Raw genomic sequence first — 57,671 nt, 5'->3', positions numbered from 1 at the left:
GTTAATAAAACCTTCCTGCTCGGTGATGAGCCGGTGCATGCGCTGAATGATATCAACCTGAGTATTCAGGCCGGTGAGTATTTATCGGTAATGGGCCCTTCCGGTTCCGGTAAATCCACCCTGCTGAATATGCTCGGCCTGCTCGATGTACCCGATAACGGCCAATACTGGCTGAACGGTGCCGATACCGTGCCCATGAACGAAGAACAACGTGCAGTTTACCGCCGCAGCCATATCGGTTTTGTTTTTCAGTCGTACCATTTAATTCCGCGTTTAAGTGCCAGCGAAAATATCGAGCTGCCGTTAATTCTCGCCGGTATTGCGCCGGCAGAACGCAAACGCCGGCTGGCACCCGTTATTGAGCGTCTGGGTCTGGGCAGCCGTGCCGGACATTTGCCCAATCAGTTATCCGGCGGCCAGCGCCAGCGCGTAGCCATTGGCCGCGCCATTATTATGAAACCGCGCATGCTGTTGGCTGATGAACCAACCGGCAACCTCGACAGCCAATCCGGGGCTGAAGTGGTGCAACTGCTGGAAGAGCTGAACAACGACGGCATTACGTTGGTGGTGGTCACCCACGATGCCGATCTTGGCCGCCGCGCCAGCCGCCGCATACGCATGGTGGATGGCGTTATCGTTAACGACGAGCGCACGCCTTCTTCAGACACTCAAAGCCGTACCGATCAGAGCGACGCGCCATGATCCGCACCCGCGACCAGCTTAATTTCAGCATCCGCGCCCTGCTGCGCCAGCGCTTCCGCACGCTGATGCAGCTGATTGCGATGTCGATTGGTGTGCTGGCGGTGGTGTTATTAACCGGCCTCGGCGAAGGCGCGCGCCAGTATGTGCTGGGCGAGTTTTCGGTACTGGGCAAAGACATTCTGATTATGCTGCCGGGGCGCAAAGAAACCTCCGGCGGTATGCCGCCTATGACTGGCGAAGGCACGCGCGATATCACCCTGCAGGATGCCCAGAGCCTGCTGCGCCTGCCCGAAGTAGAGCGTATTGCTCCGCTGGTCGTCGGTAATGCCGAAATATCGCGCGGCGCACGCAGCCGTGAAACTCTGGTACTGGGTACCAACAGCACTTTCTTCGATATCCGCCATATTCAGCTGGCACACGGCCAGATTCTGCCGGAGCTGCCACTCGATCAGCCAAGCCCGGTCTGTGTGATCGGCACCACATTAAAACAAGAACTGTTTGCCGCCGAACCAGCACTTGGCCAGTGGGTTGGCATCGACACATACCGCTGCCGGGTGATTGGCATTCTGGCCGATACCGGCACCGGTCTGGGCATGAACATGAGCGAAGCGCTGATGATGCCAATTGCCAGCAGCATGCAACTGTTTAATACCGAAGGCGTGTTCCGGGTGATGATTGATGTGCGCTCGGCGATGGGCATGGGCGTGTTAAGCCGCCAGATTGAAGACATTATGCGCGAGCGCCATGACGGCCAGCTCGATGTCACCCTGATTACCCCGGACTCCCTGCTCAAGGCTTTCGACAATATTCTCTCGGTGCTGACCTTTGCCATTGCCGGTATCGGCGCCATCAGCCTGTTTGTTGCCGGGGTACTGATTATGAACATGACGTTGATTACGGTATCCCAGCGCACGGCCGAAATCGGGCTACTCAAGGCACTGGGCGCATCCAGCCGTGAGGTACGCCAGTTGTTTGTCACCGAAGCGGTGATGCTGTCGTTAGTCGGCGCGCTGCTTGGCACCCTGCTGGCCGAAATTCTGTTATGGCTGGCGCGCATTCAATACCCGGAAATTCCCTTTGCTGCGCCTCTTTGGGCCACGGCAGCGGCAACCGCCATTGCCGTTGGCTGCGGCTTTTTGTTTTCCTGGATTCCCGCCAGCCGCGCCGCACACATGGCACCGGTTACCGCCCTGCAAAATCAGAATGGTAAATAGGAGGCCCAATGCACAGTGCTGACTGGTTACATCTGGTGTTTTCATCCGTGCGCTACAACCCGCTGAAAAGCCTGCTCACCGCACTGGGTATTGCCATTGGTATTGCTGCCGTTACCCTGCTGACCTCGCTGGGTGAAGGTGTGCGCACCTATGTGATGGATAATTTCTCGCAGTTTGGTACGCGCATTATCGCCGTTAGCCCCGGTAAGAACGACACCGCCGGAATGGGCGGCGTGCTTAACTCGGTGCGCCTGCTCACCCTGGATGACTATCAAAGCCTGATCAACCTGCCCTACGCCGAACATGTGGTCGCCAGTGTACAGGGCACCGGCCCGATTGAATTTGGCGAGCGGGTACGCAATACCGATATTTATGGCACCACACCGAGCATGGTGCAGGCCTGGGACTTTCCGCTGGCCAGTGGGCGCTTTCTGCCGCAAACCCAGGGCGGGAATTCGCGTGCCTTTGTCGTGCTCGGCCACAAGGTCTGGCAGGAATTATTTAAAGGCAGTAATGCACTGGGGCAGTTTATCCGCGTCGGTGGCCAGCGCTTTCGCGTCATTGGTGTGATGAAACCCAAAGGCAGCATGCTCGGTTTTGACCTAGACGATATGGTCTACATTCCTGCAGACCGCGCGCTGACACTGTTTAACCGCGAAGGTCTGATGGAAATTGACGTAGTGTTTTCGGCAGCAACAACGTCGGAAAACATGCGCGAGATCGTACGCAAACGACTGGTAGAACGTCACGGTCAGGAAGATTTTACCGTCGTCACCCAGGACGAAATGCTGGAAAGCCTGAACAGTATTTTATCGGTGCTGACGCTGGGCGTTGCCGCGCTGGGCTCCATCTCATTACTGGTCGGCGGTGTCGGCATTTTCACCATCATGACCACCAATGTGCGCGAGCGTACGCCGGAAATCGGCCTGCTTCGCGCCATTGGCATTTCACGCCAGCAACTGCTCAGCCTGTTTCTTGGTGAGGCCGTATTATTATCGGTTATCGGCGCCCTCGCCGGTATGTTTGGCGCACTCGCGTTACTGGCGATAACCAGCCTGCTGATACCAGACTTTCCGGTGCAGCCAAGCCCACTGTATCTGATTATTTCGTTGATATTTTCGGCACTGATTGGCCTGTTCGCCGGCATTGGACCCGCCTGGCAAGCGGCTAAATTAAGCCCGATTGAGGCGCTGAGGGATGAGTAAAGGTGGGATCGCTGACCTCCAGCAGAGTCTGATTCGCCACTCCAAACGGCACATGCACCATGGCCAGGTCTTTGGCTTTAAGGTGGTCTAATTGATCATCGAAGAAGATATGAGGCTTGAGTACATTCAGAATCCGGCGTTTATCCATGCCACCGAGAAAGAAGGTTTCATTAGCCTCAACCCCCCAGCTCTTTAATGTGGTAATCACCCGTTCGTGGGCAGGAGCATTGCGGGCGGTAATAATGGCCGTGCGCAGCAAACGCTGATAATTCGGATTTTTAGCACGCAGCCTGTCTTCCAGTTCCTGCAGTTTCGACAACTTACGAAATAAATCCGCCAACAAACCCGGATTATGTTCTTTCTCGGAGTGCAGTGCTTCGTATTCATGGAAGCGCTCTAACCCTTCCTGTTTGAACACGGTTTCCGCTTCGTCATCCGCCAGTACACCGTCAAAGTCGAACGCGATACGCAGCTCTTTATCATCCTGCTGATCGGTTACCGCACCGGGTAACAGTAAGCCCGCGGGCGAACCCGCAGCCACCGCTGAACGTACATCCTCTTCATTACCTGACAAAAACAACGATGCATTAAACGCCGGAATATACGGAAAGGGAGATGCACCACCAGTAAAAGCGGCGCGGGAAATATCGAGTCCATAATGAGCAATCGAGCGGAACACGCGCCGCCCGGTTGCTGTGGAGTTACGCGACAGCAATACCACCTCCACCGGAGTTTCTTGCGGAAAATGCTGGTTAAATGCAAGAAAGCGGCGAATAAACGGAAACGCCACTCCCGTGCCAAGCACGATATTCAGCTGCTCTTCCTGAAACTGCTTATAGGCTGCCGGGCCTTGCTCTCGGAATACCTTGTCAGATTCCGATAAATCAAACAGCGCACTGGAAGATACGGCGATAACGAGCTTATCTTCGATGGGGAATGGCATCAGTTACTCCAGATTATGTCAGCATTTTTTTCAGCTAAAAGAGTCTGAATCTGCTGCTTAACCGTATGCGCCTCTTCAAACGAACAGTACCCCAGACTAACCTTGTCGGCAGCTGTTCCTTTAGGTGTCGCCTCCGCAAAACCGTGACCTGCCTTCACTGCCCCAGTATCAGTAATGAGGTATCTGTCGTGAAAGAATTTATCCGGAACTTTCACCCATTCACATTTGAAAGTATCTGACACCAGGCTTTCATATTCCCGCATCCATACAGCTTCGGGTGAAGCACAATCGCAAGCGGTAATAACCCTCAACTGGGTACACCCAACAGTTGCTGCTGTACGAATTAGGGCTGCAAGAACTTGGTTTGATCCCAAATTAAAATAGTTATCTACTAACCACACTTCCCGACTGATTCGAAGCAATGGCTCAAGCGCAGCAACGATGTCTGCAACTGTACGATCCACCGAATAACTCGGTGATATCTGCCAATCCTGAACCGACGACAACTGAGTGAAATCATAAGCCAGTGGTGGATTGGGCGCTGGTGCAATAGAAACATCGAATTTACGGATAGATTGCTGCCCGAGCCACCAATCGTTCCAAATTGGTACCTCTGGATCGATTTCACGATTGAGTGGCAAAAGTATTTGCCGATCCTTTAGTTCAACCTTACCTCTGGCTTTGTTTAACCAACTTTTAATTGTTTTAGCCAGAACAGGTTTAAGTTCATCTGCAGATTGTGCAGCTTTCACTGCCGCCATTGCATCGTTAAGCCAATGCTGTCTGTCGGCAACCAAATAGCGGCCTTTTTCAAAACCAAACTGTTCTCGTAACGCGAAAAAGCAATCACTATCTGCCATACAGGCAGGATCAACCGCAACCTCCTTGTACATCAGAACAACTCCTCGTCTCGCTCATCGAAAAAGCCACCGGGCCAGTTGTGTTCGAAGTCACCATCTTCCGTTACTATCTGACGTTCACTGACTACGCCATTTTCGTCAGCACTTAGGTACACCACAGCAATCTGATCGGGCGTTATGCCATTTTTTTCACGAATACGTCGCAGTAATCGCAACACCAAATGCTCGCTGTGGGTTTCGATCAGAAAGCTGCGGTCTTTACTACAACTCAGGAACAAATCTCCAAGCTCTACCTGAAACCGTGGATGCAGATGTAACTCAGGCTGTTCCACACTGATAAGCTGAAGATGCTCATGTAGAGCCGCTGCCAATACCGGTATGACTTGCGAAATACCGGTGCCCAGTTGGCTTGCTGCTAACGGGTATTGCTTACCCTTTTCGACAAATAGCAGGTGACGTTTACGCACAAGATAATGACTGTCATCTTCGTAGCATTCGCCATTGTTTAAAGATTCAAATAACGACCAGTTCTTCAACTCATAGCCGGTATTCAGCTTATCTTCATCGCTCAACCAGCGGTTGCACTCCCGAACAAGACGCTGATTCGCGTCATTGGTTTTCGGGTTTCTGTGCAGCAAATCCCAAGCAGCTCGTCCATCCGCCCAATTCCGTTGCTCGGGGTTTGGGTTAGGCACATAGTCAAAATCCGGAATCACCCGAACGGGTCCGATGGCTACATAAGATTTCAGGAAACGACGAGCCAGATTGATGGGTTCGAGAAATGCAAATGTTAGAAAGTTGGTGACCATCAGGTAATTGAGGTGATCCTGACTTGGTTCCAGCTCGCTGTATCTCAGGTTTGTTTGCAGCACACTTGCTTGCTCAGGTATTGCTCCCCATTGACACTTTACGCCTATATCCCGGCCATAAGGTCTGACTCCCTCATAGGAAAGACTACTGAGCCCTGGGGTCTTGGTGAAACGCCCTGGAATCAGCTCATCCAACACAGATTCCAGACGGGTATTGCTCAATTCAGGAATATCTTCAGCGGCTGTATTAAATTCCTCCAGCCAATCTTCAGGGGTCAGCTGTAGTTGCGCGTGTTCAGTTTCCGTTAACGCCAGAGGATGCAACAGGTTGAGCTGGGAAATAAGCGTTTGCTTGCCATCGTCACTGCTGGATATCCGCCCCATAAACTGTTGATTAATCCATACCTGATAGCTCTGAACATAGGCTTGCTCCAGCATGTGCGACCAGGCAACTGTAATTTCTAAGGCAAAATGCTCTACAGAACCTGCAAAATCGGTCAGCTGTAGCGGTTCGCCATTGAATCGCTGAGCGAGATATTCGAAGTCTTCGTCAAACGATGGATAAATGGTATTGCCAAGCTCCAGATCCAACCGGATTCCGATGGGTCTATTCAGATCGCCACCATTAACCAAGGAACGGAATCCACCAATAGATTTATCGCCCAGCGCATCCAGCTTCTGCGGATCGCAATGGCCCTTCTCCAGAATCTGCTGCACATAGGCCAGAGCCATCAGGACTGAACTTTTACCGACACTATTAGGGCCAAACAGCAAGGTCACTGGCGCAATGTCAATTTCCTGCCGATCTTTAAATGACCGGAAGTTGGTTAGGGAAATTTTTGTAATTCTCATAGTTCGCTACTCAGTTGCCCGCTCTCTGACATGGATTCCAAGAATCCAACCGTTGGTTTTGCCTGTAATAGCCCCGATCTGGCTTTGGCTTGAGATCGGGAAAACCCCTCACTGCTGTGTGTTCCAGCTGACAAATATTCCTGAGCTATTCACGCAAGTTCAACAGGAGCTCATCACTCCAGATAGCAGCAATAGAATCACTTTCTGTTTGCTGGTGCATGAACAGGTAGTCCGGTGGAAACTCAAAGGCCAGTCGGTCGTCTGCATCGCACTGTTGCGCGATGAACTTTTCTGCGCTTTTTAACCATGTATCCCGATAACGCGCCTTTTTCTGTGATACCGAAAGGCTTTCCGATTCAAAACTATGTAACGACTGGTCGATATCCAGAATCCGGATCTCAAAGCGTTCGGGCAGCGCGTCCCGGCTTGTTGCTTCGCCGTCATTCAAACCTGACGGCTCTTCCTGCAGCAAGCCTTCTTCCTGCAGCCATAATTTATAACAGCGTTCCCAGGTATCGCTGTCGGTCACAATACACACGTCAACCGCCGGTGTAAGGTGCTGGGATTTTGCCAACAAGGTAAAGAGTTCGAGTTTGGCTTTGAGGTGTTCGGCACCTTGCCAAAAGCTGCGCAGGCGAACGAGATCTAGCCGCCAGCCGATGACCGGATTATTTACCGTTTTGCTCATGCCCGACCCAATCCAGCCAGACTGAAGCCGTCTATATCGCTGTTATCGGTCTTAACATCGCCGCTCTCAAAGAACATGGCCAACACTTCGGGGATGGTCGATTGGCCATCGTCATAACCACCGATGATGCCCGTAATAAGTCCGTCGATGGGTATAGCCCCGGTGGCACGGTAGCCGCGAACATGGCTGAGTTTGACGGACTTTAAGTGCATGATGATTTCCTTATCTACCGCTGGCCGGAGACCAATGCGACCGGATCACATTGGCACAGCCGCAGGCTGGGGCAAAGCCACGAGCACAGGGATGTGCGAGTGAATGCTTTTGGCTTTTCACAGTTCGCCCCGGAAGGCTTTTTGGCTAATAGAGTCAAAAATAGTCTCCTCACTGAACTTTAATGAAACAGCCTTAGCAGCCAAAACTTTTTCTTTAATTACTGCAAATCGTTTAAGCGCAAGCTCACTTGGGACAGGAACCTGAATATTTCCAACTATTGTCTTGTTCAAATTTGGCATGGTCGCACCCTGCGATTCCGACTCTAAATAACTTTTTATCGCCTCACTCGAGAGAAATTTATTCAGATACTCAGAAAATATGCCAACTTCGTTCGGCCTGATAAATAGGCTACCTGTTCCACACAACCAACCGCTTTCCTTTTCAGTGACAACTGCACAACGCCCCATCTCACCTCTTCGCCCCATGATAATATCCCCTACCATAAGGTGATATTCGGGCAGCTCTGCATGCTTCTCCGCCGAAATTGTCAGATCACTTTTAGGAGCAATCTGTCCTTTAACAATATGAGTAGGATTAACAAGAGGAATGCCACCTTCGATGTAATCCTCTTTATGTAACTGAGTTCCAAATGGGCCAATTTGTATTGTAGATATATCCTTCAGCGCCTTAACCTCCCACCTCTTCGGATTGGTCACCGGGTCGCCAAACATGTCCAGAAACACGGCGCGGAGGAAGTCGTCAGCGAGCTGGATGGCTTGCTGGCGTTTGCGGCGGATGGCGTCGGCCTTGTCGAGGATGGCGGCGATGCGCTTTTGTTCGGCTAGCGGTGGGAGGGGGATTTCAGAATCATAGAAATCATCCCGATTCAGACCAGGTATAGAAGTAGTAATAGTCCTTTGAGACAGATTTGCCTTTTTTAAGGCGTAGTAGAGATAGCGGAGATCAACAGTATCTTTTTCTAAAAGTTCAAGATAATAAGCAGTATCAATTATCCAGCCGCCATTTGGTGCCCAAATAACTTCACCAACCGAACCTTTTCTTCCGACAATAAGCGTTGGGTAATTAATCAAAGCTTCAGAATGAACACCAACTTGGCCAGAACTACCGAATACTTCGAATGAACCCGACTCATCTCTGAATTCTTTCTTCAAAGCTTTCCCATAGTGAGCCTTAGCTATGTCTCTGACCTTCACCATCGGCCACGTCACAGCATCCCCTCCAGCTCATCCAGGTCACTGAGAATTTCGTTTTCCAGTTCCTTCAGGCGTTTCAGAATGTCTTTCGGGTCTTCGTATTCTTCCTGTTGGTACACCACTTCTTTATAGCGGTTGATGCTGAGGTCGTATTTGTTAGCGCGGATGTCGTCGGCGCTGACAATAAATGCCTTTTGGGTTTTGTCGCTGAATTCGTCAGACGTCGGACGTCCGGCGTCTGACGCTAAACGCCCCGCCATATACTGCTTCCACTTAGCTATGGCATCCGGCAGGTCATTGCTGTTTTCGCCTTTTAATGGCGTGCGTTTGTCATCGAGAGAGAAACCATCAGCTGCCAGATCGTAAAACCAGACGTTATCGGTACGGCCACCTTTGGTAAAAAAGATAATGGCGGTACTGACGCCGGCGTAGGGTTTAAATACCCCGGATGGCAGGCTGAGAATACCTTCGAGCTGGTTGTTGTCGAGTAATTCGGCGCGCAGTTGCTGGTGTGCCTTACTGGAGCCGAACAGAACGCCGTCGGGTACGATCACGGCGGCACGGCCACCGAGTTTAAGCATGCGTAAAATCAGGGCAATAAACAGCAGTTCGGTCTTTTTGGTTTTAACCTTTTTTAAGATATCCGGTGATACGTCGCCTTCGTCTAGGCTGCCTTTAAACGGCGGGTTGGCCAGAATCAGGTCGAAGCCCTGTTCTGCTTCTTGCGGGAAGCGTTCTTTAAAGCGCTGGCTGAGGGTATCCTGATAATGAATATCGGGTTCGGCCACGCCGTGCATCACGAGGTTCATGGCGGCGATGCGCAGCATGGTGGCGTCAAAGTCGAAGCCGTGGAACATATCGGTGTCGATGTGTTTACGGTGCTCACCCAGTAAGTCGCCGGTGTACAGCACCTGCTCCAGGGTTTCGCCTTTGTCGTCGGTAACGCTGCTGCGGATGGTGCCTTCGGCGGAGGAGTATTTCTCCAGCATGAATTCGTAGGTGGTGCTTAAAAATCCGGCGGTGCCACAGGCAGGGTCGCAGATGCGGTCGGTGGCTTGCGGGTCCATCATGTCGATCATGGCGCGGATAATATGGCGCGGGGTACGGAACTGGCCGTTAATACCGGCGGTGGTGAGTTTACTGAGCAGGTATTCGTACAGGTCGCCTTTGGTGTCGGATTTATCTAACGGCAGGTCGTTGACCATCTCGACGGCCTTTACCAGCAGTGAGGGTTTTTGCACCATCAGCTGGGCGTCTTTCATAAATTCTGCAAACAGGCTGCCTTCCACACCGGCGGCGCTGTTTTTGAAGTAGGGAAACAACTCGTCTTTGACGGTGGCCATTAATTTATCGGCACTTTCAATATGAACCAGGTTGCTCCAGCGCAGGTGTTGTTGCTGGTCGTTAAAGCGGCGGTTAAAAGATTTGCCGGTGCGCTGGCTGCGTTTTTCGTCGCTGGTTTCGTTCATATCCAGCAGGCGGGCGTACATCAGAAAGGTGATCTGTTCGATGACGGTTAACGGGTTGGCGATGCCGCCAATCCAGAATTCTTCCCAGAGTTTGTCGATTTTGCTTTTCAGTTGGCCGGTAATCATGGCTGTTTGTGCTCTTAAATTCGTGTGTCAGTTGCTTGTGTCAGCCACTGCTTTGGCCGCGGGCTTACGCTGGCCGGATTGTACCGCAAAACCGGCAACAAACCGTGCGATGAGCGTGGCCTGTTCGTCTTTAAACAGGCCGTCGATGCCATCCTGATGCAGCTGGCTGAACGGCGCTTCGTACAGGCGCTCGACCGTCATGCTGCCGCTGCGGCAGATTTCGCTTTTCAGCAAGCTGATAAAGCGCTGTTGCAGGCTGTTGAGGTGGATATGGTGCTGCTGCAGAAAGTGGCTGAACTGCGCTTCGATGGCGTCACGGTCGAGGCCAATAATGGCGCGCAGCAGCTGGTCGATGCCAACGGCAGAATCGGGGAAGAATTCTTTCAGCAGGGTTAAATCGACCCGGCTGTTATTGGTGTGCACCATGGCGTTAAGGTCGTTTAATTCCTGCTCAGTAATGGCCTCCCCCGCCCGTATTTTCTTCAGGATCGGGTTGGTGGCAAACAGCGGCGTTAAGGTGGCTTCAACTTCGCGGCGGTAGATTTCGTAATCGACGGTGCGGATATTGGTTTTTACATCCGCTATTTCGTATAAACCTTCGTCTTCTTTGATATCGATGATGGGCGTAACGTCGACCGGCTCCGGGTTTACGCTTTTATCGCGCAGATGAATGACGCTGCGGATATCCTGGCGGGCATGTTCCAGCGCCTGCACCAGATTGCGGCTGCCCTGCTCTGCACTGCCTGACTGATCAGAGGCTTCGTTGTCTGGTTTCCAGAAGTCATCCTGTTGCAGCTTTGCGATGGTGGCGGCTTTGCTGCGCACCTGATTAAGGTGCATCGACAGGCTGCGTACTTTTTGCTGAATCGGCTGGCGGGTGTCGTCAATCAGCTTGGATTGATTTTTTGTGCGATTCAGCAGCTGGGCGTACTGGGCATTGACGATATCCAGATCGAAACGCAGGGCTTCGCCCTCTCCCTGAATATTGCGCCATTGCATCAGAGGGGCCATTTGCTCCAGCAGTGCGCTTTTGGTGGCGGGTGAAAACTGCAGCAAGAGTTCGCGGTTGGCGAGCTGTTCTTTTAAGCGCCAGTTATCGCGGATGGCGATGGTGTTGTCATTCAGGCTGTCGATGTCCTGTTTGATCAGGTCGATCATCAGGGTGAAGTCGCTGATGGCGCCTTGTTTAAGGGCTTCTTCGGCAAACATCAGGCGCGCTTCAAACAGCTTCTGCGCCAGTGATTTGGACGGACGCTGTTCTTCCTCATCGTGTTCGATATTGAAGTAGTCAAAATTACCCCAGTGGTCGAAGATCAGGAATTTTTCTTTATCGCGCGTGCTGCCGTCCGGGTTAAAACCAAACAGGCCTTTGCATAAACGCGTGCCACGGCCAACCATCTGCCAGAATTTGACCTTGGATTTTACCGGTTTGGCGAACACCAGGTTGAGTACCTCGGGTACGTCGATGCCGGTGTCGAGCATATCGACGGAAATGGCGATGGTGATCTGGCTGGCGCTGCCGTCGTTGAGTTTGAAGTCGTCAATCAGTTCTTCGGCGCGCTCGTATTTGCTGTGAATTACACGGCAGAAGTTGCCGGCGGAACCCTGAGCGAAATCCGGGTACATTTCGTTAAACAGCTCGTACAACAGCTCTGCGTGTTTGATGTTACGGGCAAAGATCATGGATTTGCCCAGGGTCTGACCGTCGGCCAGACGCAGGCCGTTTTCCATCAGGTTGCGCAGAATCGCGCGGTTGGTGTCTTTGTTGTAGATGGCCTTGTCGATGAGTTTGCTGTCGAAGTCGAGGGTGTTGGGGTCGATCCCCTGGTCTTCGAGTTGGGCGATCTGTTCGTCTGACAGGTTGTTACCCTTAATGCCCTCACGCAGAAACTGGGTGGTATGCGCGACGACTTTAAACGGCACCAGATTGCGGTCTTCAATGGCTTTTTCCAGCGGGTAGTTGGCGGTTGGCTGTTTGTAATCGCAGCCAAACAACTGACTGGTGGAACGGCTGATCATTTCAACCGGTGTAGCCGTAAGGCCAAGCTGAATGGCATCGAAATATTTGAACAGATCGCCATAAACGTTATAGATGGAGCGGTGCGATTCGTCGGCGATAATCAGATCGAAATACCCGACGTCGAAATTCTCCATAATGTTCATCATGCCGGGATAGGTGGAGATATAAATCCGCGCTTTGGTCATATCGGATTTTTTGCTTTTGCCCACCACATACACAGGCTCTGACATAAAGTCGGCGTAGGCATTGCCGGCCTGCTTGCGCAGCTCGGTGCGGTCACACAGGAACAGCACACGCTTGGCCCAGCCGGCTTCAATCATGCGTTTACTGAGTGCAATAGATACCCGGGTTTTACCAGTGCCGGTAGCCTGCACCACCAGCGCCTTACGGTGGTTATTGCTGTAGCGCTCGCACACGCGGGTGATGGCTTCAATCTGGTAATCGCGCCCGGCAATGCTGGTATCAATCGGAGTTTTGATCAGACTGTTTCGTTCGCTGCGCTGGCGAATAAGGTATTCCAGACTTTGTTTGGCGTAGTAGCCATAGAGCTTACGCGGCGCTTCGCCCTGGGCATCGTTCCAGAGGGTAATATCACGGCCATTGGTGTAAAAAATCAGTGGCCGCTGAGCGTATTCTTTCTCTAATGCGTCGGCATAGAGTTTGGCTTGCTGTTGGCCTTTCTGGCTGCTTTCGCGGGCGCGCTTGGCTTCGATCACCGCCAGCGGTTTACCGTTATCGCCCCAGAGAACGTAATCGCAATAGCCGATACCTGTGGTGGTCGGCTGACCACTGACCTGCACTTCGCGGCTGACCTGTTCGGTATCACCGTTTTTCAACAGGTCGATATCCCAACCGGCGGAGTACAGGTCCTGATCGATCATACGGCGTCGGGTTTCTTCCTCGTTGTAATCGAGGACGCTGCCTGCAGCCTGGTTACGCTGTTTCAGCTGTTCGAGGGATTCCACCAGCTGCAGATCTGCCAGTGCTCTATCTTTGGCCTGCAACTCTTGCTGCAGACGGGCGTTTTCGGCCTGCGCCTTAAGCTCAGCCTCCTTTACCGCCTCCAGCTCTTCCAGCGCCTGTTCCAGCCGCGCCTGATGCTTGGCCAGTTCGTTAGCAGAAGGCTGTTTGATTTGTTCAGGGGCTTTGAAAGGCGCTAAATCGCTTTTATTGCCCACGCCGGTGGATATCAGCAACCAGCCGGCGAGAATGTGTGCTTCTTTGAGCAGCCATAATGGATCGGAGTCGTTGAACTTACCTTCGTGAGCGGCGCGATTACCGACTTTGCGGATGGCGTGCAGCTTATCGACAATGCCGCGATCGACAATACTGGCGAAACTGTGGTTATTCAGACGATCGATAAAGTTTTCGTTCGGGTATGACGGAATTTGATAGCGGTCGAATACCACCCCTACCAGTTTCTCGGCGAAGCAGCGTAATTTAACCAGCGCACTTTGTGGGTCGCTGTGGGCGTAGGCTTCGGCATGGGCGGCGAGATTGGCAAGATCCTCCCAGTGGGGGCGGAGGTTTTCGAAATTGATCGATTCCTGATATACCTGAGTCATCTTTACTGCTTCTTCCTTTGCTATTCAGCCGCCAGTGTTTTGTCGGTTGCCTCTACCAGGTTTTTAAAAAAGGTTACGCACTTTTTCATATCTTCTCGACTGACAAGATGACCGGATTGTTTGTCCATCACCGAGCGGTGAACCGCATCACCACGCTTTTTGATCCACTCATCGAGGCGGACCGTTGAGGTTTTGCTCTCAAAGCCCGCCCAATTCCAACCGGCTGTTACATCAATATTCAAAAAACGCTCAAACAGCTCTTTGGTTTTTCTGGTATTTGGCGTATGAAAATATTTCAGCTCTCTTTTGAGCGTTTCTGTAACGAAACGTGCAACCTGAGATCCATCCAAAGTCCGCATTTGGTTTTGAAGCACTTCGGTAATCCGATCTTCAACATAGGTTTCCCAAGCGGTTAACGACATAATCAGTGCAGCGCGTTTCAATTCTTCCGGATCACGGTTGTCGATTCGATCCCGATTGAGCTTATCATAGGCATCCAGTATGCGTTCTGCATCCTGAATGGCGATATCAAAATTGTCTCTGGCCTTGGACATAGATATTCCTGAAATTAATAACTACACGAGTTCGGTTGTAAATCAATCCAGCGGGAAAAACGATGCAGCGGATCGCATATACGGCTCATTGAACGGTCGGCATTACCGATCAAAGTGCCGTGAACGGACAATGATCTATTATCTCTAGCACCTTGTATTTTCTTAACCAAATCCTGCGACACCGGAAACGCGCCATCACTGACAATCATTATGTCTGCTTTTTCCCACTGTTCCTTCTCAGATTTTTCCAGCGCTAAGCGTAAGGGGCCTTCCGCATCCGTACCGCCACCAAATGACATTGATAAAAACAGAATCATACGCTCAAAACCATCTTTAGTTGGGGTCAACTCCAGCTCTTCAACTTCGCCGCGACTACCGAACAAATAAACAAAACAGGCACGCTTTTCCTTTTTGGCAACAGACAAGCATTCAAGAACCAAAGCCTTGGCAATGTTCTCTGGTGTGCCATGCATTGAACCAGAAGTATCAAGACAAACAATCATCGGGCCACAATGTTTATTAGCCTGCTTACCGGGTTTTTCTTCACGAATTTTCTGTTCCTTCTCAAACTCCTGACTCAGCAATTCAGTGCCTTCAACGGCATAGCTCAGCAAAGCATGTTCCGCCCGACGGGCGTGCCAGAGTTTTTTGAGCACAGGATGCCCAAGAAATGCAGCCTCCTGAGGCAGCATGCGACTGATTGAATCTGAGCGTGTTATTCCTTTTGTTTCCATAGGTACTAGAGGGGTAGAGACTTCGATTTCACGACGAGCTAAAAAGCTCATGTGGGAAATAATTTCTTCGATAACGGGCTCTCCGTCGCAATCTTTCATGCGCCCCAGCGTTTCAATCACTTCGCGTAATTGAGGCAATTGCTCGACTAGCCTGTGTAAGCGCACCAGATTCATCCAGCCGTGGCTCTGCAAAACGCCTTTCGATAGATCCCAACCAAGCCCAGTGATCATACCAAGGTCATTAAAAACACTTTCGAGCTGCTGCCATACGGCTAATCTCTCATCCCACTCATCTGAGAAAAAGCCAACAGAACCTGTCAGCGATTCGAGCCACGCCATTAACTCACTCTCTGCCCGAATAGCTGCTGTTGCCTGTGCAGAAAGTGTTGCAGATTTCTTCTTTTGTTTTTTGCTTTTCTGGGCATCCACCCCCTGCTGAAGTGCCAGCAATTGCTTTTCTTTCTGCTCTTCGAAATGCTGCAGAGCCAATACGCGCTGAGTGCCCTGCTTACGCTCTAACGCAGTAATCAGGTCCAATACCAGAGCATCAGTCACGTCTTCATTGTCTTTGCAATAACGCGCTATACCCGATTGGTCAATGCGTTCCAGGATTATCTGCTGTACAGGTTCGGGCAACCAAGGGCATGGCGATACCTGTTCCGTTCCGGCTAACAGAGCCTGTCGCAGCTGAGTGAAGGACCGGCAACGATCTGCAAGCTCACCACCAGTATGAGTGACCACCGCAGGGAGAATGGAGTCTGGTAGTTGATCGATATAGCTGAACTGGTTGTCTAACTGATGCAGCATTGCTCCGGATACAAACATTTGCCCCTGAGCTTTAGGCAGAGCTTGTATATCAGTCACAAAGTTCACCTTCCATCACATCATCTTCAGCAGCATCGTCATCTTCAGCAGCAAGTGCCTCAAGAACGCTATCTTCGACAGGCAGGTTTTCAAAACCATTGATCAGCGCTTCAGCACTCTGGAGTAAGGTTTCTGTATGATCTTTAGCTTTGCTGATATTGGCTGTTATTACAGGCATTAGGGCTGGGTTAATCCAAAGATGCTCTGCAAAAACCTGATCAACCATTTCTAACTTTCCGCTGAGGCGCTCAATGTGATTTTCGATCTCCTTTTTTATAGAAGCCGCCCCATATACTCGCTCCTGAATATGAGATGCTGAGTATTGAATCGGTTCCATAATGGGGTCGTTAGGACGATCTATCATTACTGGTTTATTTTTTTGGTCATAGCTCCAACGTTTCTCGTCTGTTGTTTCACTATGGTTTTCATTTAGATAGAGCTTTTCACCATCAGAGTTGGTTTTCTGATACCGACCTGTTGAGTTGGTCGTCTGCTTACCATTGGGTGTTTTGTACAACAACTTACCATCAGCATTCATTTTTTGACGCCGCGCGTTGCTATCCTCTTTTAGCTTTGACTCCCAGGCCACCATCAATTTTTTTACGCGATCAACTGAAAAGTCGCCACTTACGGCAATCGCTTTTTCATACACCTGCTGCAACCCTTCCAACTGCTTTGGCTGTTGCCATAAACAGTGCGGCAAGATCCAGGCATCATAGTTCGACACCTGATTAAAACCTGAAGTAAAGGCCGAAACCTTCATCAGTTTAACCAGCTTGCGCCAGCGGCGGTCGGAAACATAAATGCTTTCCTGCTGCAGATAACGACGAAATTCGTTGCACAGTTCAATTACATCCGGCGTCAGTTCAACTTTTTCAGCCAACTGTTGCACTTGTGCCAGATCTTCAATTTTCAAGCGAGTGGATAAATCGGGATCACATGTTTCATTACCCAGTGTCAGCAAACCAGTGAAGCTGCTGTCAGACACAGGATGCACAAAACTACGCAGCATAAAACGGTCGTACAGGGCATCCAGCTCTTCGCCCTCTGGCAATTCATTACTGGCGGCTACCACCGAAATCAAAGGCACTGGATAGCGGCGATTACCGTTATCGAACTGACGTTCATTCAATAATGTCAGGAGGCTGTTCAGAATGGCGCTGTTGGCTTTGAATATTTCATCGATAAAGGCTACCGATGCTTCTGGCAGGTAACCGCTGGTTAAACGCTTGTACTGGTCCTGCTCCAGCGCCTGAATCGACAGTGGCCCAAAGACTTCTTCCGGCACGGAGAAGCGCGTCAGGAGTCTTTCGAAGTAATTAGCCTCGACAAAAACACTTTTGAGTCGTTTAGCCAGCTCACTTTTTGCAGTTCCGGGCGGTCCCAGCAGCAGCACATGCTCACCCGCCAATGCTGCCAGCAGAATCAGCTTTACCTGCTCAGTGCGTTCGAGCAGTCCCCTATTCATTTCACCAATTAGTTTGGCAATTTTCTTCTTTCGATCAGGCAGTGAGGCAATGATATTATTTTTCAATGTTCATTCCTTTGTTAATACTTTCTACTTCAGAGCAGTGCGAATTCAGTCAGTCTCCATGCGGTGCCTGACTTTCACGCCCGCACTAAAAATCACGAGTCGCATAAATATTCTTGCAGCGTGACAACCACACAGCGAATGCCATGCCAATTTTCAGGAAACGATTTAGCGACCTAAGAAATGTCCAACCGCTTAATCCAATTGCTTAATGTCTGGTAGTTTTCAATGCCGAGTAATTTGGCGGCAAGCTTCTTTTTTCCCTGCGCAGCATCCAGCGCGCGAAGTATGTAATGCTTTGATAATTCATCAATAAGCCCTTGCAAATCAATACCTTGAGAAACATCACGATTCATTATGCCGGCGCTATCTGAAGCACGTTCAGGCATGTGAAAAAGCGCCTGGCGCATGTCTTCGGCGGTAATCTCATTGCCCTGACACCACAATGCTGCACGTAACAGCGTGGATTGCAGTTCTCTGACGTTACCCCGCCAAGGGTGCGAAATAATAATATTTAATGCATCTGGGGAAATTTTCTTATCTTTCAGGCTGTCGTCTTCTTCAGCCAACATGCTCAACAGCCGATTTGCCAGCAGAGTAAGATCGCCCTTGCGTTCTCGGATGGGTGGCAGATGAAGAACGCCAACCGCAATGCGATAGAAAAGGTCTTCCCGAAAGCTGCCTTCGGCGACTTTCTCCATCAGGTTTCTGTGTGTTGCCGTGATCAGACGGACGTCAACTTTCTGTTCTTTGCTAGCGCCAACCGGAGTGAATGTGCCGTCCTGTAATACCCGCAACAAACGCACCTGAACTGAGGGCTCAAGCTCGCCAAATTCATCCAGAAACAGAGTTCCGCCATCAGCCTGTTCAAATACTCCAGATTTGTCTGACATTGCACCGGTAAAGGCGCCCTTCTTGTGGCCAAACAAAACGGAATCGACCAGCTCTGCCGGTATGGCACCGCAATTCAGCGAGATAAATGGTTTGTTCGCCCGTTTACTGGCGTTGTGAATCGCACGGGAAAACAACTCCTTGCCCGTACCGGTTTCGCCATAAATCAGCACAGGAACTTCGCGCTCGGCAAGAATCTGAGCCTTCTGTTTGAGCATCAGCATTCCCGGATTCAGGGTGACGATATTGGCAAATGCTGCATTGATAGGGGCACTGATGTCGGACAGCGAGCTGATTTTATGGCTGTCGATAAGCCGCGCAGCCGGCAGATACTCCATTGACAGCTGGAATGGGATATCAACCTCTTGTACGCCTTGCTGAAGCGATGACTGATAGAACCTGCAGGAATAACGGGTTTTACCCAGCAGAACCCAGACCGCCTGCATTGCGGGTGTACCCGGGCTTAACAGCAGCGAGAGATTACAATTTTCGGCACTGATGTCAGCAAGGAACTGATCGGCGGCCTGATAGACATCGTTGTAATCCACCGGAGAAGACAAGCTGACGGCATGCGCCCGAACCGAAACTGATACCCGCTGTTGCAACCAGAGGAGATAGGGTTTTACTTGTTCTTCTGAGTAGTTGTAGAGCAACTCGACGGCATCAAAAGCTTCGGCCTGCAAGGTCGCTGCGATGGGACCAAAGGTTTTCCCCTCAGTATTACTGCTGGCTGCATTCAGGTCGGTAGCACCAATCCAGCTCACCAGTGTATGTATCTTTGCCATACTCATCCATGATCCCCAACACGCCTGGGTGCAAACCCAAGCTTTCGTAAATTATTTTCCTTGCTTACACGAGCCTTTATTGCGAATAAAAATGCACAGAACAGACTATCGAGAGCAGATCATAGCGTAAGATGCTGATAAAACTAAAGATTAAAAACCAGTACAAAACAGGGTAAAACCCTTTGTCCTAAATGAAGCGGCCGGAGGAGCAAATTAAGAAAATACGCTGCTGGTCAAATACACCGCCTTGCGAAATCGCACATACAAAAAAGGCCAGTCATCGCTGACTGGCCTTTTTTGTAGAATTTTTGGTCGGGACGACAGGATTTGAACCTGCGACCCCTTGTCCCCCAGACAAGTGCGCTACCAGGCTGCGCTACGCCCCGACACAGACTCCAAGCCGACGGATTGAATCGCCTTGAGAGCGCCGCCAAGTATACTTAAGCCACTGAAAAATTAAACATTTTTTTAGATAAGGGGCCAGCAGAGAGGCTCAGGAGTAACGATCAGGATTGAGTAGTTCAGCCAGTTCTTTCAGTTCGATAATCATGTTTTTGACCAATGCCTGATCCATCGCCACGGCGTTGGATTCACCTTCTTCGGTCAAGCGCTGACGAGCACCGCCAATGGTGTAACCTTCGTGATAGAGCAAGGCACGGATTTCACGGACGAGGATCACGTCCTGACGCTGGTAGTAACGGCGGTTGCCACGACGTTTTACCGGGCTGAGTTGTGGAAATTCCTGTTCCCAGTAACGCAGAACATGAGGTTTCACGTCGCACAATTCGCTCACTTCACCGATGGTGAAATAGCGTTTGGCGGGAATGGGGGGAAGTTCGTTATTGTGGCTGGGTTCCAGCATACGCCTCCACCCGAACCTTGAGTTTTTGACCTGGTTTAAAGGTCACAACACGACGGGCAGAGATAGGAATTTCTTCACCCGTTTTCGGATTGCGACCCGGCCGTTGACGCTTATCACGCAGGTCAAAGTTGCCGAAACCCGACAACTTAACCTGCTCGTTGCGACTCAGACTATCGCGGATCTCATCAAAAAAGAGATCCACCATATCTTTCGCCTCGCGCTTGTTGAGACCAAGATCCTCGAACAGTTTTTCTGCCAGTTCTGCTTTGGTCAAAGCGGTCATGCTAACCCCTTAGCGTTGCTCCCAAGCTCTCTTCAAGATGAGCCAGTACTGATGAAACAGAATCGTTCACTTCTTCATCAGTTAATGTGCGCGAAGGATGCTGCCAGGTCAACCCCAAAGCAAGACTTTTTCTATCAGGATCAATGCCTTTGCCGACATACACATCAAACAGGTTGAGCTTTGTCAGGTAATCCCCTGCTTTCGCACGGATTGCCTGTAAAACCTGATCAACCTGCACATCCTGAGCAACCACCAGAGCCAGATCGCGGCGCATTTCCGGGAACTTCGACAGTTCGGAGAAATCCGGAATCGCAATCTCACGCACAGCCGCAAGATCCAGTTGCACCAGATACAGCGCCTGCTTCACGCCCAGAGGCTTCTGCAGGCTCGGATGCAGCGCACCCATTACGCCAACTTCCTGCCACCGACCGTCTGCGTCGGCTTTTTCGATGCGAGCAGTCTGGCCCGGATGCAGCGCCGGATGGCTTGCCGCAACAAAACGGTAGCGGCTCAGCTGACCAGTGCGCGCCAGCAGGGATTCGACATCGCCTTTGGCATCAAAGAAATCGACGCTGGCATCGGTATCAGCCCAGGACTGCGGCAGACGGTTACCCGTCAGAGCGAAAGCCAGCGTCGGAATCTGATCCAGCTGACCATCGGCCTGTGGCACAAAACGTAAACCGGTTTCAAACAGACGCACACGCGGCTGCTGACGTTTGAGGTTGTAGCTGACCGCCTGTACCAGACCGGCGAGCAGATCGGTACGCATCACTGACATTTCTGCCGAAATCGGGTTCAGCAGTGCAATCGGTGCATGTTCAGGGTCCATGGATTTCTGCAGCTGAGGTTCAACAAAGCTGTAGGTAATGGCTTCCTGATAACCGCGCGCCACCAGATGACGACGCAGATCGCCCATGCTCAGACGGTTTTCAGCGACGCGCGCCAGCGGCGAGGCTGCACTTGGCAGACGTACCGGCAAACGCTCGTAACCGTAGATACGGGCCAGTTCTTCGATCAGGTCAGATTCAATCGCCATATCGAAGCGGTAGCTTGGTGCAACCACATCCCAGCCATCATCGGTTGCCGTCAGCTGCATACCCAGACGGGTGAGGATGTCTTCAATCTCGCTATCGGCCAGCTTCAGACCCAGAATCAGCTCGGCACGGGCACGACGCAGGTGAATGGTCGGCGCTTTTGGCAGATGTGCTTCACTTGCCACTTCCACCACAGGACCTGGCTGACCACCACAGATATCCAGCAGCAATGCCGTTGCACGCTCCATGGCTTTGGCCGCCAGGTTGTAATCGACACCACGCTCAAAGCGGTGGGAAGAATCGGTATGCAGGCCATAGTTACGGGCACGACCGGCAATCGCCAGCGGTGCAAAGAACGCCGCTTCGAGCAGCAGATCCTGCGTATCGTCCGCCACACCGGAGTGCTCACCACCCATAATACCGGCAATAGCCAGCGGCTTGGCGTGGTCGGCAATCACCAGAGTGTCGGCGTTCAGTTCAACTTCCTGACCATCAAGCAGCGTCAGTTTTTCGCCCTGCCCGGCCATACGCACACGAATGCCACCATCAATCTGCTTCAGATCGAAAGCGTGCATCGGCTGACCCAGCTCCAGCATCACGTAGTTGGTAACATCGACCACCGGATCAATGGAGCGGATACCGCCACGACGCAGTTTTTCCACCATCCACAAAGGGGTAACGGCTTTTACGTTGACGCCTTTGACGATGCGGCCCAGATAACGCGGGCACTGCTCGGCTGCCGAGACTTCGATGGCAGCTTTGTCATCGATGGCAGGCGCTACAGCGTTAACGACCAGCTCAGTCAGATCGGCTTTGTTCAGTACGCCCACTTCACGCGCCAGACCAGCCATGCTCAGGCAGTCGGCGCGGTTCGGGGTCAGATCCACTTCGATGATGGCATCGTCGAGGTTCATATATTCGCGGAAATCGGCGCCAACCGGTGCGTCTTCCGGTAATTCCATCAGACCATCGGAGCTTTCGGCCATGCCCAGCTCGGCTTCGGCACACAACATGCCGAAGGATTCGACACCACGCAGTTTGGCTTTCTTAATTTTAAAGTCGCCGGGAAGCACCGCGCCGATTTTTGCCAGCGGGATTTTCAGGCCGGTACGGACGTTCGCAGCACCGCAGACAATCTGGAAGGTTTCATTGCCATCGGTCACCTGACACAGGCTGAGCTTGTCGGCATCCGGGTGTTGTTCACGGCTGACCACCTGGCCCACCACAACGCCGGAAAACATACCGGCAACGGCTTCTACGCCGTCGACTTCGAGGCCTGCCATCGTTACCTGGGCGGCCAGTTCTTCAGTGCTGACAGCCGGCTGCACCCATTCGCGTAACCATTGTTCGCTGAATTTCATGTTGTACTAAATCCTGTAATAAGCGATTAACGGAACTGCTGCAGGAAGCGCAGATCATTTTCGAAGAACAGACGCAGGTCGTTAACGCCGTAACGCAGCATCGCCATACGCTCCATTCCCATGCCAAAAGCAAAGCCGGTGTACTCTTCCGGATCAATGCCTACATGGCGGAATACCTCCGGGTGGACCATGCCGCAGCCGCCAATTTCCAGCCAGCGGGTTTTGGTGCCTTCCGGGGTTTCAATCACCCATTCAATGTCGATTTCGGCAGAGGGTTCGGTAAACGGGAAATACGACGGACGCAGGCGCACCTTGATGTCTTTCTCAAAGAAGGCGGCCATAAATTCCTGCAGAATGCCTTTCAGGTCGGCGAAGCTGACGCCCTTATCAACCAGTAACCCTTCCATCTGGTGGAACATAGGGGAATGGGTCTGATCGTAATCGCAGCGGTAAACACGGCCCGGGCAAATAATACGCAGCGGTGGTTGCTGGGCTTCCATGGTGCGCACCTGTACCGGCGAGGTATGCGTTCGCAGCAGGCGTCCGGCGTCAAAATAAAAGGTGTCGTGCATAGCACGCGCCGGATGGTGCGACGGAATATTCAGCGCTTCGAAGTTATGGAATTCGTCTTCGATTTCCGGGCCTTCCATTACCTGGAAGCCAGCACCAGCAAAAAAGGATTCGATACGCTCAATGGTGCGGGTAACAGGATGCAGACTGCCTTCCTGCATGGCCCGGCCCGGCAGAGTAATGTCGATGGTTTCAGCGGCCAGTTTGGCATTCAGAGCGGCGCTTTCCAGCAGCTGCTTGCGCTGGCTGATTGCATTTTCAACCTGGTCTTTGGCTTCGTTAATGATCGCGCCCATTTTCGGACGATCTTCCGGCGCCACGCTGCCAAGGTTTTTCATCAGGGAAGTAATTTCCCCTTTTTTGCCCAGAAATTGAACCCGTACCTGATCCAGCGCCGCTACATCTTGCGCTTCACTTACGGCGGCCAGGGCTTGCTGTGTCAGGGCCTCAAGGTTTTCCATCGTTGCTATCCATCAATTGACGTCAGATTGACAAAAAAATAGGGGAATCACCTAGATTACCTAAGCTCATCCCCTATTTCGCAGGCGTTGGCCAGAGTTTACACGCTGACCATTACCGTTTTCCGGCTAAGCGGTGAAATTACAGGCTGGACTTGGCTTTTTCAACCAGAGCCGCAAACGCTGCTTTTTCGTTAACCGCCAGATCAGCCAGTACCTTACGGTCAATTTCAACAGCAGCTTTTTTCAGGCCGTTGATGAACTTGCTGTAAGACAAACCGTTGATGCGTGCACCGGCGTTAATACGCGCGATCCACAGCTGACGGAACTGACGCTTACGCTGACGACGGTCGCGGTAAGCATACTGACCAGCTTTGATCACAGCTTGTTTAGCTACACGGAATACACGGCTGCGAGCACCGTAGTAACCTTTAGCCTGCTTCAGAATTTTTTTGTGACGACGACGAGCGATCACACCACGTTTAACACGAGCCATAGTTTATCTCCTGAATACCGATTAAAGATTAGGCAGCATGCGCGCTACCAGCTTAACGTCAGAGGCGTGAACCTGAGACATACCGCGCAGATGACGCTTACGCTTGGTGCTCTTTTTGGTCAGGATGTGGCTACGGAACGCACAACGGTGTTTGAAGCCGTTCGCGGTCTTCTTGAAGCGCTTGGCTGCGCCGCTCTTAGTTTTGATTTTAGGCATTTTGTTACTCCAAAAGGTTATGGTGCATACAGAAACTAAGACCCTGTATAACACCTGCCATAACGAGCAGTCGGTAGAACGCATAAACCCGGCATTAAGCCGGGGTTATGTGATTCATTTAGGAACCAGACTACTTCTTCTTACCTGGGGCGATGACCATCACCATTTGACGGCCTTCCATTTTCGGGTGTTGTTCCACAGTGCCGATTTCCCGAAGGTCCTCTTCAATGCGTTTCATCAACTCCATCCCGATATGCTGGTGAGCCATCTCACGGCCGCGGAAGCGCAGAGACACTTTCGCTTTATCACCACCCTCTAGGAAACGTGTCAGATTACGTAATTTAATCTGATAATCGCCTTCTTCAGTACCCGGACGGAATTTCATTTCCTTAATCTGGATCTGGTGCTGGCGTTTTTTGGCTTCGGCTTTTTGCTTTTTCTCTTCGTAAAGCTTCTTACCGAAATCCATCACCTTACATACGATCGGATCGCCATCTGAAATCTGTACCAGATCCAAGGCTGATTCTCCCGCCATACGCAAAGCGTCTTCAATACTGACGATACCAACCTGGCTTCCATCGGCGCCGATCAAACGTACCTCGGTTGCACGAATTTGATCGTTAATGGCAGCTCGATTGTCTTGACGGCCGCCCTTTCTGTTATCGCGTCTGATGATCAGTTCTCCATTCCAAACCGTCCGCGCTGTGCAATGCCACCTTCAAGTATTTCAATGAAGGCGTCGATACTCATAACACCCAGGTCTTCACCTTTACGGGTACGCACAGCGACGGTGTTTGCTTCTACTTCTTTATCCCCTACAACCAACAGGTAGGGTACCTTGTGCAAAGTGTGCTCACGGATTTTAAAGCCGATCTTCTCGTTTCTCAAGTCCGCAACAGCCCGGAAGCCTTTTGATTTCAGGTTTTGGGCCAGATTCTGACAATATTCACCCTGATTATCGGTGATATTGAGTACCGACACTTGCTGCGGTGCCAGCCATGGCGGCATCGCACCTGCATAGTGCTCGATAAGAATACCAATAAAACGCTCGAACGACCCAAGAATCGCACGATGCAGCATGACCGGAGTCTTGCGCTCGCCGTCTTCATCCACATATTGGGCGCCTAAACGCTCTGGCAGCATAAAATCGAGCTGCACAGTACCACACTGCCAGACGCGATTTAAGCAATCACGCAGAGAGAATTCGATTTTAGGGCCGTAGAAGGCGCCTTCACCCGGCTGCAGCTCCCATTCCAGACCGGCGTCATTCAGTGCGTCTTCCAGTGCGGCTTCCGCCTGGTCCCACAAAGAATCATCACCGATACGGCCTTCCGGACGGGTCGACAGCTTCATTTCGACCGCATCAAAACCAAAGTCTTTGTACACACCCAGCGTCAGCTTAATAAAGTCTGATGCTTCCTGACGGATCTGCTTTTCCGACACAAAAATGTGCGCATCGTCCTGGGTAAAGCCACGCACACGCATAATGCCGTGCAGAGCACCGGACGGCTCGTTACGGTGACAGGAACCAAATTCCGCCAGACGCAGCGGCAGGTCACGGTAGCTCTTCAGACCCTGATTGAACACCTGGATATGACACGGGCAGTTCATCGGCTTCACCGCGTAGGTACGCTTCTCAGACTCCGTGGTGAACATGGCATCGCCATAGTGTTCCCAGTGGCCGGATTTTTCCCACAATGAGCGGTCAACAACCTGTGGCGTTTTGATTTCCTGATAACCGGCATCCTGCTGCACTTTGCGCATGTACTGTTCCAGTACCTGCCACATGGTCCAGCCATTCGGATGCCAGAACACCATACCCGGCGCTTCTTCCTGCAGATGGAACAGGTCCAGCTGCTTAGCCAGTTTACGGTGATCGCGTTTTTCCGCTTCTTCGATGCGGGTAATGTAGGCTTTCAGCTCTTTTTTGTCGTTCCAGGCGGTGCCATAAATGCGCTGCAGCTGTTTGTTCTGCGAATCGCCGCGCCAGTAAGCGCCGGATACACGCATCAGTTTGAAGACGCGCATCACACGTGTATTCGGCACGTGCGGGCCGCGACACATGTCGGTGTATTCTTCGTGATGGTAAAGGCCAACGGCCTCTTCGCCTTTCTGAATCAGGTCGTCGATCAGCTCAACTTTATAGTCTTCGCCACGGTCAACAAACACGCGACGCGCTTCTTTAATCGGCGTCATTTTTTTAATAACGTCGTAATCTTTTTTGATCAGCTCGCCAACACGTTTTTCGATGGCGGTTACATCTTCCGGTGTAAAAGGACGCTCAAACTCGATGTCGTAATAAAAACCGTTGTCGATAACAGGACCGATAGCCATTTTGGCGGTTGGGTACAGCTGTTTCACCGCGTGCCCGACCAGGTGCGCAAAGGAGTGACGAATCACTTCCAGACCTTCGTCATCGCGACCGGTAATCAACGTGACATTGGCGTCTTCGGTGATCAGTTCACAGGCATCCACCAGCTGGCCATTAATACGGCCACACACGGTCGCTTTTGCCAGACCGGGGCCAATATCTTCGGCCACCTGCATCAGCGTAACCGGCTGTGCGAATTCACGTTTGGAACCATCAGGAAGGGTAATAACAGGCATATCTGATCCTTGTCAGTGGTGGCCCCCACGACAGGCCACATGAATTTAAAAGAGGACGTACTCTACAGACCACGCCGGGCGCTGTAAACTGCGGGGGTTTTATTCGGCCCCATGATCAGTATCCAGCTGACGTCCGAGCGAACTATTGGCGCAACCACTGACGTGGCGATTGACCGGTCTCACGCTTAAAGGCGCGGCTGAACGCGCTCTGTTCCGAGTACCCCAACAGTAACGCAATTTCACTGTGGGTCAGCCTTCCTTCACTCAGATACTCTTTCGCCAACTGCATCCGCGTTTGCGCCAGCACCTCTTTAAACGCCAGCTGATGATCTTCCAGACGGCGGAATAATGTACGCTCAGACAGATGCAATAAACGGGCAACGCAGCGCGAAGTGGGTTCGCCGTTCTGCAGCACTTTTAACAGTGCGGTACGCAAACTTTGTACAAAACCTTCGCTCTGCGGCAACACATCCATCAAGGCCTGGGCCTGCTGTTCCAATAGCTGCTTCAGGCCCGCGTTGTGATTATTGACCGGCAAGGCCAAATACTCAGGCCTGATCAGAATGGCAGTTTGCGCCTGCTGAAACAGCACCTCACAGCCCAGTGCCTGACGATAGGGCTCGGCATCGGCCGGCTCCGCAAAGGAAAACTGCACCGCCTGCGGGCTTAAATCGGCTCGCGCTGTCATCTGACGGATAAAGGTCAGCATGCCCACTACCAGCACTTCATCCGACAATTGCGATGATGGACCGTAATCTACCGTCCAACTCAGACGCAGACAGCCATCCTGCAAACTGGCGGTTGCCCGATCACCGTCGTGCAGCAGCCGCTGATAACGCTGAAACCCCTGCAAAGCATCGGCCACGGTTTCACTCGACAGCAACAGGTAGCCCAACACGCCGACAAACTCCGGGCGCACCAACTGCCCCAGCTCCAGACCGATATGGCGCTGCGGATAACGCTGCTGCAAACGGTCGAGCAACTCCCACCATTGGCTGAAGCTGATGCGACTGTCTGCAGCAAACCCCTGCAGATAAGCATACAAATCACAGCGGGTATCTCCTTCGCGCAGCAGAAAATCACGCGCCAGCCCTGCCAGATCACCACTGACCTGCAATTGCGCCAGCATAGTCATCGTTATCTCTCCGCCAGTTCCCGATGCAGCCAGACCACCCAGGCGCAACCTATAAGTGGCAGAGATTGTCAAAATAAAGACAGTAAATGTCAATTCCGAACAACGCTGGCAGCGTAAAGTAGAGGCTCACAACAATAATAAGGAGCACTGCATGCAAGATGTTCTGCACGCCCTGTTTTTCGTCGTCGCTTTTGGCGCTTTGTTTCTGGGGGTCATGCTGGCCGAATACGGGTACACCCGCCACCAGGGGAAAACCGGTGTTTATCATCTGCGCGAAACCGTGGCGAACCTGACAACGGGTTTCTCTTACAAGGTGGTCGATGGCATTGCCATCGCGCTGTTTATTCAGGCGTTCTATTTATGGGTGTACGACTACGGCCTGCAGTGGAACCCGGAGCTGTCTGTTCTCAGCGTGCTGGCACTGATCGTTTTTATTGATTTTTGTTTCTACATTAATCATGTCCTGATGCATAAAGTGCGCTGGTTCTGGAATGTGCACGTCACTCATCATTCTTCTGAGCACATGAATTTTTCCACTGCACTGCGTCAGAACTTTACCTTTGCCCTGTCCGGCTCCTGGTTATTCTGGTGGATTCCGGCTGCCCTGCTGGGCTTTGATAAAAACTGGGTACTGCTCGCCATTGAAGGCAATCTGGTTTATCAGTTTTTTCTGCATACCGAACAGGTGCGCAAGCTCGGCTGGCTGGAAAAAGTTATGAATACGCCTTCGCACCACCGCGTGCATCACGGCAGCAACCCGAAACAGATTGATACCAATTTTGGTGGCATTTTTATTATCTGGGATAAATTATTCGGCACGTTCCGCTCAGAAGAGGATGCTGGCGAGATTAAATACGGCGTCACCCGTATGCCTGCCAAACCTTACAATCCCTTTTATTTACAGGTACACGATTGGGTCGACATGTTTAAGGACGTGTGGCGCTACAAGGATTTAAGAATTCTCTACAAACATCCGGACTGGGCACAGCAGCACTACGGCACACAGGCTGACACTGATAACCGATAGGTCTTAAAAATGACACCTGCAGGACTGCCATTGATGCCCTGCAGGCTGTTATCCCATTCATCAGTGAACATTCTCAGAACTCCCGTCAGAGACAACTAAGCAGAGTTCCCCCAGAGCTATCACCTCCTCCCAGGAGCGATCATTGCCGCAGCCGTCAGAGCAGTCTAAGCTCAGCAGAATACCGACTCACATTTCTGATATGACTAAAATCCCTGACATCATCGCAAGCTCAGCCCAGAATGCGGCCGAAAATACAGCCCAGGTTGCCGCTGTCGTCACCGTTCTGAACAGCCTGGACGCGATGATTTATGTCGCCGATATGAAAACCTACGAGCTGCTGTTTATTAACGATTACGCCCGTAAAAAATGGGGCGAACCAGGCAATAAACGCTGCTGGGAATACCTGCAGACAAATCAGAGTGGCCCTTGCGCATTCTGCACCAACGATAAACTGCTGGATGAAAACCAGCAGGCCAACGGCGTTTATGTGTGGGAATTTCAGAACACCCAGAATGGACACTGGTATCAATGCCGCGACGAAGCCATACGCTGGATCAACGGCGACCTGGTACGCATCGAAATTGCGACCGACATCACCGATCGCAAAAGCATGGAACAGGAATTGGAAGCGGCCCGCCGGGAGGCCGAGTATTTAGCCGGGACGGATCCTCTGACCGATCTGAATAATCGCCGCGTTTTTTTTAATCTTGGAGAACAAGTATTAAAAGAAGCTCTGCGCTTTAACTGCCCGACATCCATCATTATGTTCGATCTGGATCACTTTAAGCTCATCAATGATACCTGGGGTCATAACGTTGGCGATGCGGTACTGAAGCGAGTGGCCGATATTGCTGCCGCAACCGTCCGCACTGCCGATATACTGGCACGCATCGGCGGCGAAGAGTTTGCAATACTGTTACCGCAGACTGATCTGCCACAGGCGCGCACACTCGCCGAGCGCATCCGGAAGGCAATCGCGGCCGACGTTTTGTTAATCAATAATGCGCCAATTGGGGTTGAGGCCAGCTTTGGCATCAGCAGCTGCGAAGAGTGTGGCGAACTCACCCTGACAGATTTGCTCAATATTGCTGACCAACAGCTCTACCTTTCCAAAAAACACGGCCGCAACAGAACATCCGCACACCAGGTCAATCCATAACGCCAACAGACACACACTATAAGACCGGCCTGGCACATACGTCATCATTACACCGGTCGCAGTAGCCACCACTCACTCTGTGCCAATACGGCCCTGCCCGATACCGCCGCGACACTGCGCATCCGCTTCCCACCACCCAATGAGCTTATGCCAAACGCAGGTATTTGTTTTTCAAGCACTTATCAGGTGGGGATTGGCCGCCCAATGCAGAAAAAAGCACTTGCACCGGCGAAAAGGCATCGTTAATATACGCGCCACTTCAGGACTATAGCTCAGTTGGTTAGAGCGCTACCTTGACATGGTAGAGGTCGCCAGTTCGAATCTGGCTAGTCCTACCAGAATTACCTTACAAATCAGTCGCCTATAAGCGGCTGTTTTTGTTTCTGGGGTCTGGTATCAAAATAGTATCAATAGACTATCAATATCCAGTACTTCCCTACCCTCTAAAACACCAATTCAGCAGCACATTCTGTCCATTGCTGATGTCTGTCCGTGTAGTCGTCTGTCATCTTCTGAGTTGTGTGACCCATGAGCAGATTCACATACTCTTTGCTGAATCCCTGCCTTAAATAGAGAGCACCACCCAAAGCCCGTATCTCATGAAATGTCGGACGTTCTTCTGGTTCCATTTCTTTAAAGACTGATATCTGATCACGCACTTTCTGAAATGTTTTCCCGAGGTAATCCCCCTGAATCTGACCATGATGCTCCTGACCATCAAACGGAATGCGTCTGGCCGGTAGCCGGTGGACAATAAATGGACAGTTCAGAGGTTTGATTTGCTGTGATCGTTCAATGATACCGGCAAGACTTTCCCCTATGTGTATTTTCAGAAAGGCACGATGGCCATGCTGTTCGGTTTTTGCCTGAATGATTTTTAATCTATAGCCTTCAATATCGTCATACCTGGCAAGCACAAGATCACCGCGGCGCTGAAGTGTCACCAGAGCCAATGCCATGGCAACCTGTAGCCATTCTGGCGCGCCTTGATAAATCAGGTCATACCATTCTTTGCTAAGCGGCCGTCTGCGCTTCTTCTCTGTGAGTCGCGGAGCAGTCATTGTGTTAAGCCCTACATTCAACCGCATCAACCCCTTTGATACTGCAAATGTGCAGACTTTAATCAGCGTTCCCCGATGCTTTGTATAGGCATTGCCTTTGAACCCATCCAACCACTCAGCACAGGCTTTAACGGTCAGGTCATCAGCGAAGTAATGCCCAAGGTCTTTGCTTAGTGCATTGAGCCGGTAGTTTTCCAGCTTAACGGTTGCCGGTTTCAGTGACTCCAGCGGTTGACGTTCTTCCTGATAACGTCGAATGCAGTTAGCGAATGACTCATGACTGCTGTCCAATACAGCCCGAACCAGATCAGAGGGTTTCATCAGAATGTGATTGAGCTTTTTAGCTGCTGCAATCGCCTTGATCTTGTCTGACCCCATGCCATGCATTTTCCCGGTTTGCGGGTGCCGATACCGGAAATACTGGTTGTCCCTTCCGTAACGGTACAGGTTTTCGGGTAGATCGCTGTTTGCCTTGGTTCTCTGTCTCGCCACTGGTTACGCCTGCAGTACCGCATCTACCAGAGAATCGCCGGTAGTGTTCTGTTCTTCACTGATGATCACAAACCACATACCGCCGATACGCTTGGCGGGTAGATCACCATTTTTGATCCAACGATGAACCGTTGATGTGCTGGGAGGCTTACCAACGAAACGCTTTTCCCGCCATTCAGACAGGGACATGAGTTGAGTGTTTAACCCCATGGAATCCTCCTAAAACGGGACTGCATTAATAGATTGATTGGTACCTACCCCATTCATCCGGTGGAAAATGAGTTTTTCTTCTACGAATTCCATAAGCATGGATTCAAGCTCTGATGAGTTGCCATAGAGAAGCAGGCCGAAATATTGGGCGACATCACTATCAAGCCCGGCGCTCAGGATGTGTTTGACACAGACTTCCGGTTTAAGGCCCTTTCGGGCCGCCAGCTTTAAATAGTTACCGATGAACATGGCAACGTTCCGCTTACTGGTGTCTGTCTGGGCAATTTTCTGAGCGCGGGAATACACAAAGTCTGGATGAATGTCCTGCCACTGTATGTCTTCAATCAGCTTCTGCCAGATGGGATGCATGTATGTGGTGGAATGCTGGAGACGGAAGTTATTGAGGGCATACAGCCAAAGACCACGCAGATGCTTTGTGAGGTCTCGTGGTTCACGAATACAAATATATTCGCCGGTTTTCAGAAGGTTGCCGTTCTCAAACTCTTTGATGATTCTGTGAGAGAACCGGAATTCTACCCGGTGAACCTGATCTCCCCGTTTGTATTCGGTGTCTTCTGGATTCTCTGCACTGGGGGTTCTCTTCCAGATATCCTCCCAGAAGTCGATTTTGTCTGAATGATTGGCTTCTTCTGTTTTGTCGTAACAGCAGAATTGCAGACCTGATGCACTACCAAACATGTATGTTTGATTCTGACCGTAAATAAAGGCTGCCCCACGCGCGTCATAAGCAGCATTGGAAATACCCGTAACCTTGAGTTGTCGCTGTGCGCGCGTAACAAGCCGTTGCTCGAAGTCTTCAGGCAGTTCAAGCCCTTTCATATCTAAAGCCATGTGAACAGCAACCCCGGAGGCAATCAGGGAGTCAGCGAACAATGAGCCGACCGTGTGCAATTCTTTGGTGAGTCGGTTAAGGCCGTATCGTTCGACAGATTCGGGGGTGACTTCGATTTTGAGGTGTGGACCTTGTTTGTCTGCTTCGTGATAGAAGCTTTTTAACAGTACAACGAAGCCAATTTCTAAGTTTTTCAGCAGGTACTGATAACCGGAGGTTTTACCAGCACGAGAAAAGCGCCATGCATGCTCACCGAATACAATCAGGTCTGTTTTCTTGTTGTCGTAATGGTTAGCCAGTTTCTCAAGCACATCTTCACGAGGCACACAGTCAAAAAGCTGTTTGATGGTATCCACACCACAATGCAAAAAACGAAGACCGGACAGGTCATAAGATACGGTTGAATTTTGGTTCTCAAAAACATCACCGATTCGTTTCATTGGTTTTGATTCATAACGCATGGAAAAATCCTTTTATGAAGCATGTGGGAGGATTTACCCCCCTTTTAATATAAGTGTTACAGGAGCTTATGGGCGTAGCCAAATGGCTAGCGCCCGGCTGAATCTAGTACGCTGTTCGCTGCGTCGATCAGCCGGGCGCGCAGAATTGATTTACGTACATAAGTTAGTCCCGTGGACAAACACGCAAGCGGTTTGACCCACAGGATCAGGACTCACGTCCTACGAACTTCGTTCTACCTCTTGCGGACAAGCCGCCCCTACTACTAACAATCTTTCAATCAGACTTTTCTTTTTAAACATTCATACAACCAACAGAACTTCCAAAACCGGTTAATCAGGAATGAGCTATCCGCCTGGCAGCACTTGGGCAATAACAGGCTCAGGGGCTTGTTCTATGGGCTCTGGTGAGCACAGTGCAAAATAGGTAATTCGCGGTGATGCAATACGGACGAGACAGCGGGATAGCTTTTGAACCTCATACCCTGCTGCTTTGAAATCATCTGAGGTCAGGCTGATATAGTCGTCGTCTGACACGAGGCTGAAGTGGTGCAGATTAAACGTGCCGGTGTAGTAGATTTTTCGTCCCTGTACAATATCAATGGTTTCTGTTTTTAAACCACTAACAGTCTCAGGATCAGACGCATGGCCCCGGCCATCAGGTACATGATCAGGAGCATCAACAAAATGCGGAATATTCTGCGGAGCAAGTACAGGCTCACTGTCCGAATAATGTTCCACGACTTTGACCAGATTGTAGAAAAACCAGACAACAACACATGCAATAAATCCGAGCAGTACTCGTAACTTTGGATCAGCAAAAATACTTTTATTTTCGCTAGACCCTTTAGCTTGCCCTGTTGCTGTTGATTGGTAGCACTCGAAGACTCTGGGGTCTGCCTTTCTACGGACTGGGGTTCCGATATAGTGACTAACGGATTTTCCGCTGGTTTCTGCATCATGTTTGAATTCCCGCCATGAGTTTTTCCACCACGGCACGACGCCGGACATTTCACGATGACGGTATGCGTATTCGGCAACCGCCCGTACTTCTTTGTGTATTTTCCCGATATTGGTGGTGCTGATATAAATATCCCAGTTCATGTGCCGGTGCTGGTCGAAGGCATTTTCAACGGTACTGGGACGCTGAACACCACTGTCTAAGGTTTCTTTTTCGGAGTCTGGCGTATCGAATACGGACAGTGTTTTTAAACGTGTTGGGTAAACCCGCTGGCCTTCATCCATCACGATCAGCGCACCCGGTGGTGCCCACTGAAAGAACTTAGCCATGTACTCAAAGCCTTCATCGCTGTCATGTTTGATTGCGATCAGGCGAGCTTCTGCCGGCACATCAATGGCCATTGCTGACTTGATACGTTCGATATCATCCAGACCACGGATATTGGTGCAGACAGTCCGCCCCTGCTGCAATGCAGGAATGACGACGTTCTGCACAATGGAAAAGCTTTTATATGATCCCGGTGGACCATGATGAATAACGGCAGTCATTACATGATCCCCAGAACCAGACGTGCAGCATGGGCTGACAGCACAATATTTAAGGCTTCAAGCACATTGAGGTAATCAAGAAATGCGTACACCTGCTGACTAAGGCCAGACATGGTGCTTTTTATCTGATTAACGATACCCAGCTGCTGCACCAGATGGACTGCAATGTCATAGCTAAAAGCAACTGCAAACAGCTTGATTTCCAACCACCAGAGAATCAGCCAGGCAGCGACCCGTTCAAACACGGTATCTATCCACGTATAAGATTCGGTGGTGAACAGCGAGTCATACATAGACAAGGTTTCAACAGCTGATCCTGAATCAGCAGCCCAGCCAGAAACCGGAATAGCCAATAATAAAAACAGTGGAATATAGCGAATCATTTACGCATCCCCCCTAACAGAATGAATGCTGCATAAACAGAAGCCATGAATAGAATTAATGCAGGTAAGAAATCTAGGAACGGCTGAAAGCGTATGGTGCCGAATTCAATATCAACACCGAATATGTTCAGTTTATTGCTACCAAACGGGCTGCCTGAGCTGTTGTTGTTCAGCTTCAGTAAGTCTGAAAAACGATCCTGATACTCTTCCAGCTTGTCGAAATATTCGCCTTTTTTAGCGGCAACTTTTTCTTTAAGACTTGAGAAGTTATCGATACCCAGAGGGTCACCCGTTGGGTTATCGCCACCGGTACCGCCGCCACCTGTACCCGGATCGGTAGGATCGGTGGTGCCGCCGCCATCACCACCGGTATCGCCGCCACCAGAATCGCCGCCATCACCCGTTCCGGGCCCTGTTGGGTCTGTTGGATCAGTAGAGGGAGGCTGGCAAAGCAGAGAGCAAGTAGCAGCATCCTGAACAATGACTTTATAGCCCTGTTCAGTTGGGCACTGAAAATTCTGAACAGCAGACTCGCAGTTATCCGGAACACCGTCATTATTTGAATCCCCAGGCTGTGAGCCATCGCCGGGTTCTGAGCCGTCGCCCGGTTCTGTGCCATCGCCCGGTTCTGTGCCGTCGCCCGGTTCTGTGCCATCACCAGGCTCTGTGCCGTTACCGCCGAGATTGCGGCAAGCAGTAAACATAACTTCAACGGCACCGCCGGAAGTAGGAGAGTAGTCGTAACAGTTTTTAGATTCATCATTAGACGTTGACGGATCATCTGTAGAAGACTGGCAAATGCCGTTAGGATTTTGAGCTAAATAATTTAAACAAGAGTTTTCAGCATGGGTATTGGGGTCGCCGTATGGACCATCACAACTATGAATATCAGCAGGACCTGGCATCCCCTGGAAATCACGACCGGAGCCCTCACAATAACTTGAACAGGACTTAGAAGACTCAACAAGAAAGATTTCACCAGATGGACTAGTACATTCTTTCTGCTGGACACCATCACAATAACCAGTGCCCTGCAGAGCACCGTCGGGATAACAGCCGCCCTCATGAGTATCATCGTTAGGAATAGAGGCACAATCCTGGGATGCAACGACGAAAGGGCAAAAACGCTGATCACCGTTCGGAAATGTCGCATAAAGCTTACATTCAGATGCACCAGTAGGAACATCATATGATTCACAATTAGCAGTATCTGAATTATAGCCACACCAGTAAGAAGTTACTGCAAAAATACCGTTTCTATAACCGTACGGACAGGATTCATCTATAGATGAAAATGAATAAGCAGAATAAAAAGCGAGCAATAAAATCAGGTATTTCATATCAACGACCCGGAATATTAGCCAAAGAAAAGGCCGGATAACCGGCCCTTAACGACGCCCAGTCGCTTAACTGATCCTGCCCGTGTAGTACCCGAATACAAACGAGCTGTGCACGGCTAAACAGAGCAGGACAGTTACCAGCATGATTACGAACGACGCAACATGCCAAGGATGAAGCCAACAGCCACACCGATGGCTGCAATACCGACAATACCGGTCACTGCCAACTGGTAGTTGCTCTCACCAGTGGCAAAAGCCTCAGTGATGTCCGTTGCGGTATCCGCGAATGCAGCAGAACTGGCAACAGTACCGGTGATTACGAACGCAGCACGGCGAGCGGATGCGTTCAGGCGTTGAGTGATTTTTTTCATAAGGTTTCCCCTGATTTAATGGTTTGCACTAGGTGCGGTTTAAAGTTTTCACAATGAGGCCGGTAACATGAGCACCGATAAACGAGAGCAACAGACCACCGGTAATCATTGCGAACAGCGCCGGATCAAAACGCAGCAGGTCAACCAGCTGGTTAAAATCCGACATCTGTACTAGCGATTCATAATCAGCCATCTGCCACGACGTGCACTGAACATAGCCAGAGCCGTCAATTACTGGCTGATCACAAATCAGGATTTTCATTTACGCTGTCTTCTTCGGGGCTGAAGCCGGTGAAGACGCATCCGGCAGCACCTTCATCGCAAACTCTGTCATGGTTCCGGATTTGATTTTTTGCCGAACTGAAAGCCGGACATTGATTGGATACGCTGCCCGTGGGTCGAGTGCATCGCAGACATGAGGGTCACAAGACATACGGGTGATCTGATAACCGCCCATGCCTTCAGCATGATCAGTTTCGTCTGTTTGAAAGCCCACGTAGATAGAGGCATACACAACCCCATCTACAATGGTTTTCTTAAAGCCAAAAACGGTACGTTCGCTAATTGTTGCCATGATAATTTCCTATGTGTTTCCTGCTCTGATGAACTGACCCCGCGCAGGATTAACGGGATCAGGAAAACAATTACTTGACCGACAAGATATGAGGTACAGATTCGCCACGCTTAGAGCGGTTAACAGCTATGACGGTTACTAATTTTGGGTAGTCAGAAATATCTGCCGGGAGCGAATTCAGAACCGACTTTTCACACGATATGCGTGAGGAACGATATCCACGGGAGTTAGCCAATTCAGAAGTGGAAGGCGGCAATAATGCAAAGATATTGTTAATAGACTGGCCTTCCGGATACTCAATACTACTGGCACCGAGAACATACACAGACATTTCATATTCCATTTTGAAAATCCTCATTCAATTCGTCCTGCTTTGATGAACTGACCCCGCGCAGGATTAACGGGGTCAGGAATAAAATTCAGGAGGCTGCAAAGCTCAGAATGCGTTCACGCGCTCGTTGTTGACGCTCGTCGTTCAGGTCAAGACGAATCTGGTTTGCGAAGCGTTTTATTTCTTCGTTCGGCTTGTCGGTAATGATCTGAAAGATCAGATAGCGGAGTGCCACTTCTGCCAGATGGCAGCACTGGTCACGTTCGGCATTCACGTATTCCTGAATGACGACCGCAGGAGAAATTGAGAGCAATTCCCCTTGTGTGGGGATTGGTGGCTGTATGGCCTGAGTAGTTAAAGCGTCCATTGCTGGCTCCTTGCCCACCTATCAGCGCTTTACGGCTGGTACGCTTTCCGATAGCTTGGGCGGTTACGAACTTTTAAGCGGGTGCTGCAACACCCTGACAACTGAACTTTAGAGGAAACGAGTAATTATTACCAGATAACGGATAGTAAATACTCTATATTATTTTTCTATGGGAAGAACCCCAAACGAAAGACTTGCTCTATGGATGGACATGGAGAAGATTAAGTCGCCATTTCTAGAAGAAAGAACGGGAATCAAGGCTGACCGGTGGAAAAACGTCAAAAGCGGAAAAGCCGAACTAAGGGCAATTGAAATAGAAGCACTTAAATCAGTTTGTCCAGAGTATTGCTATTGGTTAGCAACTGGAGATGAGCTGCCAGAAGCTGGCCAGATCAGCCCTATGACCAAACGGACACAAACAAGCTTAAAGCCAACCCCCAAGGCTGGCTGATTGCAAAAAAGCCGCTGACAGATGGAAATGGTAGCGGCTTGAAAAGACATTTAAAAAAGGACTTTTAAAATGTTTCGACCAAAGAATATTACCATACCCCTATCACTAATGATCTTTCTATCAGCCTGTACTGAAGAAATAGCAGGTGATGTAAAACTGACCGACTTCCAAACCATCCCCTCTCAAATCCTGGTCTGTGCAGAGACACACAGACAATACGGCGAAATGTTCGAAGCAGCCATTGAATACAAATTAGATGATCTTGATTTTCTGGAACAGCATGCTGAAAAAAATAAGCAATACGCCAAGGTATTCTATCGGATATTCGACGGTTACGATCAGATAGAAAGAGAGAATGCAGAGGAAGAAACAGAGGAATACACAAGCATGATTAAAAAAAGAAGGCCGGAAGAAATAGCAGCCATGTCGCAGAATTGCTTATGGCTACTAATTGAAACTACACCTTCTCAGTAAGACTAACAGATCCAAAAGCTGTAGACTCATAAAGAGACTTATGCCCCTTATCGTACAAAAGATCATCAGGAAGATTATTAAATATCTCGTACTTTTCACACAAAGGTTTAAATTTTTCCACACCATTGCTATGAAGACAATTATAAAACAGCAAAACCAAAGAATAATCAGAAAACTGCGCGCGAAGTATATTAGTGTATTTTTTCTTATCCTCCATATCAGAATCATCGATATAGCGCATAATCCTGTATAAAAATCTAAAATAATGCCCTAAATCCTTACTCCATCCCTTCCAAAATTCACCATAAAAGTTATTTACCAATTCAATTGGCTTACGATTCTTTCTACGAGTACGGTTACTGGTAGTAATAACCTGATCATGGCTCTTCTTTAATTTAGTATACCAATAATAGAAGCAATCTCGCCCAGACGAAAGAACTACATATTCATTATTAGAATCTCCTCCACTAATATGAACTTTATTAATCCTCTGAACATCAAAGTCTGAAACCATTTCATTTAGCATTTCCATCATTTTAAAAAGGACATTTTCAAAATGTTGAATCTTGCTATCTTGTCGATTGATGTCAATCTCTTGCTGCTGCTGCCAAATAGTGATCATCAAGCCACCAAAAGCAAGAGCTGAAAATAATGACGTTAGAACTCCAAACGCATCACCAAAACTACCTGCCTGAGATAACGTTGTCGATTCAATAGGCCATATATTATAAATAATAATTCCCGTATAAATCAGAAAGAAAAGCAACACAAAAAACAGCATAAAGCCTACTGGCTTTAAAATCACTTTTGACAGTTTCATTTTTACCTCAAATATCAGTTTGAAACCTTAAACTCTGAAGGCCATAGAAAATAAATACCGTGTCGCCCTAGCCGGAATTCACCACCGACGTCCTTTCCTTTATCCGTCAGATAATGACGATCATCGCGTAGCTCTAAATACCCTAATTCACATAAGCGAATAAGAGCTTCTGGTGTTTTCATTTTGTACTTTTTGGCCAGCTTAGAGGTTGTTAGCTTTTGCTCATGATCTGAACTGTCTTCTTCCTGTTCATCCTGAGAGGCATTATCTTCTGGCTCTTCTATGTTGTCGCCAAATGACACTGCCTCACTGATCCTGAAGATTCGGGATACCTCTTCAAAGGTATCGATAAATGCGTCTGTATCAGCAGCACGGTCAATCAACAGGCCCATTTCATTGTTATTAACCTGACTGAACTCATAGAGATTCAGGCTGGAAATGATGGCGTAGCGATCATTCATATAGCACTTGGCATGGAGATTTTTACAGAACTGCACCCGGATATGCTTCTGAGTTGCCAGCCACTCCTGTTCTGCCGGAGCCATTTCTTTTTTGCCGTACACGATACGGATTTTGCATTCAGAGTCAGCCTTGAACGCGAGGAGTTCTTTCAGGCGGGTGTTTATCTTCAGGTACGGACTGATCAGGATGAGATTCTTAGTAGATTTCTTGATCAGCTCTTCTAAATAGAAGTTTAGCGAGGTGGTATTAAGGAACTTAGCCATAAACTGCCATGTACATCCGTTGTAACAATATGGTCAATAGTAACGCCTTAGACACAAAGGGGAAAGAGACCAAAAGAAAATGCCAAACGGGACGACATAACCCCGTACAACAGGCATCTGTACAACGTTTTACAAGAGCTTAGTTTTTACATCCATTTTTATCGCAAGTAATACGCTCATTACTGCTAACCCAGTGACTTGGGTTCTCATTGGTATTAAAACCGCAACCGGTCTTTCCGCCTTTGACGCCCTTATGAACTTCATTAGTCGGTGTATGTTTAACTGCCATTTCATTCTCCTAAAAGGTATTGATTATTGAGTGCAAAGACAAAATAACAATTTTGTCGATACCCAGAGAAAGTAACAGCGACGTAAAGGAATCAAAGGCCAATCGATTAAATGTGGTACTAAAGAACTAAAGCAGTAACTATAAGCCCGATCAACTAGCAAAGGCACTCAATGGAAGGAACCAACGGTTGTCGCCTTTTGCCAGTCTGATAAAACCGAATTTTTGATAGAAAGCTGCTGCATTATCGTCAATGGCATCGACCACCACGGCATAAATACCAATGCTTAAACTCACTGCGATGGTTCGTTTAATCGCATCAACAAGCAGAAGAGCGCCAATCCCCTGCCCCTGACTCTGTTCAGAGACTGCGAGCCGTCCGATCAATGCTGCCGGTAGTGGGTGTCTGGGGAGCTTTTTCAGCAGGTCAGAAGGCAAGGCAGACAGATCAACAGACAAGGTACTGAGTGTGTAGTAGCCAACAATGTCAGACTCGTTATCCGGCTTTGTCGCCACATACACACGGGCAATACTGCGCTTTACATCCTGACTGGCCTGGCGTTTGAGGTAGGTATCAAGGGATGGATTGCCACATACAAAAGACGGCCTGTTATGGCCGCCATTCAGTTCTTCGATAATCAGTTCTGTCATCTGCTGGTCACACGACGATCATGAGCAGCAAAGGCAGCTTTCAGCTTGTCGTTGGCTTTTACAGACCCCAGAGCTTCGAAAAAGGCACGGGCATCCTGAGCATTCAGTTTCATCACTTCGTGTTCAGCGATGGTCTGTTCTGCCTGTTGCAGGGCACTTGCCAGAATAAAAGAGCTGACCGTTTTACCCTCAAGGCTTGCCGCACGCTCAAGCACCGCCTTGGCCTGATTTTTCAGACGGAGGTTGATACGTTCATCTTTGATTTGTTGTACAGCACTCATGGCTACACTCCTGAGGTTTAACACTAGACACCAATTGTACGTCATTTTGGTGCCTACCAGCAAAAGAAGTTAAAGGAATATACAGTAAGAAACCAGCGATAAAAGCAGTATAAAACGGTTGTATCTGAACAATACGGCACACCATTACAGACACGAAAAATCCTTTAAAATCATACAGATAGTGTTTTTAGACCATCTTTTTGACATGGTAGAGGTCGCCAGTTCGAATCTGGCTAGTCCTACCAAGATTTAAAAAACCGGCCTCTGGCCGGTTTTTTCGTTTCTGTGGCTGATCATTTCACAATTGTGTGTTTCAACGGCCGTCTACTGCAAAAATCAACACCATGTGAGAACAGCATCAGCTGTTCTCAATCATTTTATTTTTCATCTGATGCAGCAGGTCGCGCAGGCGCGCTGCTTCTTCAAAGTTAAGGTCTTTGGCGGCCTTAAACATCTGATCTTCCACTTTGCCGACCCGCTTGACCAATTCAGTCGCTGACAATGCCTGCCAATCGTCCGCGGCGTAACCGGCTTTGTCTTCTGCCACTTTACGTCCGCGACTTTTGCCTTTGCCTTTTTTGCCCGGCGGTGGCGCAGCATCCATAATATCGGCCACCGACTTAGTCACACCGACCGGTGTAATGCCATGCTCGGTATTAAACGCGACCTGTTTTTCGCGGCGGCGATCGGTTTCATCAATGGCCTTCTGCATCGAATCGGTAATACGGTCAGCATAGAGGATGGCCTTACCATGCAGGTTACGTGCTGCGCGGCCAATGGTCTGAATCAGTGAACGTTCTGAACGCAGGAAGCCTTCTTTATCGGCATCAAAGATGGCCACCAGCGAGACTTCCGGAATATCCAGACCTTCCCGTAATAAGTTAATGCCCACCAACACGTCAAACTCGCCCAGACGCAGGTCGCGAATAATTTCCACCCGCTCTACGGTATCAATATCCGAGTGCAGATAGCGCACACGCACACCCTGCTCCAGCAAGAAATCGGTGAGGTCTTCGGCCATGCGCTTGGTCAGCACGGTAATCAGAATACGTTCGCCTTTGCTGACGCGCTCGCGCAGTTCGTGCAGCACATCGTCCACCTGACCGGTCGCCGGGCGTACTTCAATTTCCGGATCAATCAGACCGGTCGGACGTACAACCTGCTCAACCACCGCATCCTGATGATCTTTTTCATAGTTCCCCGGCGTGGCAGAAACAAATATGCACTGCGGCACAATGCTTTCCCACTCTTCAAAGCGCATCGGCCGGTTATCCAGTGCCGACGGCAAACGGAAACCAAACTGCACCAGGGTTTCTTTGCGCGAGCGGTCACCGCGGTACATACCGCCAATCTGCGGAATCGTCACATGGGATTCATCGACAAACACCAGCGCGTCATCAGGAATATAATCAAACAGCGTTGGCGGTGGCGCGCCTTCTTCGCGCCCGGATAAATAACGCGAGTAGTTTTCGATGCCGGAGCAATAACCCAGCTCCTGCATCATCTCGATATCGTAACGGGTACGCTGTTCGAGCCGCTGCGCTTCCACCAGCAGATTGTTGTCGCGGTAATATTGCAGGCGTTCTTCCAGTTCAACTTTAATGCCTTCAACGGCATCCAGAATACGCTGACGGGGAGTCACGTAGTGGGTTTTCGGGTAGATGGTCACGCGCGCCAGACGGTTCAACACCTCGCCGGTCAGCGGATCAAAACTGCTGATCTGTTCAACTTCGTCATCAAATAATTCCAGCCTTACCGCTTCTTCATCGCTTTCAGCCGGGAAAATATCAATCACGTCACCGCGCACCCGGTAAGTACCGCGATGAAAATCCATATCGTTGCGGGTGTATTGCAGCTCTGCCAGACGGCGTAACACGGTGCGCTGATCAATATGATCGCCTCGCACGATGTGCAGCATCATTTTCAGGTAAGATTCCGGATCACCCAGACCGTAAATCGCCGATACCGTGGCGACAATGATGGCGTCACGACGCTCCATCAGTGCTTTGGTGGCCGACAGCCGCATCTGTTCAATGTGCTCATTAACCGAGGCGTCTTTATCAATAAAAGTATCAGATGATGGCACATAGGCTTCTGGCTGGTAGTAGTCGTAGTAAGAGACGAAGTACTCAACCGCGTTTTCAGGAAAAAATTCTTTAAACTCACCGTACAATTGCGCGGCCAGCGTTTTGTTATGTGCCATGATGATGGCCGGACGCTGACACTGAGCGATCACATTAGCCATAGTGTAGGTTTTGCCCGAACCGGTCACGCCCAGCAGGGTTTGCTTCAACAGACCGGCATTAACCCCACCGACCAGCTTGCGGATTGCTTCCGGCTGATCACCAGCGGGAGAATATTTGGCAGAAAGCTCAAATGCCTTGCTCATCAGGATTCCAGTTAAAGGTTAAATCAAGTAGCATTATACGGTTTTTTTTACCGGCAGGATTTGGCGCTTTACGCCCGTTTCTGCCGCCGCCCATCGCGTTATTGAGGATACACATTTTGGATCTGCAATTGTCTGATCGCGTTCAACAGATCAAGCCATCCCCAACACTGGCCGTGACTAACCGTGCTGCCGAACTCAAGGCTGCCGGCAAAGACATTATTGGTCTGGGTGCCGGAGAGCCGGATTTCGATACCCCCGAGCATATCAAGCAGGCGGCGGTTGAGGCTATTAACAACGGTTTTACCAAGTACACCGCAGTGGATGGTACTCCGGGTCTGAAGAAAGCGATCATTAACAAGCTGCAGAAAGACAACGGCCTGAGCTACGAAGCCAACCAGATTCTGGTGTCCTGCGGCGGTAAACAAAGCTTTTTCAACATGAGCCTGGCATTGCTGAATCCCGGTGATGAAGTGGTTATTCCGGCACCCTACTGGGTTTCTTACCCGGACATGGTCGTTATTGCCGGCGGCGTACCGGTGATCATCGAAACTGACGAAAGCACCCGCTTTAAAATCACCGCCGAACAGCTGCAAGCGGCCATTACCCCAAAAACCAAACTGGTGGTACTGAACAGCCCTTCCAATCCGTCGGGCGTGGCCTATACCGGTGACGAGCTGAAAGCACTGGCTGAAGTTCTGCTGCAGCACCCGGATGTCATGATCGCAACTGATGATATGTACGAGTACATCTGGTGGGCGGATTTCGCCTTCGAAAATATCCTCACCGTCTGCCCTGAACTGTACGACCGCACCGTCGTGCTGAATGGCGTCTCCAAAGCCTACAGCATGACCGGCTGGCGTATCGGCTATGCCGCCGGACCGGCGAAGCTGATTGGCGCCATGAAAAAAGTACAGTCGCAGAGCACATCAAACCCAACTTCCATCTCTCAGGTGGCAGCAGAAGCCGCACTGAATGGCGGCCGTGAATGTGTCCTGCCTATGGTCTCTGCATTCAAAGAGCGTCACGATTATGTGGTGCAGACCCTGAACGACATTCCGGGCTTCAGCTGCATCCCGGCTGACGGCGCATTTTATGCGTTCCCGAACGTAAAAGGTGCGATGGAAAAAGCCGGTATCGATAACGATGTCGACTTTGCCGAGAAACTGTTGCTGGAAGCGGGCGTTGCGCTGGTTCCGGGTTCTGCCTTCGGCTCACCGGGTTATATGCGTCTGTCATTCGCAACCAGCATGAAAACTCTGGAAGATGCCCTGAACCGCATCAAAAAAGCACTCAGCTGAGTGCTTTTGCAATACGTTTAACGCACATAAAAAAACCGCCTGCTGGCGGTTTTTTTATGTCTGTCACCTGGCTCCCACGCTCTGCGTGATAGCCCTTGCTGACACAGTTGCATTCCAACGCGGAGCGTAGGAACGAGGAACACAGAGCGTAGGAGCGAGGAAAACCGCCGGATGCCGGATCACCAGCCCATTTCCGCCTTAATAAAGGGAATGGTCAGCTTACGCTGCGCCGACAGTGACGCCTGATCGAGAGTCTCCAGCAAATCAAACAAGCCCTGCATATCGCGCGGGCCCCGGGTCAGAATAAAGCGCGCGACTTCATCACTCATATTCAGACCACGGCGCTTGGCCCGCAGCAACAGCGCCAGCACCTTATCGTTATCTTCCAGTGGCTCCACCTGATACACCATGCCCCAACTCAGGCGGGACGACAGATCCGGTAATTGCACGCCGATATGCCCCGGCCCCTGATTGGCAGCAATCAGCAGGTGCCCCTGACGGTCTCGGATACGGTTGAATAAATGAAACAGTCCTTCTTCCCAATCCGGGCGACCGGCAACGGCCTGAATATTATCCAGCGCGACCAGCGGCAACTGCTCCATCGCATCCAGTACCGCCGGACTGTATTCAACCAGTTCATCAAGCGGCAAATAAACGCTTTGATGCCCCAGCCCTTCAGCGTAATGACAGGATGCCTGCAGCAGGTGACTACAACCAACACCGGCAGCTCCCCACAAATACAGGTAAGGTTCGCCATGGGTTGTCCACTGCTGCTGCAGCGACTGCACGATCTGCTCATTCGGGCCGGCGTAATAATTGGCGAAGCGCGCATCGTCGCGCACGGCGACCGAAAGCGTCAGTTGTTGGTGATGATCCATACTCTGCATTTATGGCTGCCAGCTAAAAACATGCTCCTGCTCAGTTGCGAGCAGACGCTTATCCAGTGCCAGAGTGCTCCAGACCTGCGCCCAATCGGCCGCCAGATCCAGCTCCAGTGTTAAATCCTGCTGATTAACCGCCAACACACGCACCGAGTTAACGGCGACGTTGGCGTTAAGGTAACTGATCACATCATGATATTGGCGGAAGTTCTGCACGCCCTGAATCATCAACTGATGCCCACCGGCAATACCATCGCTGCGCAAGGCGTAACGGGCTGAAAGAAAACCCGCGACCTGATCGGCAACCTGCAACAGTACCGAATTGACGTCATCACCTTCAGCCTGCAGGTCGAGCCAATCGCCCTTGTGCTGAATAAACCCCTGATAGCGCCAGCCATTATCACGCCCCGGCGCCAGGCGACCCGCCATAAACGCGTCGGTGGCATAGCGCGCCGACGCCTTCTGCACATCGTCTTTAAATAATCCCCACAGACGTTCAACCGGCAATACCAGCTCATCATCAAGATCCTGAGCCGGCCACAATAAAGGAATACCGCGCTCGTTCATGGCGCGTTCCAGGCGTGCCCGCCACGGGCCACTGTTCTGATTCAGCGCCTTGCGTTGCAACTCGTCTTCAACCCCCTGCCACAGCAGCACCAGCGGACGGCTTTTGCCCCATACCGGCTGTTGCGCATCTTTTAACAGGGCATCGATCAGGTTCTGTGCAAAGAGTACTTCCAGCAATAAGCCGTCATCGGCTTCATCGCGGCTATAACGAAAGCTTTTGACATAGCGCTCGGCCGACGAGGCCGCCGCCTGTACAACCTCGCTCTGAACGCTCTCGACCTGTCCGGACACTTTAACCAGCACTTGCTGTAAAGCATCCTGAATACCGCTTTGGCGACTGGCCGTCGACTGATCGATCACCGGCACCCGCACCTGATAAAGGTCGGACACAATGACCGCGTGACTGCCAAGACTCAGACACAACAATAAAATCAGACTGGCTGCACGCACAGGCAGGTTCCTTACATCTGAAGATTCAAATCGGGCGGTATTGTGCCACGAAAGCTCAATATAACCACTACTGCGGCCGAAATTGTCCCGCAGGTTAAAGAAGAAGAACCCGCGAATACGGGTGTGTAAAACCATAATGAGCCCGCCGGAACGCGGCAAAACGAATAATCCGTACAATTTATGCATTATAAATAAGTCTTTCGAATTCGTTTTTAACAAAATCCTGACTACTCCGGCAGCTTTCATGCACTCTCAGATTTGCGCATTTCCATGATGCAGGATGGCGCACAAATCGTTAGAATACGCGCCTTTCTATGGGCCACCCAGTGACGACGGCATGAGTGAACAACAATCCCTGAGCTACAAAGACGCTGGTGTCGATATCGACGCCGGAAATGCATTGGTCGAGCGCATCAAAGGCGTTGCCAAACGTACCCGCCGCCCTGAAGTGATGGCCGGACTCGGTGGTTTCGGCGCCCTGTTCGAACTGCCACAGGGCTACCGCCAACCGGTCCTGGTATCCGGCACCGACGGCGTAGGCACCAAGCTGCGCCTGGCAATGGACCTGAAAAAGCACGACACCATCGGTATCGATCTGGTCGCCATGTGTGTCAACGATCTGGTGGTTGCCGGTGCAGAACCGCTGTTCTTCCTCGATTACTACGCCACCGGCAAGCTGAACGTTGATGTTGCAGCGGCGGTTGTCAGCGGTATCGGCGATGGTTGCGAACAAGCCGGCGCCTCTCTGGTCGGTGGTGAAACTGCCGAAATGCCAGGCATGTACGAAGGCGAAGATTACGATCTGGCCGGTTTCTGCGTCGGTATCGTTGAAAAAGACGACATCATTGACGGCAGTAAAGTCAAAGCCGGCGACAAGCTGATTGCCATGGCTTCCAGCGGCCCGCACTCCAATGGCTACTCCCTGATCCGTAAAATCATTGAAGTATCCGCTGCTGACCTGAGCGCCGATCTGGATGGCCAGCCGGTTGCTGACGCACTGATGGCGCCGACCCGCATTTATGTGAAATCTGCACTCAAACTGATCAACGCATCCGACGTGCACGCCATGTGTCACGTAACCGGAGGCGGCTTCCAGGAAAATATTCCCCGCGTGTTACCAGACGACTGCAAAGCCGTTATCGACACCAACAGCTGGAAATGGCCTGCCGTATTCGAATGGCTGCAAAGCAACGGTAAAGTAGCGACCGCCGAGATGTTCCGCACCTTTAACTGTGGTGTCGGCATGATTGTCGCCCTGCCGGAAGAAAAAGCCGATGCCGCCATTGCGCTGCTGAACGCTGAAGGCGAACAGGCCTGGCTGATTGGTGACATTCAGGCGAAAGGCGAAGCCGACGAGCAGGTTGAATTTATCGGTAACCGCAGTCTATGAACGAAAGCAGCACCCACGATAAGCCAGCCGTACCGCGTATCGTGATTCTGATCTCCGGCAGTGGCAGCAATATGGTTGCCATTGCCGATGCTGTGAAAAATGAAAACATGGAAGCTGAGGTCGCAGCGGTTATCTGTAACCGCCCGGAAGCGGCCGGTTTACAGAAAGCGCGCGACCGTGATTTACCCGTCGTCGTGCTTGATCATAAAGCCTTTACCAGTCGCGAGGATTTTGATCGCGCACTGATGGCTCAGATTGATGAATTCGCCCCTGATCTGGTGGTTCTGGCTGGCTTTATGCGCATTCTGACAGCGGACTTCGTTGCTCATTATCATGGCCGCATGCTCAATATCCATCCATCGTTATTACCTAAATATCAGGGCCTGAACACGCATCAGCGTGCGCTGGACGATGGCGAGAGCGAGCATGGAGTGACGGTTCATTTTGTGACGGAAGAACTGGATGGCGGCCCGAATGTGATCCAGGCCGTTATTGCTGTGAACGATGATGATGATGCCAACAGCCTGCAGCAACGCGTACAGTTGCAGGAACATGTCATTTATCCGATTGCGGTTAAATGGTTTGTTGAAGGCCGCCTGAGCATGATTGGCAACCATGCCCGCCTGGATGGAAATGTGATTCCTGCAACGGGATTGCAACTGACGTCCTGAACCAGCTCCGATATACTCTGGCCAAATGGACTTGGCTGACCGATATGACTTCTTTCTTATTTCCCCGTTTTTTTATGTGCATGCTGACCGCCTGCGTTACATACAGCGCATCAGCAACCCCGGCACCAATAACCCCAGCACCAACAACTCCAGCACCAAGCGCAACAAACAGCACCAGTCCCGATAGCGTTCAGACCACACTGCAGCCATTTTTCGCGCGTTATAAAACGGAGTGGAAGCTTGGCTGGTTCAGCGTCGATATTGAAGCCGAACGCAGTCTGCGCCAACTGGCCAGCGGCCATTGGCTTTTAAGCTTTGAGGCAGAAACCAGTGCCGCCGCACTGAAGGAAACCTCAGAATTCAGCCTGAACCAGGGCCGGATACAACCGCTGGAGTACCGCTACCGCGCCAGTGGATTGTTCAATGAACCGGACCGCACCTTGCTGTTCTCGCCAGACTTAAAGCTTGTTAAAGACATGGAGAACAATAAAGACTACCCCCAGGCCTGGGAAGATGAGGTGCAGGACAACCTCACTTATATGCTGCAGGCCAGCCTGGACCTCGCTCAGCCGGACGCACATGAGCAGAACGCCGATCCACTGCACTATTCCGTCTTCGAAAAAAAACGTGTTAAAGATTTTCAGTTCCGGATTATTGGCGAAGAACAGCTGAATACTAAAATTGGTAAGCTTAAAACCATCAAAATTGAACAGGTGCGGCAGAAAAAAGGCCGCGAAGTGTTTGCCTGGTTTGCGATTGAACGCCATTACCAACTGGTGCGCCTGGTGGATAAAGAAAAAGGTAAAACCCGCTATCAGATTGATATTACCGACCTGAAAGACTGAAGCAGCTGAGCATCACCCGCTTCGCGCACCTGTGCTTTTCAGGTAAACTGCATGCTCTTTTTTACTCCACAGGAAGCACAGCATGCGACTCAGCGACGGCGATATTGAACAACGCATTGCCGATGGCAGCATTGTTATCGATCCACAGCCAGCCAGCGATGCCATTGCCGGCATCAGCGTAGACCTGCGCCTGGATCACCGCTTCCGCGTATTCAACAACAACTCCGTTACTCACCTCGACCTGTCCGGTGACCGCATTCAGCTTGAACGCGACATCAACCGTATCATGAGTAAAGAAATAGAAATTGAAGCCGATGACGCCCTGTTCATTCACCCGGGTGAACTGGTGCTCGGCGCGACACTCGAATCAGTTACCGTGCCAGCCGATCTGGTCGGCTGGCTGGACGGCCGCAGTTCCCTCGCCCGCCTAGGTTTAATGGTGCATGTGACCGCCGGACGGATTGATCCGGGCTGGCAGGGGCAAATCGTACTGGAGTTCTACAACAACGGAAAATTGCCATTAGCTCTGCGCCCGGGCATGGTGATTTGTGCCATGTCATTTGAAATGCTTTCAAGCCCTGCGCTGCGTCCTTACAACAAACGCGAAAATGCCAAATACCGTGATCAGAAAGGCGCGACCTTCAGCCGGATTGCCAAAGACTGACTGCGACAGATTACTAATTAAGCAATTAATAAAAATTCAGAAAAGCTAACAAAATCAACCACTTTAACGAAAAAGGTGGTTGACACTCCAAAGCTCACTTTGCATAATGCACGCACTTACTGATGTTCCCCGATAGCTCAGTCGGTAGAGCAGTAGACTGTTAATCTATTGGTCGTTGGTTCAAGTCCAACTCGGGGAGCCACTTCAGTAACACCCTTCTGCAAGACCCGCATAGTCTTAGGATGAGACAAATATCCCCTTATTTCCTGATTAATTCTGATAATTTACAGCTTGTTGTCTAACGCAAAGCGTAAATATTGCTAAACTTCATGGACATTACAATTAGATGAATTTCAGCCCCATGATTGATTTCCTGCTGAATGCTTCCCGCCCAGTAAAACGTTCTATCTCCGTCTTCTATGACTTATTAGCCATTCCTGCTGCAATTTATCTTGCGCTGGCTCTCCGATATGGAACAGCGACTCCGCAATTAGATGGCTCTATTCTTGCGGCCGCATTAATAACAACTTTATTAACTCTGGCAGTCTTTATAAGGCTTGGACTTTACCGGGCAGTTGTGCGCTTTATGACTGGTCAGGCTTTCACAACACTTGCCCTCGGCATTGCCATTTCTGCCATAACATTAGCCAGCAGCTCATTTTTTACCCATGCTAACCTGCCACGCTCAAGCCTGATTATTTATTTCTTTACCGCCTTTACTTTGCTTGGCACACCACGCCTCTTCATCCGCAGTGTCGTTACGCAATTGAGTAAAGCAAAATGTGAACCGGTATTAATTTATGGGGCTGGGCAGCAAGGGGTTGCCCTTGCCAACGCATTAACGGGCAGTGATCACTATCGTCCATTTGCTTTTATTGACGATGACAGCAAAAAACAAAATATGAACATTCATGGCCTGAAGGTTCACAGCGCCAGCGACATCGAAAATATTACCGACCATTATCATATTAAAAAAATTCTGCTTGCTTTGGGTCGCACCAGCATCGCTGAACGTAAACAGCTGATTGAGAAATTGACGGAGAGTAAACTGGAAGTGCTCACCGCCCCTTCTGTTAATGACATCATCAGCGGAAAAGCCCGGATCGAAGAAGTAAGGGAAGTGGAAATTGAAGATTTACTCGGACGTGATTGCGTTAATCCACGAACGGAGCTTTTGAAAAATAATCTTCACAACAAAGTTGTGTTGGTTACAGGAGCAGGCGGATCTATTGGTTCAGAACTCTGTCGTCAGGCACTGTTACAGCAACCGAAGCAATTAATTCTGTTTGAATTGAATGAGTACAGCCTGTATGCAATTGAACAGGAGCTACAGCAACTTAAAAGTACTCACCATCTAGACACGGATATTGTTTCCATTCTTGGCTCAGTACAAAAGCAAAACCGCCTTGAAACGATTTTCCGTACTTTCCGTGTACAAACAATCTACCACGCAGCCGCTTATAAACATGTGCCAATGGTCGAGCATAATGTCGTCGAAGGCGTACGCAATAATGTGTTCGGCACCTGGTATTGTGCAGAGGCAGCAATAGCCGCAGGCGTTGAGCGTTTTGTACTGGTATCGACAGATAAAGCCGTTCGCCCTACCAACGTTATGGGAGCTTCGAAACGTTTTTCAGAGCTAGTGTTGCAAGCACTGACTGAACGACAAAGCGATACTCTGTTTTGCATGGTGCGCTTTGGAAATGTACTGGGATCATCAGGCTCTGTCGTACCACTGTTTCGTAAGCAGATTAAAGATGGCGGTCCAATAACGGTAACTCATCCAGACATTATTCGTTACTTTATGACGATTCCCGAAGCCTCACAATTAGTCATTCAGGCTGGCGCAATGGGCAAAGGTGGTGATGTATTCGTACTGGATATGGGCGAGCCCGTTAAAATTACCAGCCTCGCGAAAAAAATGATCCGTCTGTCTGGTCTGAGCGAAAAGACCGAGCAGAATCCCCATGGCGATATTGAGCTTCAGTTCACTGGACTGCGACCTGGCGAGAAGCTCTACGAAGAATTGTTAATTGGTGACAATGTAGAAGGCACTGATCACCCACGAATTATGACTGCAAACGAAGTACATTTATCCTGGCCAGAAACGCACAACCTGCTGAACCGCCTGGACAAAGCCTGTCACGACTTTAAAGTTGAAGATGTCATCAATCTACTACTTGAAGCCCCAGCCGCTTATGACAAGCAGGGAGAGTGTCCGGACTGGGTACTGAATGCATCAAAAGCGAGCCATTAAAATACACATCCTGTAATACGGCTGCGCTACCTGCCGAGTACAAGCACAACAGCATTTTAATAATAAAAAATACCCGCTAAAAAGCGGGTATTTTAAAAGACGCGATAAGTTTCTCGTTCCTACGCTCCGCGTGGGAATGCAACTGTACCAGCAAGGGCTACCACGCAGAGCATGGGAGCCAGGTGTGTAAAAATGCCCGCAGTTGCGGTCATTTTGTTTACAGCCATCATAAAAACAGCCATTTTAAAAAAGTGAAAGACTTGTCAGAGCACCGCGCTCAACAAACTCTGCGCCTCATTAATCAACTGTCCTAAGTGCTCCTCACCGACAAAACTTTCGGCATAAATTTTATAAATATCTTCAGTCCCACTTGGACGCGCGGCAAACCACCCCTCAGAAGTACTTACTTTAATACCACCAATAGAAGCACCATTACCTGGTGCTACGGTATGCACTGCAATAATATCGTAACCTGCTAATTGTGAAGCCGTAATGCTGGCAGAGGTTAGTTTTTTAAAGGCTGATTTTTGTTCCCCTGTTGCCGCTGCATCAATGCGACGGTAAACAGGATTGCCATGTTGCTGTACCAGTTTTGCGTAATATTCGGATGGTTTTAAGCCAGTCACAGCCAGGATTTCAGCAGCAAGCAGACAAAGCAGAATACCGTCTTTATCGGTAGACCAGGGTTTACCGCCAAGGGTTAAAAAGCTGGCACCCGCACTCTCTTCACCACCAAACGCCAGCTCACCGCTGTAAAGCCCCCGCACAAACCATTTAAAGCCGACTGGCACTTCATACAGATCCCGGCCATTGGCCTGAACAACCCGATCCATCATAGAACTGGTTACCAGGGTTTTTCCTATTTTCAGCGCTGCCGACCACTGCGGACGGTGGGTTAATAAATAATCAACGCAAACGCATAAAAAATGATTCGGATTCATCAGTCCGGCTGAATCCACAATACCATGACGATCGGCGTCCGGATCATTACCAAAGGCGATATCGAACTGATCCCGAATCATCAGCAGGTTCGCCATTGCAGCGGTACTGGAACAATCCATGCGGATACGGCCATCGTGATCTGGCGGCATAAAAGCAAAAGCCGGATCAAGAATTTCGTTAACCACCTCGATATTAAGATCGTTTCCGCTCGCCAGCGCCTGCCATACTGGCAAGGCCGTTCCTCCGATGGGATCCGCGCCTAACTTCAGACCAGACTTACGAATAGCCTCAAGATTAATAACCTGCCCAAGCCCGGCAATATAACGTCCGATGTAATCGTATTCCTGCGCCTGCTGCAAAGCTTCATCAAGCGAGATTCGCTTTACATCCTGACAATCACTTTGCAGGTATTCATTTGCCCGGCGCTCAATCCAGCCTGTCACATTACCATCAGCCGGGCCGCCATCGGGCGTATTGTACTTAATACCGCCATCTTCCGGAGGGTTATGCGACGGGGTAATAATAATACCATCTGCAAGCCTATCAGGTTTATCGTTGTTAAACACCAGAATAGCGCGACTTACCAAGGGAGTAGCAGTAACCTGATTATCCGTAGCAATACGCACCTCAACATTATTGGCAGCCAACACCTGCAGAGTAATTTCCCAAGCCGGGCGGGATAACGCATGAGTATCCAAACCTAAAAACAGCGGGCCAGTAATATTGGCCTGAACACGGTAATCAGCAACAGCCTGAGCAATACTCAGAATATGCCATTCGTTAAATGTACTTTTTAATGCCGAGCCACGGTGGCCGGAAGTACCAAAAGCAACACGCTGTGCCTCGACAGCGGCATCTGGCTTAACCGCATAAAAAGCATCCTGTAAATTCTGAATCACACCCATATCCTCATTAACCTGTATTCTTGTGTCTGCAGTTATAACTGATCACGAACATGGCCCACTCCTACCTTTGTGAGTAGAAGTGGCACTTTACCACGATATTTATTCGTAGGAGCTGGCCATGCCTACGACAAGCTATCCGCAACGTCACAGCTCTGCACAATTTGTTTGTAGGAGCAACATTTTTGTCGCGATTGATATGCAGAGGGCGACGTTGTTGTCGTGATATTTATCCGTAGGAGCTGGCCATGCCTGCGACAAGCTATCCACAGAATCAAAGGCGCAGCACAATCCTACACGCGCAGCCTGTTTCGGTTATCCCGACTGCTTTTTATCAACTCATCCCCTGATTTAACGTCCTTTGCCGGGCCAAGCTTTGCCAGGCGGTCATACAGCACAACATTAACCGTTGCCGCCAGATTCATACAACCGACCGTAGGGATATAAACCACCTCATCAGCAGCACTGACAATATCCTGTGGGATACTGCCATCTTCTGGGCCAAACACATAAAGCACATGCTCGGGATGCTCAAATTCCGGCAGCGGCGTTGCACCTACAACCAGCTCCACACAAATCAGGCGGGTATCATCCGGCAATTGCTCTTTAACCAGAAGCAGACTCCCGACATGAGACATCTGCGCTTTTTCTGCCACGTTACGCGTATCGGTACTGTGCTTTACCGCGCGGTCATAACGGCTGCCGGTGTAAAAGATGCCATCAGCCTGATAACACCCCAGCGCCCGTAAAACCGAACCGACGTTACCGGCATCTTTGGGGTTTTCTAAACCAAGATAAACCATAAGCTCTTTGTAAGAATCCTTTATTTATGAAGGTACTGAAAATACAAAACCCGCCAAAGCGGGTTTATAGAAGCGGCATTGCTACCACGATGAAAAAGTAGGAGCGGCATTTCTGCCGCGATGCCCACCATCATCAATAACCACTCAAGGTTACGGTAACCGTTGTAAGAGCGGCCCATGGCCGCGATAGTCAGCCAATAGCGCACATACCTCCATTATTACACCGCAAGCTCCATCACTTCGCGCAGCACTGCACAGGTTTTATCAATCTCAGCTTTCGTTAAGGTTGGATGCACTAAAAACATCAGACTGGTTTCACCCATCTCTTTAGCTACAGGTAAACGCTGAGCAGGACGGAAGCCGGTATTATCAAAAGCTTTTTCCAGGTACACCTCTGAGCAGGAACCAGAAAAACAAGGTACTCCCCGTGCATTAATTTCTTCCATGATCCGGTCACGGCTCCAGCCTTCTTTCAGCGCTTCAGGCTGCACAAACACATAACATTTATAAGCTGCATGCTGAATATCAGCTGGCACTACCGGCACACGCAACCCGGCACATTCGCGCGCGGCTTCCCAGATTTGAGCACAGTTACTATTACGGATACGTGTCCACTCCGGCATGCGCTGCAATTGAATTCGCCCAATCACAGCCTGTAATTCAGTCATACGCCAGTTAGTGCCAAAGCTTTCATGCAGCCAGCGGAAACCTGGCGGGTGCTCGCGCTCATAAACCGCTTCCCAGCTTTTACCATGATCTTTAAATGACCACATTTTCGCCCATAATTCCTGGTCATTGGTCGTTACCATGCCACCCTCGCCACCGGTGGTCATAATTTTATCCTGACAGAACGACCAGGCTCCGATATGCCCAAAAGAACCTATCGGTTTACCTTTATACAAAGCACCATGAGCCTGAGCACAGTCTTCAATTACATACAGACCCGTCTCTTCAGCCAGAGCCATAATACTGTCCATATCACAGGGCCAGCCTGCCAGATGGACGCATACAATGGCTTTGGTTCGTGATGTCAGTACGGCTTTAACAGACTCTGCAGTGATATTTTGCGAGTCACGGTCTACATCGGCAAACACCGGCACTGCACCCGCCAGTACAATACTGGATACGGATGCCAAAAAGGTACGTGAACTAACCACCACCTCATCACCGGCACCGATATTCAGCGCTTTAAACGCAACATCCAGCGCTAATGTACCGTTACCTAACGCAATGGCATATTCACTACCAAAATAAGCCGCAAATTCTTTCTCGAATTCACGACATTCGGAGCCGGTCCAATAATTCACCTTATTAGACAGTAACGTACGGGATATCGCATCAGCCTCTTCTTGAGTAAACGAAGGCCAGGGAGAAAAAGGAGTGTTCAACATAAACTACCTAAACAAAAGAGGGGCTATATTTTTAAGTCTTTCAGTAGGTCATTTTCAAAACGTAAAATTTTATCTTTAGGCCTATCTTTTACTGCCTTACAGTCAGCACCGGCATAAATAGTCCACGGTAGAAGATC

The 57,671-nt window shown here is 50.2% G+C and carries 55 protein-coding genes and 3 tRNA genes (2 of these 58 running past the window's edge); 15 read left to right on the top strand and 43 right to left on the bottom strand.

The window, feature by feature from the left end; all coding sequences use genetic code 11:
• The 3 genes in view from NYR02_RS06350 to NYR02_RS06340 are tightly spaced (at most 8 nt apart) and all read left to right on the top strand, a layout consistent with a single transcriptional unit that may run on beyond the window.
• A protein-coding gene (locus tag NYR02_RS06350; RefSeq protein WP_260975530.1) for an ABC transporter ATP-binding protein crosses the window boundary here: on the top strand, positions 1 to 702 show its 3' portion. The gene continues 57 nt to the left of window position 1, outside the view; the window shows 702 of its 759 coding nt (coding positions 58-759); its start codon lies off the left edge, out of view; its stop codon occupies positions 700 to 702.
• A complete protein-coding gene (locus NYR02_RS06345) occupies positions 699 to 1,916 on the top strand; it encodes an ABC transporter permease (RefSeq protein ID WP_260975529.1) in 1,218 nt (405 codons plus the stop codon). Before NYR02_RS06350 ends, NYR02_RS06345 begins: the two co-directional genes overlap by 4 nt.
• Before the next feature lie 8 nt (positions 1,917 to 1,924).
• Positions 1,925 to 3,121 carry an ABC transporter permease gene (locus NYR02_RS06340; protein ID WP_260975528.1) on the top strand — a complete coding sequence of 399 codons (1,197 nt, stop codon included), beginning with the start codon at positions 1,925 to 1,927 and terminating at the stop codon, positions 3,119 to 3,121.
• On the opposite strand, the gene NYR02_RS06335 is transcribed toward NYR02_RS06340, so the two are convergent.
• From NYR02_RS06335 to NYR02_RS06230, 22 genes are all read right to left on the bottom strand, one after another.
• Positions 3,084 to 4,064 carry a 5'-nucleotidase gene (locus tag NYR02_RS06335; RefSeq protein ID WP_260975527.1) on the bottom strand — a complete coding sequence of 327 codons (981 nt, stop codon included), beginning with the start codon at positions 4,062 to 4,064 and terminating at the stop codon, positions 3,084 to 3,086. The genes NYR02_RS06340 and NYR02_RS06335 overlap by 38 nt on opposite strands.
• Entirely contained in the window at positions 4,064 to 4,957 is an 894-nt protein-coding gene (locus NYR02_RS06330) for a hypothetical protein (protein ID WP_260975526.1), read from the bottom strand. Before NYR02_RS06330 ends, NYR02_RS06335 begins: the two co-directional genes overlap by 1 nt.
• Complete coding sequence (locus tag NYR02_RS06325; RefSeq protein ID WP_260975525.1) at positions 4,957 to 6,585, bottom strand: AAA family ATPase; 1,629 nt, start codon at positions 6,583 to 6,585, stop codon at positions 4,957 to 4,959. Before NYR02_RS06325 ends, NYR02_RS06330 begins: the two co-directional genes overlap by 1 nt.
• Before the next feature lie 145 nt (positions 6,586 to 6,730).
• Positions 6,731 to 7,273 carry a hypothetical protein gene (locus tag NYR02_RS06320; protein WP_260975524.1) on the bottom strand — a complete coding sequence of 181 codons (543 nt, stop codon included), beginning with the start codon at positions 7,271 to 7,273 and terminating at the stop codon, positions 6,731 to 6,733.
• The gene (locus NYR02_RS06315) at positions 7,270 to 7,485 is read right to left on the bottom strand and encodes a hypothetical protein (RefSeq protein ID WP_260975523.1); all 216 of its coding nucleotides are present in this window, start codon (positions 7,483 to 7,485) and stop codon (positions 7,270 to 7,272) included. Before NYR02_RS06315 ends, NYR02_RS06320 begins: the two co-directional genes overlap by 4 nt.
• A 117-nt stretch (positions 7,486 to 7,602) precedes the next feature.
• A complete protein-coding gene (locus tag NYR02_RS06310) occupies positions 7,603 to 8,715 on the bottom strand; it encodes a restriction endonuclease subunit S (protein WP_260975522.1) in 1,113 nt (370 codons plus the stop codon).
• Positions 8,712 to 10,295: a type I restriction-modification system subunit M gene (locus tag NYR02_RS06305; protein WP_260975521.1), complete on the bottom strand. Its 1,584-nt coding sequence runs from the start codon at positions 10,293 to 10,295 to the stop codon at positions 8,712 to 8,714. Before NYR02_RS06305 ends, NYR02_RS06310 begins: the two co-directional genes overlap by 4 nt.
• Positions 10,296 to 10,322: 27 nt before the next feature.
• Positions 10,323 to 13,880: a DEAD/DEAH box helicase family protein gene (locus NYR02_RS06300; RefSeq protein ID WP_260975520.1), complete on the bottom strand. Its 3,558-nt coding sequence runs from the start codon at positions 13,878 to 13,880 to the stop codon at positions 10,323 to 10,325.
• A 20-nt stretch (positions 13,881 to 13,900) separates the two neighbouring features.
• Positions 13,901 to 14,434, bottom strand: a complete 534-nt coding sequence (locus NYR02_RS06295; protein ID WP_260975519.1) for a HEPN domain-containing protein — start codon at positions 14,432 to 14,434, stop codon at positions 13,901 to 13,903.
• Between the two features lie 14 nt (positions 14,435 to 14,448).
• On the bottom strand, positions 14,449 to 16,032 hold the full coding sequence (locus NYR02_RS19515) for a VWA domain-containing protein (protein ID WP_260975518.1): 1,584 nt from the start codon (positions 16,030 to 16,032) through the stop codon (positions 14,449 to 14,451).
• On the bottom strand, positions 16,025 to 17,566 hold the full coding sequence (locus tag NYR02_RS06285; protein ID WP_260975517.1) for an AAA family ATPase: 1,542 nt from the start codon (positions 17,564 to 17,566) through the stop codon (positions 16,025 to 16,027). The genes NYR02_RS19515 and NYR02_RS06285 overlap by 8 nt, the downstream gene beginning before the upstream one ends.
• Before the next feature lie 173 nt (positions 17,567 to 17,739).
• Positions 17,740 to 19,218: a sigma-54 interaction domain-containing protein gene (locus tag NYR02_RS06280; protein ID WP_260975516.1), complete on the bottom strand. Its 1,479-nt coding sequence runs from the start codon at positions 19,216 to 19,218 to the stop codon at positions 17,740 to 17,742.
• Between the two features lie 330 nt (positions 19,219 to 19,548).
• Positions 19,549 to 19,625: transfer RNA gene (locus tag NYR02_RS06275), tRNA-Pro, on the bottom strand.
• Between the two features lie 107 nt (positions 19,626 to 19,732).
• On the bottom strand, positions 19,733 to 20,101 hold the full coding sequence (locus tag NYR02_RS06270) for a MerR family transcriptional regulator (protein ID WP_260975515.1): 369 nt from the start codon (positions 20,099 to 20,101) through the stop codon (positions 19,733 to 19,735).
• Complete coding sequence (ihfA, locus tag NYR02_RS06265) at positions 20,079 to 20,384, bottom strand: integration host factor subunit alpha (protein WP_015487305.1); 306 nt, start codon at positions 20,382 to 20,384, stop codon at positions 20,079 to 20,081. The genes NYR02_RS06270 and ihfA overlap by 23 nt, the downstream gene beginning before the upstream one ends.
• A gap of 1 nt (position 20,385) precedes the next feature.
• A complete protein-coding gene (gene pheT, locus NYR02_RS06260) occupies positions 20,386 to 22,779 on the bottom strand; it encodes a phenylalanine--tRNA ligase subunit beta (protein ID WP_260975514.1) in 2,394 nt (797 codons plus the stop codon).
• 26 nt (positions 22,780 to 22,805) lie between these two features.
• A complete protein-coding gene (gene pheS / locus NYR02_RS06255; protein WP_260975513.1) occupies positions 22,806 to 23,810 on the bottom strand; it encodes a phenylalanine--tRNA ligase subunit alpha in 1,005 nt (334 codons plus the stop codon).
• A 139-nt stretch (positions 23,811 to 23,949) separates the two neighbouring features.
• Positions 23,950 to 24,303, bottom strand: coding sequence for a 50S ribosomal protein L20 (gene rplT / locus NYR02_RS06250; RefSeq protein WP_230331460.1), 354 nt, complete (start codon positions 24,301 to 24,303; stop codon positions 23,950 to 23,952).
• Between the two features lie 21 nt (positions 24,304 to 24,324).
• On the bottom strand, positions 24,325 to 24,519 hold the full coding sequence (rpmI, locus tag NYR02_RS06245; protein ID WP_145470287.1) for a 50S ribosomal protein L35: 195 nt from the start codon (positions 24,517 to 24,519) through the stop codon (positions 24,325 to 24,327).
• 130 nt (positions 24,520 to 24,649) lie between these two features.
• Positions 24,650 to 25,192: a translation initiation factor IF-3 gene (gene infC, locus NYR02_RS06240; RefSeq protein WP_420864298.1), complete on the bottom strand. Its 543-nt coding sequence runs from the start codon at positions 25,190 to 25,192 to the stop codon at positions 24,650 to 24,652.
• Positions 25,193 to 25,194: 2 nt separating this feature from the next.
• The gene (thrS, locus tag NYR02_RS06235; protein ID WP_260975512.1) at positions 25,195 to 27,126 is read right to left on the bottom strand and encodes a threonine--tRNA ligase; all 1,932 of its coding nucleotides are present in this window, start codon (positions 27,124 to 27,126) and stop codon (positions 25,195 to 25,197) included.
• A gap of 142 nt (positions 27,127 to 27,268) precedes the next feature.
• On the bottom strand, positions 27,269 to 28,261 hold the full coding sequence (locus NYR02_RS06230) for an AraC family transcriptional regulator (RefSeq protein ID WP_260975511.1): 993 nt from the start codon (positions 28,259 to 28,261) through the stop codon (positions 27,269 to 27,271).
• A gap of 151 nt (positions 28,262 to 28,412) precedes the next feature.
• On the opposite strand from NYR02_RS06230, the gene NYR02_RS06225 reads away from it, so the two are divergent.
• From NYR02_RS06225 to NYR02_RS06215, 3 genes are all read left to right on the top strand, one after another.
• Complete coding sequence (locus tag NYR02_RS06225) at positions 28,413 to 29,288, top strand: sterol desaturase family protein (RefSeq protein ID WP_260975510.1); 876 nt, start codon at positions 28,413 to 28,415, stop codon at positions 29,286 to 29,288.
• Positions 29,289 to 29,487: 199 nt separating this feature from the next.
• Positions 29,488 to 30,447 carry a sensor domain-containing diguanylate cyclase gene (locus tag NYR02_RS06220; protein ID WP_260975509.1) on the top strand — a complete coding sequence of 320 codons (960 nt, stop codon included), beginning with the start codon at positions 29,488 to 29,490 and terminating at the stop codon, positions 30,445 to 30,447.
• A 261-nt stretch (positions 30,448 to 30,708) separates the two neighbouring features.
• A tRNA-Val gene (locus NYR02_RS06215) sits at positions 30,709 to 30,785 on the top strand.
• Positions 30,786 to 30,890: 105 nt separating this feature from the next.
• Here the strand turns inward: NYR02_RS06215 and NYR02_RS19510 are convergent.
• The 10 genes from NYR02_RS19510 to NYR02_RS06165 all read right to left on the bottom strand — a co-directional run bounded on the left by NYR02_RS19510 (position 30,891) and on the right by NYR02_RS06165 (position 38,396).
• Complete coding sequence (locus tag NYR02_RS19510) at positions 30,891 to 32,000, bottom strand: phage integrase Arm DNA-binding domain-containing protein (RefSeq protein WP_260975508.1); 1,110 nt, start codon at positions 31,998 to 32,000, stop codon at positions 30,891 to 30,893.
• Positions 32,001 to 32,003: 3 nt separating this feature from the next.
• Positions 32,004 to 32,210 (bottom strand): helix-turn-helix domain-containing protein, encoded by a 207-nt coding sequence (locus NYR02_RS06205; protein WP_225690765.1) that lies wholly within the window; start codon positions 32,208 to 32,210, stop codon positions 32,004 to 32,006.
• 9 nt (positions 32,211 to 32,219) lie between these two features.
• The gene (locus tag NYR02_RS06200) at positions 32,220 to 33,524 is read right to left on the bottom strand and encodes a hypothetical protein (RefSeq protein WP_260975507.1); all 1,305 of its coding nucleotides are present in this window, start codon (positions 33,522 to 33,524) and stop codon (positions 32,220 to 32,222) included.
• Between the two features lie 345 nt (positions 33,525 to 33,869).
• On the bottom strand, positions 33,870 to 35,030 hold the full coding sequence (locus NYR02_RS06195; RefSeq protein WP_260975506.1) for a zonular occludens toxin family protein: 1,161 nt from the start codon (positions 35,028 to 35,030) through the stop codon (positions 33,870 to 33,872).
• A complete protein-coding gene (locus tag NYR02_RS06190; protein WP_260975505.1) occupies positions 35,030 to 35,413 on the bottom strand; it encodes a DUF2523 family protein in 384 nt (127 codons plus the stop codon). The genes NYR02_RS06195 and NYR02_RS06190 overlap by 1 nt, the downstream gene beginning before the upstream one ends.
• On the bottom strand, positions 35,410 to 36,753 hold the full coding sequence (locus tag NYR02_RS06185) for an ICP22 family protein (RefSeq protein ID WP_260975504.1): 1,344 nt from the start codon (positions 36,751 to 36,753) through the stop codon (positions 35,410 to 35,412). Before NYR02_RS06185 ends, NYR02_RS06190 begins: the two co-directional genes overlap by 4 nt.
• Before the next feature lie 146 nt (positions 36,754 to 36,899).
• Positions 36,900 to 37,124, bottom strand: a complete 225-nt coding sequence (locus NYR02_RS06180) for a hypothetical protein (RefSeq protein WP_260975503.1) — start codon at positions 37,122 to 37,124, stop codon at positions 36,900 to 36,902.
• Positions 37,125 to 37,152: 28 nt separating this feature from the next.
• Positions 37,153 to 37,386, bottom strand: a complete 234-nt coding sequence (locus NYR02_RS06175; RefSeq protein ID WP_260975502.1) for a hypothetical protein — start codon at positions 37,384 to 37,386, stop codon at positions 37,153 to 37,155.
• On the bottom strand, positions 37,387 to 37,698 hold the full coding sequence (locus NYR02_RS06170; protein WP_260975501.1) for a hypothetical protein: 312 nt from the start codon (positions 37,696 to 37,698) through the stop codon (positions 37,387 to 37,389).
• 419 nt (positions 37,699 to 38,117) lie between these two features.
• Positions 38,118 to 38,396, bottom strand: coding sequence for a hypothetical protein (locus tag NYR02_RS06165; protein WP_225690777.1), 279 nt, complete (start codon positions 38,394 to 38,396; stop codon positions 38,118 to 38,120).
• Positions 38,397 to 38,607: 211 nt separating this feature from the next.
• Between NYR02_RS06165 and NYR02_RS06160 the strand changes: the two genes are divergently transcribed.
• On the top strand, positions 38,608 to 38,847 hold the full coding sequence (locus tag NYR02_RS06160) for a hypothetical protein (RefSeq protein ID WP_260975500.1): 240 nt from the start codon (positions 38,608 to 38,610) through the stop codon (positions 38,845 to 38,847).
• Between the two features lie 69 nt (positions 38,848 to 38,916).
• The gene (locus NYR02_RS06155; protein WP_260975499.1) at positions 38,917 to 39,321 is read left to right on the top strand and encodes a hypothetical protein; all 405 of its coding nucleotides are present in this window, start codon (positions 38,917 to 38,919) and stop codon (positions 39,319 to 39,321) included.
• On the opposite strand, the gene NYR02_RS06150 is transcribed toward NYR02_RS06155, so the two are convergent.
• From NYR02_RS06150 to uvrB, 5 genes are all read right to left on the bottom strand, one after another.
• On the bottom strand, positions 39,305 to 40,141 hold the full coding sequence (locus NYR02_RS06150; protein ID WP_260975498.1) for a putative phage abortive infection protein: 837 nt from the start codon (positions 40,139 to 40,141) through the stop codon (positions 39,305 to 39,307). The genes NYR02_RS06155 and NYR02_RS06150 overlap by 17 nt on opposite strands.
• A 14-nt stretch (positions 40,142 to 40,155) precedes the next feature.
• Complete coding sequence (locus NYR02_RS06145; RefSeq protein WP_260975497.1) at positions 40,156 to 40,866, bottom strand: phospholipase D family protein; 711 nt, start codon at positions 40,864 to 40,866, stop codon at positions 40,156 to 40,158.
• 439 nt (positions 40,867 to 41,305) lie between these two features.
• On the bottom strand, positions 41,306 to 41,803 hold the full coding sequence (locus NYR02_RS06140) for a GNAT family N-acetyltransferase (protein WP_260975496.1): 498 nt from the start codon (positions 41,801 to 41,803) through the stop codon (positions 41,306 to 41,308).
• Positions 41,800 to 42,084, bottom strand: a complete 285-nt coding sequence (locus tag NYR02_RS06135; protein ID WP_260975495.1) for a type II toxin-antitoxin system TacA family antitoxin — start codon at positions 42,082 to 42,084, stop codon at positions 41,800 to 41,802. Before NYR02_RS06135 ends, NYR02_RS06140 begins: the two co-directional genes overlap by 4 nt.
• A gap of 358 nt (positions 42,085 to 42,442) precedes the next feature.
• Positions 42,443 to 44,473: an excinuclease ABC subunit UvrB gene (gene uvrB / locus NYR02_RS06130; RefSeq protein WP_260975494.1), complete on the bottom strand. Its 2,031-nt coding sequence runs from the start codon at positions 44,471 to 44,473 to the stop codon at positions 42,443 to 42,445.
• Between the two features lie 113 nt (positions 44,474 to 44,586).
• Here uvrB and NYR02_RS06125 point away from each other — a divergent pair, with 113 nt between their 5' ends.
• Complete coding sequence (locus NYR02_RS06125; RefSeq protein ID WP_338055933.1) at positions 44,587 to 45,771, top strand: pyridoxal phosphate-dependent aminotransferase; 1,185 nt, start codon at positions 44,587 to 44,589, stop codon at positions 45,769 to 45,771.
• Positions 45,772 to 45,950: 179 nt separating this feature from the next.
• Here the strand turns inward: NYR02_RS06125 and hda are convergent, their stop codons facing one another.
• On the bottom strand, positions 45,951 to 46,658 hold the full coding sequence (hda, locus tag NYR02_RS06120) for a DnaA regulatory inactivator Hda (RefSeq protein ID WP_260975493.1): 708 nt from the start codon (positions 46,656 to 46,658) through the stop codon (positions 45,951 to 45,953).
• Positions 46,659 to 47,669 (bottom strand): DUF2066 domain-containing protein, encoded by a 1,011-nt coding sequence (locus tag NYR02_RS06115; RefSeq protein WP_260975492.1) that lies wholly within the window; start codon positions 47,667 to 47,669, stop codon positions 46,659 to 46,661.
• A gap of 337 nt (positions 47,670 to 48,006) precedes the next feature.
• On the opposite strand from NYR02_RS06115, the gene purM reads away from it, so the two are divergent.
• The 6 genes from purM to NYR02_RS06085 all read left to right on the top strand — a co-directional run bounded on the left by purM (position 48,007) and on the right by NYR02_RS06085 (position 53,496).
• Positions 48,007 to 49,059, top strand: coding sequence for a phosphoribosylformylglycinamidine cyclo-ligase (gene purM / locus NYR02_RS06110; RefSeq protein WP_260975692.1), 1,053 nt, complete (start codon positions 48,007 to 48,009; stop codon positions 49,057 to 49,059).
• A complete protein-coding gene (gene purN / locus NYR02_RS06105) occupies positions 49,056 to 49,730 on the top strand; it encodes a phosphoribosylglycinamide formyltransferase (RefSeq protein WP_260975491.1) in 675 nt (224 codons plus the stop codon). Before purM ends, purN begins: the two co-directional genes overlap by 4 nt.
• Before the next feature lie 44 nt (positions 49,731 to 49,774).
• Positions 49,775 to 50,575: a DUF3108 domain-containing protein gene (locus NYR02_RS06100; RefSeq protein WP_260975490.1), complete on the top strand. Its 801-nt coding sequence runs from the start codon at positions 49,775 to 49,777 to the stop codon at positions 50,573 to 50,575.
• A gap of 82 nt (positions 50,576 to 50,657) precedes the next feature.
• Positions 50,658 to 51,239 (top strand): dCTP deaminase, encoded by a 582-nt coding sequence (gene dcd, locus NYR02_RS06095; protein WP_260975489.1) that lies wholly within the window; start codon positions 50,658 to 50,660, stop codon positions 51,237 to 51,239.
• A gap of 126 nt (positions 51,240 to 51,365) precedes the next feature.
• Positions 51,366 to 51,441 (top strand) — tRNA-Asn (locus tag NYR02_RS06090).
• Between the two features lie 159 nt (positions 51,442 to 51,600).
• Positions 51,601 to 53,496, top strand: a complete 1,896-nt coding sequence (locus NYR02_RS06085; protein ID WP_260975488.1) for a polysaccharide biosynthesis protein — start codon at positions 51,601 to 51,603, stop codon at positions 53,494 to 53,496.
• Positions 53,497 to 53,759: 263 nt separating this feature from the next.
• On the opposite strand, the gene pgm is transcribed toward NYR02_RS06085, so the two are convergent.
• The 4 genes from pgm to NYR02_RS19405 all read right to left on the bottom strand — a co-directional run.
• Complete coding sequence (pgm, locus tag NYR02_RS06080; protein ID WP_260975487.1) at positions 53,760 to 55,343, bottom strand: phosphoglucomutase (alpha-D-glucose-1,6-bisphosphate-dependent); 1,584 nt, start codon at positions 55,341 to 55,343, stop codon at positions 53,760 to 53,762.
• 290 nt (positions 55,344 to 55,633) lie between these two features.
• Positions 55,634 to 56,143, bottom strand: a complete 510-nt coding sequence (locus NYR02_RS06075) for an RNA methyltransferase (RefSeq protein WP_260975486.1) — start codon at positions 56,141 to 56,143, stop codon at positions 55,634 to 55,636.
• A 218-nt stretch (positions 56,144 to 56,361) separates the two neighbouring features.
• On the bottom strand, positions 56,362 to 57,534 hold the full coding sequence (locus NYR02_RS06070; protein WP_260975485.1) for a DegT/DnrJ/EryC1/StrS family aminotransferase: 1,173 nt from the start codon (positions 57,532 to 57,534) through the stop codon (positions 56,362 to 56,364).
• A 23-nt stretch (positions 57,535 to 57,557) separates the two neighbouring features.
• Positions 57,558 to 57,671, bottom strand: the 3' portion of a protein-coding gene (locus NYR02_RS19405; RefSeq protein WP_270049514.1) for an acyltransferase. It continues 402 nt past the right edge of the window; only the last 114 of its 516 coding nucleotides appear in the window; its start codon lies off the right edge, out of view — the gene reads right to left on this strand; it ends in the stop codon at positions 57,558 to 57,560.

The organism is Thalassolituus pacificus, assembly GCF_025318105.1.
In the GTDB taxonomy this organism is placed as follows: domain Bacteria; phylum Pseudomonadota; class Gammaproteobacteria; order Pseudomonadales; family Oceanobacteraceae; genus Venatoribacter; species Venatoribacter pacificus.
Note: the sequence above shows the minus strand (reverse complement) of the source record. Positions and strands in the feature narration are given on the sequence as shown.

What these genes read in the sequence shown, in the direction of transcription:
- NYR02_RS06345 (WP_260975529.1), top strand. Translation starts at nt 699, where the DNA reads ATGATCCGCACCCGCGACCAGCTTAATTTCAGCATCCGCGCCCTGCTG.
- NYR02_RS06340 (WP_260975528.1), top strand. Translation starts at nt 1,925, where the DNA reads ATGCACAGTGCTGACTGGTTACATCTGGTGTTTTCATCCGTGCGCTAC.
- NYR02_RS06335 (WP_260975527.1), bottom strand. Translation starts at nt 4,064, where the DNA reads ATGCCATTCCCCATCGAAGATAAGCTCGTTATCGCCGTATCTTCCAGT.
- NYR02_RS06330 (WP_260975526.1), bottom strand. Translation starts at nt 4,957, where the DNA reads ATGTACAAGGAGGTTGCGGTTGATCCTGCCTGTATGGCAGATAGTGAT.
- NYR02_RS06325 (WP_260975525.1), bottom strand. Translation starts at nt 6,585, where the DNA reads ATGAGAATTACAAAAATTTCCCTAACCAACTTCCGGTCATTTAAAGAT.
- NYR02_RS06320 (WP_260975524.1), bottom strand. Translation starts at nt 7,273, where the DNA reads ATGAGCAAAACGGTAAATAATCCGGTCATCGGCTGGCGGCTAGATCTC.
- NYR02_RS06315 (WP_260975523.1), bottom strand. Translation starts at nt 7,485, where the DNA reads ATGCACTTAAAGTCCGTCAAACTCAGCCATGTTCGCGGCTACCGTGCC.
- NYR02_RS06305 (WP_260975521.1), bottom strand. Translation starts at nt 10,295, where the DNA reads ATGATTACCGGCCAACTGAAAAGCAAAATCGACAAACTCTGGGAAGAA.
- NYR02_RS06300 (WP_260975520.1), bottom strand. Translation starts at nt 13,880, where the DNA reads ATGACTCAGGTATATCAGGAATCGATCAATTTCGAAAACCTCCGCCCC.
- NYR02_RS06295 (WP_260975519.1), bottom strand. Translation starts at nt 14,434, where the DNA reads ATGTCCAAGGCCAGAGACAATTTTGATATCGCCATTCAGGATGCAGAA.
- NYR02_RS06270 (WP_260975515.1), bottom strand. Translation starts at nt 20,101, where the DNA reads ATGCTGGAACCCAGCCACAATAACGAACTTCCCCCCATTCCCGCCAAA.
- ihfA (WP_015487305.1), bottom strand. Translation starts at nt 20,384, where the DNA reads ATGACCGCTTTGACCAAAGCAGAACTGGCAGAAAAACTGTTCGAGGAT.
- pheT (WP_260975514.1), bottom strand. Translation starts at nt 22,779, where the DNA reads ATGAAATTCAGCGAACAATGGTTACGCGAATGGGTGCAGCCGGCTGTC.
- pheS (WP_260975513.1), bottom strand. Translation starts at nt 23,810, where the DNA reads ATGGAAAACCTTGAGGCCCTGACACAGCAAGCCCTGGCCGCCGTAAGT.
- rplT (WP_230331460.1), bottom strand. Translation starts at nt 24,303, where the DNA reads ATGGCTCGTGTTAAACGTGGTGTGATCGCTCGTCGTCGTCACAAAAAA.
- rpmI (WP_145470287.1), bottom strand. Translation starts at nt 24,519, where the DNA reads ATGCCTAAAATCAAAACTAAGAGCGGCGCAGCCAAGCGCTTCAAGAAG.
- thrS (WP_260975512.1), bottom strand. Translation starts at nt 27,126, where the DNA reads ATGCCTGTTATTACCCTTCCTGATGGTTCCAAACGTGAATTCGCACAG.
- NYR02_RS06230 (WP_260975511.1), bottom strand. Translation starts at nt 28,261, where the DNA reads ATGACTATGCTGGCGCAATTGCAGGTCAGTGGTGATCTGGCAGGGCTG.
- NYR02_RS06225 (WP_260975510.1), top strand. Translation starts at nt 28,413, where the DNA reads ATGCAAGATGTTCTGCACGCCCTGTTTTTCGTCGTCGCTTTTGGCGCT.
- NYR02_RS06220 (WP_260975509.1), top strand. Translation starts at nt 29,488, where the DNA reads ATGACTAAAATCCCTGACATCATCGCAAGCTCAGCCCAGAATGCGGCC.
- NYR02_RS06205 (WP_225690765.1), bottom strand. Translation starts at nt 32,210, where the DNA reads ATGGGGTTAAACACTCAACTCATGTCCCTGTCTGAATGGCGGGAAAAG.
- NYR02_RS06200 (WP_260975507.1), bottom strand. Translation starts at nt 33,524, where the DNA reads ATGCGTTATGAATCAAAACCAATGAAACGAATCGGTGATGTTTTTGAG.
- NYR02_RS06195 (WP_260975506.1), bottom strand. Translation starts at nt 35,030, where the DNA reads ATGACTGCCGTTATTCATCATGGTCCACCGGGATCATATAAAAGCTTT.
- NYR02_RS06190 (WP_260975505.1), bottom strand. Translation starts at nt 35,413, where the DNA reads ATGATTCGCTATATTCCACTGTTTTTATTATTGGCTATTCCGGTTTCT.
- NYR02_RS06185 (WP_260975504.1), bottom strand. Translation starts at nt 36,753, where the DNA reads ATGAAATACCTGATTTTATTGCTCGCTTTTTATTCTGCTTATTCATTT.
- NYR02_RS06180 (WP_260975503.1), bottom strand. Translation starts at nt 37,124, where the DNA reads ATGAAAAAAATCACTCAACGCCTGAACGCATCCGCTCGCCGTGCTGCG.
- NYR02_RS06175 (WP_260975502.1), bottom strand. Translation starts at nt 37,386, where the DNA reads ATGAAAATCCTGATTTGTGATCAGCCAGTAATTGACGGCTCTGGCTAT.
- NYR02_RS06170 (WP_260975501.1), bottom strand. Translation starts at nt 37,698, where the DNA reads ATGGCAACAATTAGCGAACGTACCGTTTTTGGCTTTAAGAAAACCATT.
- NYR02_RS06165 (WP_225690777.1), bottom strand. Translation starts at nt 38,396, where the DNA reads ATGGACGCTTTAACTACTCAGGCCATACAGCCACCAATCCCCACACAA.
- NYR02_RS06160 (WP_260975500.1), top strand. Translation starts at nt 38,608, where the DNA reads ATGGAGAAGATTAAGTCGCCATTTCTAGAAGAAAGAACGGGAATCAAG.
- NYR02_RS06155 (WP_260975499.1), top strand. Translation starts at nt 38,917, where the DNA reads ATGTTTCGACCAAAGAATATTACCATACCCCTATCACTAATGATCTTT.
- NYR02_RS06150 (WP_260975498.1), bottom strand. Translation starts at nt 40,141, where the DNA reads ATGAAACTGTCAAAAGTGATTTTAAAGCCAGTAGGCTTTATGCTGTTT.
- NYR02_RS06145 (WP_260975497.1), bottom strand. Translation starts at nt 40,866, where the DNA reads ATGGCTAAGTTCCTTAATACCACCTCGCTAAACTTCTATTTAGAAGAG.
- NYR02_RS06140 (WP_260975496.1), bottom strand. Translation starts at nt 41,803, where the DNA reads ATGACAGAACTGATTATCGAAGAACTGAATGGCGGCCATAACAGGCCG.
- NYR02_RS06135 (WP_260975495.1), bottom strand. Translation starts at nt 42,084, where the DNA reads ATGAGTGCTGTACAACAAATCAAAGATGAACGTATCAACCTCCGTCTG.
- uvrB (WP_260975494.1), bottom strand. Translation starts at nt 44,473, where the DNA reads ATGAGCAAGGCATTTGAGCTTTCTGCCAAATATTCTCCCGCTGGTGAT.
- hda (WP_260975493.1), bottom strand. Translation starts at nt 46,658, where the DNA reads ATGCAGAGTATGGATCATCACCAACAACTGACGCTTTCGGTCGCCGTG.
- purM (WP_260975692.1), top strand. Translation starts at nt 48,007, where the DNA reads ATGAGTGAACAACAATCCCTGAGCTACAAAGACGCTGGTGTCGATATC.
- purN (WP_260975491.1), top strand. Translation starts at nt 49,056, where the DNA reads ATGAACGAAAGCAGCACCCACGATAAGCCAGCCGTACCGCGTATCGTG.
- NYR02_RS06100 (WP_260975490.1), top strand. Translation starts at nt 49,775, where the DNA reads ATGACTTCTTTCTTATTTCCCCGTTTTTTTATGTGCATGCTGACCGCC.
- dcd (WP_260975489.1), top strand. Translation starts at nt 50,658, where the DNA reads ATGCGACTCAGCGACGGCGATATTGAACAACGCATTGCCGATGGCAGC.
- NYR02_RS06085 (WP_260975488.1), top strand. Translation starts at nt 51,601, where the DNA reads ATGATTGATTTCCTGCTGAATGCTTCCCGCCCAGTAAAACGTTCTATC.
- pgm (WP_260975487.1), bottom strand. Translation starts at nt 55,343, where the DNA reads ATGGGTGTGATTCAGAATTTACAGGATGCTTTTTATGCGGTTAAGCCA.
- NYR02_RS06075 (WP_260975486.1), bottom strand. Translation starts at nt 56,143, where the DNA reads ATGGTTTATCTTGGTTTAGAAAACCCCAAAGATGCCGGTAACGTCGGT.
- NYR02_RS06070 (WP_260975485.1), bottom strand. Translation starts at nt 57,534, where the DNA reads ATGTTGAACACTCCTTTTTCTCCCTGGCCTTCGTTTACTCAAGAAGAG.